The sequence below is a fragment of the Pseudoalteromonas luteoviolacea H33-S genome, from assembly GCF_001625695.1.
Taxonomy (GTDB): Bacteria; Pseudomonadota; Gammaproteobacteria; order Enterobacterales; family Alteromonadaceae; genus Pseudoalteromonas; species Pseudoalteromonas luteoviolacea_B.
On record NZ_AUXY01000104.1, the window covers coordinates 1 to 57,671 of the forward strand.

Below are 57,671 nucleotides of genomic sequence, written 5' to 3' on the forward strand. Positions count from 1 at the left end.
ATCATTCAAGTCTACGCGTATGATTAAAGATTTTGCTACTCGAACTTGTCCATGTTGCAACAAGCCGCTCAAGCTGAGTGATAGGCTGGCATTGCTTAATCGAGAGCCATTGACCTGTAAATACTGTGCAAAACCATTAAAGCCTAACTTTAGCATTATGCTAATCAATACTTTTTGGCTCAGCACCTGTGTATCAGGGCTGATAAAAACCCATACCGAACTCAATTATGCATGGGCATTGTGCGCCGCTTTATTAGCCGTCAGTGTATTATTACCGGCATTAGATTTGCTCTTCTCACTAGAAGAAGAGCACTCTCACTAAGGCTTAAAGCCAAAGTAGCTTAATGCCAGTAACAATAATAGTGAAACTCAATACAACGCAAAGCGTATTAAATAGCTTATATACACCTGCACTTTTCACATAGTCACCCGCAATTTGCCATCCAGCTAACATGCCATTCAAAGAAAAAATAATGACACATAAGGTGGTTGCAACTTTGAACCAAATAGGCTCAATAAAAGCCAGCAAACTTTGATGATCGGTAACAGGCTGATTTACCAAAAGCCCTATCAAAATCAACGTATATAAAACAATTAAAGCATTACTAAAGCGCTGCAATACCCACTGTTTAGTCCCTGAGCGCGCAATTCCAGTTATAGCCATATCCACACTCCAATTCCAACACTCAATACAATGCCAAGACCAATAGCGACACGGGAAATCATGCAGCCACTTGTCAGTTCTTCACAATAACCAAACTCTTGGATGATATGCTTCACAGTACCTAGGCAATAGTAGCCCAGCGCAGTAAGCAATCCCCACACAATAAACTGTGCAAGAAAGTTTTCAGTGAACAAGACTGATAACGTATTGAAGTTATCTTGCGATTGAATTGCAAAAATTAATAGTGGCAATAAAACAACCAAAGCAGCCCATACAATGACACCACTGACGCGATGCAAAATAGACGCATAGGCTGTAATAGGTAGCGCCATTGTCTGTATCGCCAAATTAGTTGGCCGTTCTTTTCTCATATCAAATACCTAAACTTAAACGTGAACAAATGCTAACGCAAATCATTACCACTTACAAATTTAGATTAATTAATGCCTAGCTGATTAACCGTCTTAAAATAAGAAAAATCAGTATTTATATTGAAAAGCAGTGCAGTAGCGGTGCCACTGCACTGAAAATAGAAAGGGTTAGAAACCTAGCGGGATATTAAATGCAAAGAAACCAACTAATAATGATGTCCAAAACAGTAAAAACGCCACTGAATAAGGAACCATCATCATGATCACGTCACCAAAGCTCAAATCAGGCTTGTACTTACGCATAAAGGCTAAAATAACCCCAGCATAAGTCATCATAGGTGTAATGATATTCGTTGATGAGTCTGCAACACGGTAAGCCGCAGCAATCAGATCAGGCGTCATCGCCGGGTTTACTTGATACAACATTGGAACAAAAATAGGGCCAAGTAACATCCATTTAGACGTTAACCCACCAACAAACAAGTTGATCAGACCCGTGGTGATCACAAAGCCGATAATCAGTAGGATTGGGAACTCTTGTAAGCCAAGTGCTGATAAGCCACTTGCACCAATATAGGTAATATAAGTGCCTAAACCTGAATACCCTAAAATACCCAAAAAGTTATAACAAAAGAATGTCAGCACTAGGATATAACCCATGGTGTTCATTTGCGCGATCATCGCTTGTACGACATCCATCAAGCTCTTGAATTTACCTGTTGCCACACCAAATGCTGCACCAACAATGGTAAAAACTAAGGTGATCAATAGGATTACATTGTTCAAATAAGGTGTGACAACTTTACCTGAAGCCGTTTCGTATGGTGCCAATGGCCCTAAAGCAAGTGCAACCACAAGCCCAAGCGATAACAACAAGCCCCAAAACGCCGCTCTTAACCCTTTTTTCTCTTCTTCTGTTACAGCAAAGTTTGATAGGTCCATGCCCTCTGGTAATTCATAAGGTACATTTTTAAATCTTGGCTCAACAAACTTTTTCGTAACCCATGCCCCAATACCTACCAACATAAATGTCGAAACAAAAATAAAGTAGTAATGCATAGTAGCTGGCGTAAGTGCCTCACCTGTAGAGGACTCAAATGGCACGCCTTGAGACTCTGCAAAGATTTGCGCATTCAAACCGATGATCACATCAACCGGCGTAGCTGGGATCAAGTTAGCACTAAAACCCGCTGACACACCAGCAAATGCTGCCGCCATCCCAATTAATGGATTCTTTCCAAGCCCTGCATAGAGTAAGCCTGCCAATGGGATTAAAATTAAATAACCAGCGTCAGTCGCAATAGAACTCATGATCCCCAAAAAAATCAAAGCTGGCGCTAAGTAAGTGTCTTTTAGACGAGTACCTAGTTTTTTGATAATCGCATTAAACAGCCCTGAGCTTTCTGCAACACCTACACCCAGCATAACAATTAGGATCACGCCTAAAATGCCATTGCCAAAACCTAGCCAGTTTTGCAGTAATGCATTATCAAAAAACCAAACAACATGTTCAGCATCAGTCATATTTTTGATGGTATGCGTGATTGGGCTGCCATCGGCACCTTGGATTTCGAATGTTAACCCGCCGATCATAGCCGTCAGCGCAAACGCACCAACAATAAACCACATAAAAATAATGATAGGGTCTGGAATTTTTTTACCTGCTTTTTCAATGAATGATATCACCCCACCGCCATTCATTTTTGCTGTATCAGTTGCTGACACTTAACCTCCTTAGTATTAAAAAATTTATAATTAGCTGTGCTTTCTCAAGGTACAAACGTGGCATTCTACTCAATTTTTACTCAATTGAGAAAATTTTTAGTTGAATAGAGCTTTTAATGAGTTTGAACAATAAATGAATAATATATTTCAATTTAGGTACTATCGCTCTAAACATAAATTTTTTTAATGAAATACTTTCTACTCTTTCAGCCAGTCAAACGAAAAAACACCTAAGCCCATGAATTAAATAAATTTAATAAAATCATAATCTAAAATAAGAAATGTTCAATAAACAAACAGTTTACAACCTTTTCAATTAGTGTTGTTATAAAAAAGGAACAAAAAGGAAATAAACATGAAAAAAACAAATAAAATATGTACTTTGTCCCTGCTTGCTTTGGCCTGTTTTAATACAAACGCAAGTCCTACTAAAACTATTAGCCTGCCAGGAGATTGGTTTGGTGAATACCCAAAAGTGGAACATTTTGTTCCCGCTTACAATGCTGGTTATTGGAACACAGGGAATGCTCACCAGTGGTATAACAACTGCTATAACTATGCTGCAAACCGCACTTCACCTACCAACGCAAAATCTCAACCAGGCTATGCCAGTGGACACAGAGGCTTTGATTCGAACAGGCGCTCTTGTGCAGGTGTCATGGAAGGTGCTAGAAGAGATGGTTTTACGCCAGTCCCCCGCTCTCAATGGGCAAGTAAAAAAGCCGACACGAGCGGTACCAAAACGCTCATGGCTTTAGTACTAGCACCAAATAGAGACTATCACTGGTACCGTAGAGATGGTAATGGTAAATGGTCTCATAAACCAGGGAGTACAGCCGTGACTAACTTAGATAATTCTGGCCGCATCATTACGGATCCGGAAAGGGCTGATCGCGGGATATACACGACATTTTGCGGTTATTATGAAGGGCAATCATCTATTTTACTACATCGCTTACAGATCTACATTACGCAGAACCGTGGTCGGACTTATGTAACAGGCCAGTTCAGATCTAGATCTAATGACTCTCTCAACCCAAGCCTTGCGAACACCGTAGAGCAACCACAGTCGACGGTCACACTGCTTAAATACTCAGGTCGTGAAAACCCATCCGTACCCATTTCACAACTTGATGATTATTTAAAATACCGTCTCTCTGAAGTCGCAGCTTTACAGGACACTTCCATTATTCGTAAAGAAGTAGCACAACCAGGTGAACCGCTGCTACCAGGAAAACTAGGTTACTCTGGGATATTAATCGATGATGTTGAGGGCGTTTATTTTAATGCTGGTGATAAAGTTCTGATCAGCGAGGATGAGATCAAAGTGCTCAGTCAAAATCACACGCAATCCCATACTCGAATGGCCTCGTCACAGGACCAAGGCCAAGGTATAGGCTTCACTAAATCGCACCTACTTGATCTATCGTTGGAACAAGATCTAATCGATTTTATAGAAGCAAAATAACTAATACATTAGGGTAGCATGCTACCCTACTCACCCGACATTTAGATTGTTTTGACAATAATTAACCCACCTTCCTAAACAGCTACCTATTGGATAAATAACGGCAAAATTATGATTTTATTAATTTTAAATAATCAGCATCTGACAAAAAGCTGCCGCTTAATACGCAAAAATTAAACACTCTTTACAGTACAACTACTTATTACGTCATCATTCGCAACAATAGCCAACCTATATTGCGATTACCTAAATTACCAAATAAGGGTACAGATATTGCTTAGTTCCTAAAAACGGACTTTTGGGACAAACATGCTTTCAATCAATCACTTTTATAACAGACATCGAATGTCTTCACATAAAACAGCACAAGCACAAGAAACGCTCACAGAGCAATTAAGTACAGGAAAGCGCATTAACTCTGCCAAAGACGATGCAGCAGGTTTGCAAATAAGTAATCGCTTAACAACGCAAGCCCTAGTCAAAGAGCAAACTCAACGAAATATCAATGACGGGATCAGCTATGGTCAAGTGGCCGATACGGCCCTCTCTGAAGTAACTGAGTTGCTACAGCGCATGAGAGTACTGGCTTTGCAGGCTGCCAATGGCAGTAACAGTGACGAAGATAGAATAGCGATTAATCTGGAAATGCAGCAAAACATTGAAGCCATTGATGGCGTAGCCATGAATACAGAGATTTTTGGTAAAAAACCGTTATTAAGCTTACAAGAAGAGCCTGAACCCACTCCATTAGATAACGTGCAATTACTTAATGAAGCCTTTAGTAACGGAATATCAGCAACATTACCCTCAGGGTATCGCTCCTTTGGATTGATCCCCGCAGGCTCTACCAATGTGAGAATTTATCTTGACTCTTATGGCGCGAATGATGACCTGCAACTTTTTAATGCTCAAGGCCAACATTTAATTGGCAAAGACTTATCGCACGACAGTGCCAATATAGAAGCCAAATTGTTTACTTCTCAAAACGGTTATCACGGCCACGAAAAGTATGATAGCAGCCTTTTATTCGACGGTGGTGGGTATAACTTTCCAGCCACAAATATGCGGCAAATTAATGGCATGAATTTTACTTTTTCAGGTGATGGCCATGGTGGTGGAGACTATCGCGAAGAAGTCATTATTGATGAGGTGACAGAACACTTGCTCGTCAGTGTTACTGAAATCACAAACGGTGCATTTGAAATAAGAGCTAGCTGGGACTCTATGCCCGACAGTATTTCCGCGCCTTTATTGCCCAGTGCCAAAGATGGTCCTATGCTCATAACGGCCAAAGACGATGCTATTGGGGAAGATGGCTATGTTATTTTTGACGACATAGATGCCAGTGCGCAAAGCCTTAATATCGCAGAGCTCTCAGCGGATACTCAAGCAGGTGCGCAAGCATCTATCACCGCCATTGATGCAGCACTTAAGCAGGTCGGGCAATTTAGAGCTGACATAGGTGCGAAGATGAATGCCCTTGAAAGTATATTTCGCAATCAAAGCAATCAACATACGCAATTAAGCACGGCTAATCAAAAAATCGTAGATGCCGACTTCGCCTACACTATGACACAAAATGTAAAACAAGACATTTTAAAACAAAGCCAAATTGCAATCACGACACAAGCGAAACAAGCGTTCCAAAAAAGTATGACAAATTTAATTCAATTGATAGGGTGATGCAGCATATTGAAACATCGTTTAACAGTGAGTCAGCGCGCAATACTGTGTTCTTTTATTGCACGTTAACTCACTAAAGTAGTCAGAAATCAATGACGCTTTCTAGGTCCCATTCGCACCAAGTCTTTGCCATTTTCAAATACATCTTGGGTTACCCAACGTCCTAGTAACAATTGATGTTTATCATCAAGCACGGCAACAAATGGACGGCCATTACTATTATGAGTGGCTAATGCAACCCCTTCGACATTTTCTAAACCTAGGCCGCCGTTTTCTACCAACAGCAAAAATGCTTCTAATTCTGCTAAGCTCGTTATTTCATCTTGATCAGTGATCATATCTATTTACTCTCTTAATGCTCTCTTTTGCTTATTGGTTATCATTATTTGAATTGATAACACAAGCACATCGGTATTAAAGGCCATTATATCCCGCATTATGCACACCAGCCACTTAGGCATTTATAGGGTGAGCATCAAAACGCTTAAAAAGTATGATTAAAGTAATACATTCAATTATTGGGATTGCCGCGCAACCCACTCTTGCCGTACACTCATGGCCATTAATGCATTTATTTTTGAGGTTGTAATGGCTGAACCTGACAATAAACCTTCTGGCTTCTTTAGTCAGATGCTATTTAACATCATACTCCCAGTCGTGATCCTAACGCGATTTTCAGGAGAAGAACATTTAGGCCCATCTCTTGGTGTCATTGTCGCTTTAGCTTTCCCGGTCGGTTTTGGCTTGTGGGAACGTAAAAAAACAGGCAAGTTTAACTTTATATCCGGTTTAGGGATCGTGTCTGTGTTATTAACAGGCGGTATCAGTTTGCTCGAGCTAGATGCAAAATATATTGCTATCAAAGAAGCCTTGATCCCTGGTGTGATAGGGGTTGCTATCGTGGTAAGCCAATATACTAAATACCCATTATTAAAAACCATGCTGTTTAATGAAAATGTCATGGACATCCCCAAAATTGACTCAGCATTAAAAGAAAAAGGGAATTTAGACAAATTGCCTAAAGTGCAAATTGTTGCATCAAATATTTTGGCAGGCTCATTCTTTTTATCATCAGTACTGAACTATGTACTTGCAAAAATGATCGTCGTCAGCCCCGCAGGCACCGAAGCCTATAACAATGAACTGGGTCGCATGACCGCATTGAGTTATCCAGTTATCGTACTGCCAACCATGGTGATTTTCTTCGTTGCACTTTATTACCTAATTAACTCACTGAAAAAGCTCACTGGGTTAAAAATGGAAGACATGTTTATTGAACAATAAACCAAGTGTGTGCATTTTTGCGATTAAAGGGGCCTAACTAGGCCCCTTTTTCATACCCTTTCTCGGTTTTTTGGTAACCGAGTCAAATCTAACTTCAAAACTTTAGAGCGCCGCTGATAGTTGTACAGGGACTTTTTCTTAGCGGGTAAATCTTCAATGCTTGCACAGTCAAAGCCCTGCTCTAAAAACCAATGTATACTGCGCGTAGTGAGTGCAAACAAAGCTTTATAGCCTTTGCGACGAGCTTTATTAATGACAGTACGTAGTAAAAAACTGCCTCTGTCCGCATCGCGATATTGGGGGTGAACCGCCAAGCTGGCAAACTCTCCAACCTGCTCTTCAGCAAAGGGATAAAGTGCTGCGCACGCAATGATCACGCCATCTCGCTCAATGACCGTAAATTGCTCAATCTCCATCTCAAGCTGTTCTCTAGAGCGTCTAACTAAATATCCTTGTTCTTCCAGAGGCCTTAGTAAATTCAACACGCCGTTAATGTCTGAAATGGTTGCACTACGCAATTGCTCAGAGCTTTGCGGCGCTATCTGCGTACCTATCCCATCGAGAGAGAACAGCTCTTGCAACAAAGCACCATCCTCTTGATAACTAACAAGGTGGCAGCGGTGCACCCCTCCGCGACACGCATCAATCGCTGCATGCAAAAATACCGCAGCGCTTTTACAAGGTGAGTTGCCACCGTGTTCTGTGGCTAACAACTGCTCCGCTTCATTAGGCATTAATTCGGCGACGGCTTCACCATGTTCATCTAAGATGCCCGCTTCGTGACAAAATCCGAGCATTTTGTCTGCATCAAGACGCAAGGCAACTTGAGTTGCTATCTCTTCTGCGGTTAAGTTGAAACTCTCTCCTGTCACAGAGGCTGAAATAGGCCCAAGTAAAACAATACTATTATTGTCCAGCTGATGACGAATGCCCTCAACATCAATACGCCTTACGCGACCAGAGTGGTGATAGTCAACACCTTCATCGATACCTATCGGCTGCGCAATCACAAAATTACCACTGACAACATTCAATAATGTGCCCGACATTGGCGTACTGCTCAATGACATGGACAACATTGCGGTAATATCAAGCTGCATGGCACCGCTGACTTGCTTGATTATCTGTAATGAATCACTGTCAGTAACGCGGATCTGGTTATGAAATTCACTGTGGATCCCAGCATTGGCCAATGCTGTATCAAATTGAGGCCTCGCCCCAAACACCAACACAATTTTAATGCCTAGACTAGTTAATAGGGCCACATCGTTAATAATGCTGCGATAGCCAGGCTGATCAACGGCCTCCCCACCAAGCATGACAACAAATGTTTTACCACGGTGAGCGTTAACATAAGGGGTAGATTGACGAAAACCATCGACAAGTTCAGTAGTACGCACGAGCTAGTTACCTTTTTAGCACTGACAAATCACAATCACACAGAGCTTCATCATAAGGAATAAAAAACCAAAATAAAAGAATTTTTATTCTTAAAAGTTGAATTTTAATTCTGAAGTAAAAAATGATAAATATGGTAACCCACATACAAAAAGCACCATACTTTGTTAAAAACAATAAACTTAGATAAGTATGGCGTGTATTCCACCAGTTATTAATCATCTTAATAAAATGAGCCAGATTAATTATTATTCATAAAATCAAAATCACTATGAACATTGTTAATACCTGAACATTTCTCACTTTTGAAATGACTAATTTGAATTGAACAAAAACACATAGCAGGGTTAGATATATAGGAAGATTATTTTTCAACCAAAAATACAATGATAAAGGAAATGCAATGAACAAGAAATTAGCAACCACAGTGGTAGGTCTTGCAATGGGATTAGGTACTTCTATAGCGGTACTTGCAAGTAATGGTCATGGTTATACACATGGCTGTAATTGGCAGGTACATGGCACTTTAGAGGCATACTGTGGCTATCAAGCTTATGTTTGCCAATGGGGAGGAACCCCTGGACATAACTGCCGCACTATTAAAGCACAATGCATGATTGATTGTGCATAAGCCTAACCCGAGTGATAAGCTAACTTATCACTCATTTACATGCATCATGCCCACACGTGAATAAAATAGCCTGATAAATTCACTAGTTCCTTAAATAAATAATGTCATTAACTTAAATTTATTATGCACATTTTTCACTTTAAAAAACTAGGATCCATATATCTCGAATATATATGAATTTAAATCACCACCTTATTTATTGACAAAAAATACACAAAAACATTACCTTCTCAAGGTGAACAAATTTCGTTCACTAAAACAATGATAAAGGAAATAACATGAACAAAAAAATCGCAATGGCGGTGATCGGCGCAGCAATGGGACTGGGTACTTCGCTTGCTGTATCAGCAAGCAATTTTGCTAATTACACTAATGGCTGTAACTGGAAAAGCTTTGGTACGTTAGAAAACTACTGTGGCTACCAGGCTTATGTATGTCAATGGGGTGGTACACCGGGTTATAACTGTCGCACTATCAAAGCACAGTGCATGCGTGATTGTGCGTAATACGTATGGCCTAGAGCGATAACTGTCGTTATCGCTCACTTATTTATAAGTAGGTAACCTAATGAATATAATAAAATACCTCGCCTTGTTTGTGGTCACTTTAGGACTAGGCTGGTTCGGTGGTACTTATGGCTTGCAAGCTGTGCAAAATATTTTCGCCAGCCAACAAATAGAAAAAGGCGATTATGCATTGTACGGGATAAATGAACAGACACAGGTGAAGCTATATACAACACAATGGTGCCCGTTTTGTAAAAAAGCCACCGAATATTTAGTCAGTCGAAAAATCGAATTTATCAAAGTCGATATTGAGAAAAACCCCGAAGCATTGAAAGAGTTTGAAGCATTGGGGGGCGAAGTTTTACCCATTATTTTAGTCTCTGATGGCTTGATCAGAGGCTTTAATGAAGCCGCACTAGAGTCACAATTAAAAAGTAAAAACTTACTCTAATCTCCTGACCCTAGACACCTTTCATTCACCTGACGTGTTAAGCGTGAAAATGGATAGGCGAGCATGCTCAACTCGCCTCACTCAAAATATGTCGCGAAAATCAATCAGCACATCGCTTGCAAAGAGCACTCACTCTTTGGGGTGTAATGCTGTGTCCACAGCTGATTATTAAAGCGATTATTAGGGTCGAGACGATGTTTAAGTGCAAAAAACGCCTCTGCATTTGGATACGCTGAATGAAATTGCGCTGTCGTCGCATGCAATTGATAGGGTAAATAATAAGTGCCTCCCTCTTCAATAGCAGCGTCAACCAAAGCTCTACTCCAAGTTTGCACCTCTTGCTGCGCATGCTTTGATGTGCCCTGTCGATAATAAACAACAAATGCAAACACCTCTTCTTTTGCCCATGCCAATAGAGACCCAGTGTCCGCATAGGCATGTCGAACAGATACATTGAGGACATTCACCTCATAGCGTGTAAATATATCCGCCATCTTTGCCGAAAAGCGGTCAAAATGCGCAACGGGCACAAAGTACTCCCGCAATGCATACGTGGTGTTTGCTCGGCTACTTGGTTCAAGCTCTTTCACATCATAGCTTGCCTCATAATTACGCCATTGAACCACCTCAAACGCATATTGTACTGGGTCAAACAAGTACTGGCGTAGCCACTTACCAAACTTATAATCAGCAACAAACTCAGTAACTTTAGGTTGCCACCAATAATTGGTATCTTTGGGGATTAAACGCGTTTGGACACTCAGTGGTTTATCCGATGCTAGCCAACTAACACTGTTTACTTGAGTGTAATTTGGTGGGTAAATATCAGCATTATGAAAAATCACACGACTGTCATTTTTAATGTTTTGCTGAAAATAAGCGCTATATTCAGCAATGTTCATTGCCTGGGTTTCTCTGGCGACTTTGACATTTTTAACCAACTCAAGGGTCGCCTCAACAATCACACCTAGTCCACCGTAGCCACCAATCACCCCATAAAAAATCTCTGTATTTTCTTTGGCAGAAGCCGTCACGACTCGACCGTCGGCCAATACCACCTTAATGGACTTTACAGAGCGAATGATAGGACCTTCCCCCATATATCGACCATGAACATTGACGCTTAGAGATCCGCCCACCGTAAAATTGGCATACGTCTGCATGATTTTGATTGATAAGTTTTCTCGGTCTATCACTTCTTGTAAATCCCGCCACCGCATACCGCTTTGTACCGTGATTAGCTGCTGCTCTGGTGCAAAATGAACAACCTGATTAAGCGCCCTCATGTCTATGTGTAAGCTATTCTCTTTGCCTATTTGGCCACCTTGGCTATACCGACCACCACCAATAGAAATCTCACCAGTACTCGATGTAATCGCTTTTTGCACTTCCTCAATACTGGTAGGCTGAATCACCTTGGCGACTTTAATCGGGTTTAATTGAGTGACGTCATTAATCCAGTTTTTTTCTTGCTTGGGCGTTGGTGGGGTTGTCGAAAAGTCAGCAAATATAAACAAAGCAAGTGTGGCAAGTGCCACTATGCTCAGTACAATAAGCGCAGCGACACCTTTAAATATGGTTTTTAATATACTCAAAACAAATATCCTTTTTAAAATAAGCACCCTTTTTAAAATCTTCCGTGCACTAATACATTCAGCAATGGCATTGCTAGCCTAACTTACCGACTCCTTGAGCGTTGCCCGCACACTGGGCACCAAGCGGCGGCTCACGGGCACAGACTCACCACCACTGAGCGATAAAACATGCTGGTTATTTGGCCCGTCTAGTGTGACGACCTCGTTTAAATTAACTAGGTATGAGCGGTGTGTTTTCACAAAAATTGAAGGCAAAATAGACTCTAACTGCTTTAGGGTGCCGGAATAGAGCTTCTCAGTACCGCCTTTCATATACAGCTCAACATAATCACCCGCCGCTTTGCAATAGACGATATCCGTCATCGTGACATAATCTGTTTTACCCGCCACCGACAATTCAAGTTTAGTCGGCGTATTCTCTTGCACATTCTGAGCAAGCTTAAACTCCAGCTTTGCGATGTGGGTCTGATCAAGTGTATTCTGCACTTGTTGCGCGTTATACTCCCTTGCCTGGCGCACAAACAAGTAAGCCAGCAAAAGGGCAATGATCACAAAATAGATAATTTCATGAAAGCTGACTGTCGCAATACAAATGGTCACAGCAACCACACACTGAACGCCAAACCAAACTAACAGCGATTGTTCGCGACTTTGTCGCCAAAATACTCCAATTTGCAGCAAGCTAATCAGCAAAGGAATAAATATGCCCGCAGTGGTTTTAACATCAAAGCCGGGTGCAAATGCAAAAATAGTTAAAGATGAAAAACCACCAATATAAATCCAATGCCAAGCACGGCTGCCTGCCACTTTAAACGAACTATAAACCAGTAAAACAATGCCAAATAAAAACGACAACCCTGACACCAAAAGTAACCGGATGTCTTGCCAAGGGTAATCGTAATTGAATAATCCGCGAGACATCTCCACGCTCAGCTGCATAGCACCAAGCAAACATAACGCAGAAAATAATTTAAAATTTCGCCTTCCCTGCTGTCCAAAACTGATACTCAAAAAATATAAAGCGCCAAGTAAAAAAGCCCCAACCAAGATCAGACCAAGACTGCTAAATGATTGAATATATTGCTTAGGATCGCCAAATTGGCCAATGCCAAAGTAATGAATGGGATAATTGAGCGTGATTAAACTGTGCTGAGCCGATAGGGCTAAAACCAGTGTATTTTGCGCTTTTAACAGGTGTTCAGGGACATACAAAACCTCATCCATTTTTCCCGCTTGCTCTGATTTATCCAAAGCGGGCTGACCATTTTGCCCGATGAACACCCCGTTGAGGTAAACGCGAGACGCCGCTTTAGCAAATAAAAACAACCCGTATGGCGGCGCGAGTTCATCCATCCTTGGTGTGCGCTCAAATTGTAATTTCACCCATATCGCTTGGTTTTGCGGGTCAAGTTTTGATAATGGCGTGGTTTTACATTGCGGGCTTAAAAAATCAGGAGGATAAGAAGTGGTGAACGGACAAACTGTCGCTTCCATACTACGAGAAAGAGGCACCAGCTGTTGAGCGCCATAAGCAAGATTGACTAAGCCACTCACAAACCATAGCAACACCAAATAAAATATAGAATGACTATTCACAACCGCTTGTTTTTCCTTATACCACTTACCGAAGATCCACTACCGTTCAACCTGTAGCCCTTTAATTTAGGGCCATTCAAAGAAGTTTGCTACCCAGTAAAGTGTCTATTGCGTTTAATAAGCACAGACCAATACAGGAGCAATCTTATGCGATTTACACATCATTTAGTAGCCACTTTAACATTGGCTTGTAGCTTTTATAACACCGCTAATGAGCAAACATCCACTGTGCAGCTTTATGAAAACGAAAAACAAATTCAATTCAAAGCAAACAGTGGTGAAACAACGGATGCCGTTGAAGGTCACTTATGGGTACCCGAAAATAGAGCAAATCCGAAAAGCCGTAAAATTAGGATCAACTATGTGCGCTTTCCTGCCACCGGTGAACTATCAAGCCCACCTATCATTTATTTGTCTGGAGGACCCGGTGGTTCAGGTATTGGCACGGCCAAATGGCGACGCTATCCGCTATTTCAAGCACTCAGAGAATTTGGCGATGTGATAGCCCTTGATCAAAGAGGCACAGGCCTCTCTGAGCAGGCAGCACCTTGCGTATCAAACTATAAAATCCCGTTAGATAAACCCAGTAGCTCAGCGCAAATTACCCAAAGCTACCGCGCTGCTGCAAACGAATGTCTTGCGTCATGGAAATCACAAGGTATTGATATTTATGGATATAACACCATTCAGAACGCGCTAGATATAGATGATATACGTAAGCATTTACACGCTGATACAGTAACACTGTGGGGCATTTCATATGGCAGTCACTTAGCCATGGCCGCCATGAAACTGATGCCAAAGCACATTGATAAAGTGATCATGGCCAGTGCGGAAGGGCTGGATCAAACCGTCAAGCTCCCAGCGCAAACAGATCTTTATTTCAAAAAGTTACAAACAGTCATCGATCAACAAGCACTAAAAACGGACATACCGAACTTGCCTGCACTGATCAAACGAGTACATGCAAAATTAGATGAAACGCCCATGCAGCTTGCCATACAAAATAGAGATGGTTCTGTTACCAAGCTGCTTTTTCAAACTCATCACCTGCAAACACTAGCCAGTAAAATGATAGCGGACCCTAATCACTTCTTAGCAATACTACTGCATATTTATCTTGGGTTAGATAATGGCAATACTGAGCTATTAAATGCGGTGCTTCAGCGTGGTATGTTTAACGATGAGCCCATCACGTTTAAACTGATGCCACTGGCAATGGATATTGCATCAGGGATCTCCGCTGAGCGCTTAGCACAAGTCAAGCAACAAGCACCTACCTCACTGCTGGCAGAGCAATTGAACTTCCCTATGCCACACTTGAACATGCTAGATAGGCAACTCGATTTAGGCGATGAATTCAGAACAGAAGTGCAATCCCCTATCCCAACTTTGTTATTTTCTGGGAGCTTAGATGGTCGTACCTATCCAGACTCGCAAGCGCAAGCGGTAAAGGGTCTTAGCAACCTCACCCATATCACAGTCAATCATGCTGGACATAACTTGTATACCAGCTCACCTGAAGTGCTTGCCCGTATGAAAGCCTTTTTAGCTGGTCGCCACACAAGCAAAGCGCCAATAAACCTGCCATTACCTCAGCTCGTGCTGCCAAAAAGATAAGACGAGCTGCCTAAAACACAAAAGGTTAGGGAATAAAGTGGCCCTAACCTTTTTTAATGTTTATCTCAGACGCTCAGTACTGGCGCTAATAACACTCTTCATCTTTCAAGCTGTATGCTTTACCAAGCTTCACTAGCTCAGGAAAGGCAGTCTCTGGCTGGCTTTGCAGCACCTTGATTGGTAGATTGTCTCCTGCGGATAATTTGCTGTATAAAGTTTCGCTGTCCAACACAAACTCACTGCTGTGCTCCCCTTTATACTGATATTTAAAACCGACGAAATAAAAGACCTCTTCTTTCTCTATTTTACGTCCATCGACTTCTTCAATATACGAATTTACTTCTTCCCGCTTATCCGTGATCACAGCACGAAAATCAATACCACAGAGTTCACAGAGCTTTTTGTTGTAGTAATAACGGATGCTCGATAAACCTGATAACTTTACTATAAAAAAGCTAACACACGTAAATACACAGCCCGCAAAAACTGGTAAGAAAACGATACCCTCATCATCAGTCCAGCCTACATAAATTAGCAGTACACCTGAGGCGAAAAACATCAAAATTCCTATAAACAAGAAAACATGCTCAGCGAGTGCTGAGAATAAACATTTGGTTTTAATATTAAGTGGGATCACCTGTTCCGCCATTATTACTTTCTCCTTGTAATTAACTCATCAAAATACTAATGATTTTTCATTACCAAGTCGAATGAATAAAATGAGATGAATAGAAGGTATGTAACACTGACTAGGCAATCATTCTCATAATGGTAGGAGACTAGACTAAACCATTGCTTATCGCTTTTAATACCGCTTGCGTACGATCTTTCACTTCAAGTTTGGCGAGTATATTTGACACATGATTACGTATTGTCCCCTCTGAGTTACTTAACGCATGAGCAATGGACTTATTTGCCATCCCTAACGATAAGCACTTTAATACCTGAAGCTCTTTGGCTGTCAATATCACTTGTGGGGCTATCTGCTTTTGCAGCAAATAATCCGTCAGTGCAGGTTGCAGTACTTTTCCCCCAGCAACCACCAGCTTGATGGCATCAATGAGTTCCTCGAGCTCGATGCTTTTCAGTACATAGCCCTTCGCGCCCAGAGCCATCGCTTCGACCAGCACGTCGCAATCTTCAAAGGTCGTGATAATTAACACTTTCGGAGCAAGACAGGTACGTTTTTGTAAGGCAGTTAAGACCCCTAAGCCATCCAACTCAGGCATGCGCATGTCTAAAAGCACCACATCAAAATCTCTGTGTTCAAGTTGTTGCAAAGCCTCTACGCCATGTTGAGCTTGGCCATCAACCACAATCTCATCACTTAAATTTAAGAGGTTTGCAAGTCCTAGCCGCACAAGCGTCTGGTCTTCAACCAACAAACAGGAAATCAATGTCCACCTCCTTGTTCAAGCGGCAAAGAGATCACACTGATTAAGCGACTGCCTTCTATCAACTGCTCAAAGTGCCCGTGATGTTGCGCCATACGCTCTTTTAACCCAGACAGTCCATTTCCCGCTTTAGGGAGGCTGGACTCAGGCTGATTGTGCCATGCCTTGGCCATTACATAAGGTTTGTTTGATTGACTAACAATGTGAACTTCAAAATGAAACTGATTTGCCTGAGTATGCTTTAGCGTATTGCTGACCATTTCTTGGCAAAAACGTACGATACATAAGGCGTGCTGCTGTGAAATAAGCGTATCCTTTACCTCAACATCTAGACTACATGACAGTGTTGGCGTCAATGCAAATATGCCCTCTAGCGCCTGTTTTAATAAAGGTTTATCACTGCGCTGTGTAGATACTATATCTCGCACTTCAGACAGCGCTTGCTGGCTTAATTGATGGCAAGTATTCACGGTTTCAGCCACGCTCTTTGGCGCGGTGCGTTTTACAAAATCAAGATGAATACTCAAAGCGGTGAGTTTATGACCCAGCGAGTCGTGTAGCTCTCGTGAAATATGTTGACGCGTTTGTTGCGCCGACATGGCCCCCATCACATGCTGTGCCGCCTTAAGCTCTTTATAGTTTTGCCGCGATTGATAATGCATATTTAAGCTCTCAACAATGCGGCGGCTCACAAACCAGTTCATGCTACAAAAAAATAGCCAAACAACAAATGTGATCCAAGGGATATCACCCTGCCACCTATCAGCATGCTCAATGCCATACACACTCATTGCCAAGATGATGGCTGTCATGATTTTCAGCAACGAAAAATGCGGGCTAAATACCGCAGAAAACATCACTAAATGAATAAAAATGAGAGAGGTCGACGTCAATGGGATAAGAGCAAGTATCAATACAAAATACCCAATAGACACGGCAATAACACGCTCATTTGGGTGTTTTAACACATAAAATAGGAGCAATAATATCGACAAACTGATTGGCAGTTGTAACATCAAGGCTATTGGCGAATTAGCAAAATAGGCACAGGCCGAGGTTACACCTAACCACGAGGCGATGGTTGAAAATCGCCAGTCCGTTGTATGTCTTATTTGAGTATCCATTGCCGTTGGGAGGTTGTTATTTTTTGCATCATTATTGCAAATATCACGGGCCAAAAACAGTGACAGATGTCATAGGTAAAATAGACCATTTGTGACTGGTGAGGACAACCCCGTGCACGCTAGCATGTCAACATTCTCAGCATCAAGGAAAGCAAGCATGTCGTCCACACCACGCTTTTATTTTATCGATAACTTACGTTGCATCGCGCTATTACTTGGCGTGCTATTTCATGCAGCTTTGGCCTACAGCCCTTATTTTCACACCATTTGGCTCAGTGCAGATCCCAACAAAGCCTTTATCTTTGATGGCTTAACCCATTGGCTGCACCTATTTCGTATGCCACTCTTTTTTGTCATCGCCGGATTTTGTAGTGCGTTAGTGATTGTCAAAAAGGGCAATACGCCATTTATAAAGCACAGGTTAAAACGGATCTTGCTGCCATTTTTGATCTTTTTACCCCTAGTCATTGCGTCATTTATTCACGTCCTCAGCTGGGGCGCTGAAATCGCCAAGCCTTTACCGCCTATTTATGCCGCCTTTAGCGCTATTACAGAGCCTCAAGTAAGCACTGCGCATCTATGGTTTTTATGGCTATTAATGCAATTTTGCCTCATACATTGGGCTGTATCCCGTGCAATGAGCACCTTCAAAGCAAAGCTTCCCCTAATAACACTGCCTTTGTTTGCTTGGGGCCTAGTGTTGGGCTTAGCGTTAGTCGTCATCGGCTTTGCGGCACTGCTTTGGCAACCCACGCCATTTCCAGCACCGGATAAACTTTCTCCTCAACCTTGGGCACTGGCTTTTTATGGCGCATTCTATGTATTTGGCATCATCCTGTATCATCATAAAAGCGCGTTAACACGCTCTGCTGGCGCAATACTGCCCTTATTATTGGTTGCGATTTTATCGCTCACTGCCTACTTAATTTACTTACCCGATGCCCCCACTCTCGAGCAAGTCATCGCAGCGGCAAAACAAGGCGCATTGACACCAAGCGGCAAACAGCATGCATACATCGTCGCCATTCAAGCAGTGGCCATTGTCAGCTGGACAGCCCTAATACTGTTACTCGGCCATCACTTTTTAAATCACAAAAATCGCATTAGTCGCTATTTATCCGATGCCTCTTATTGGGTGTATTTAGTTCATGTTCCCGTGCTGCTTTACATACAAATGCCGCTCATAAATGTGACACTGCCTGCTGGTATCAAGTTTTTCATCAGTGTGGCGGCCACCATGGGCGTGTCACTGCTGAGCTACCATTTTGTTGTCAGGCGCACAGTGATAGGTAGGTTATTAAATGGAAACAAGCAAAAAGTACTGTGACAAAGTAAAAATAAGGGGTCATGTAGACCCCTTATTTTTCTTATTATGAAGATTGAGCAACCGATTCAGCGGGCGCTTGAGCTGCGGCTTTCTCACCTAAAATACGGTGTGTAATCGTACCTGCGGTCATCGACCCCGATACATTAAGCGCTGTACGAGCCATATCAATCAGCGGCTCAATAGAAATAAGCAACGCTGCGATAGTCACAGGCAAACCCATTGCAGGTAGCACAATCAGTGCCGCAAATGTTGCACCACCGCCCACGCCAGCAATGCCAAATGAGCTAATTGCGACAATGGCCACAAGCGATAAAATAAACGAAATATCCATTGGATTGATACCCACACTTGGTGCAACCATCACTGCCAGCATCGCAGGATAGATACCCGCACAGCCATTTTGACCAATCGTCGCGCCAAATGATGCTGATAAGTTCGCAATCGCTGGCGGCACGTTAAGCTTATTAATTTGTGTATCCACGTTCAGAGGAATGGTTGCTGCACTGCTGCGAGACGTAAATGCAAACGTCAGCACCGGCCAGATTTTTTGGAAAAACTGCTTAGGGCTCACGCCAAATAAGCCAACCAATAAGCCGTGTACTACAAACATTAAGAAAATAGCCACATAAGAAGCGACGATAAAGCCCAGTAAATTCGTGATATCAGCCAAGCTTGATGTTGCCACCACTTTGGCCATCAAGGCCGCAACACCATATGGTGTCAATGAAATCACCATCTTCACCAAACGCATCACAACGGCTTGTAGCGTCTCTACAAATGTGCGAATTGGCGCTTCTAGCTCTTCACGCTCACTCATTACTTTGCGTGCTGCAATGCCCACCAAAATACCAAAAATCACCACTGCGATAATGGATGTTGAACGCTCCCACGCTAAGTCTTGGAAAATATTTGTCGGGATAAAGCTCAGTAACATTTGCGGAATAGACAAGTCACTGACTGTTTCACTGCGGGACTCAAGCACCGCAATGCGAGATGTTTCGCGTGCGCCCTCGGTTAAGCCTTCAGCACTGAGGCCAAATAATTGCGTAATAAAAATACCGATAAGCGCGGCTATCATGGTGGTGATCACCAGCACTGAAATCGTAATGCCACTGATTTTGCCAAGTGCCCCTGACTTATCTAGTCGCACGACCGCAGCCACCATAGACACTAAAACCAGTGGCATGATGATCATTTTGAGTAATGCGACATAGCCGCTACCGACCACATTCGTCCAATTTAAGGTTTCTGTGATGGCTTGATGCCCTTCCCCCAAGAAAAACTGTAAGGCGAAGCCAAATACACTACCTAATGACAGGCCGATTAAAACGAGGCGAGAAAGCGTAGCCCCTTTTTTCTGGGTTTGAAATAAAACAATGAGGATTGCAGCAAAAACAGCAAGACTCACCATGGCGATGAAGGACATATCGTTACCTTTGAATGATTCGTACGAGAGAAAATCTAAAAAGAAGATAAATCGGAATTTTTATCTAGCGCGCACAGTAATAAATTATTGCGATACTGAAAAGAATGATTCGGAATGATATATATTTTCAAGTTATGGATATGGTGATTTATTGACTGGCTTTGCTCTTTACTGTTCAAAAATCAATACAAACCTGCTCATATCCTAGCCTCAGTGCAGTTTTACATGTAAAAGGCCACGAGTTAGTCGCCATCTATCTCTGCTTGCAGAGCCTCTAACTGCGCCAAAATCGCCAAAAACTTTTCACCAAAGGCCGTTACTTGATACTCCACTCGTGGCGGTAATTCATTAAAAACCTGTTTCTCTAAAATGCCAAACTCAACATTACGCTTTAAACATTGATTAAGTACCTTGGTGGATAAGCCCTCAACTTGACGCACCATTTCACCCGGTCGATTTACCCCAGCATGCAATAACTGATATACAGTCAACGACCATTTACAGCCGTAGATAGTCTCGACCATGCGCGCACTGGATTGCGGTGCCAATTTTCTTGAAAATTTTTTTTCTTGTGATGTCATAAAGATGTACCAAAAAGTACCTAGCTAACCAATTTGTACTTACTATTCAGAGGCTTTTATTAAATTTAATCTTATCACGACTTTTTAAAACAAGAGACGTGATTATGACTTTTTCAAATACAGGCACAGCCCTCATCATTGGTGGTTCAAGCGGCATGGGGTACGCTACCGCCAAACAACTATTACAAACCGGAATTGCAGTCGAGATTGTGGCCAACAACCAACACAAGTTGGATTCAGCAATCAGTGCATTGAGCGAACTAGGCACTGTGACTGGCAAACAAATCAACCTATATGACACTCGGTCAGTGATGGCTTTCGCAGAGGAAGTCGCGAGTTCTTCAACACACTATCGCTACCTAGTTAACGCCGCAGGATACTTCTCTCCCACCCCGTTTGTTGAACATACCCTTGCAGACTATGACAAGTACCATGATTTGAATAAGGCGACCTTTTTACTCACCCAAGCTGTGGTAAAAAATATGCAACGCTTTGATGGCGGGAACATTGTCAATATTGGCTCGATGTGGGCCAAGCAAGCCATCAAGGCAACTCCCTCTAGTGCGTATTCAATGGCCAAAGCTGGGCTGCATGCGTTTACCCAGCATCTCGCAATGGAATTGGCGGATAACAACATTCGCGTCAATGCTGTCGCCCCTGCGGTGGTGCAAACCCCCATTTACGGCGCATTCATACCGCCCGCAGAGATTAAACAGGCGCTTGCCTCATTTAACGACTTTCATCCCATTGGCCGAATTGGTGAACCCGTTGATGTCGCAAACAGTATCTTATTTTTATTATCTGATGAATCAAGCTGGATAACGGGCACCATTATGGACGTCGATGGCGGCGTTATGGCGGGTAGAAACTAAAATATAACAACAAGGCGTTGGCTCAAAAGGGTAACTCTATGCTAAACATGAATTTTGCACAGCAGCTTGTGATAAATACCGCCACTCAACCTTGGCTTGCCAGCCCCGCCAAAGGGGTTTGGCGAAAGCCATTGGAGCGCGAAGACAAAGAATCAGGACATACCACCAGCATCGTTAAATACGAAGCAGGCTCTGCGTTTAAACCTCATCCGCACCCGCTTGGTGAAGAAATATTTGTACTTGAAGGCGTCTTCTCTGATGAACATGGTGACTACCCTGCAGGCACATACCTACGCAATCCGCCAAATAGTGTGCATGCGCCATTTAGCAAACATGGCTGTGTGATTTTTGTCAAACTCAACCAGTTTGCTCCCCAAGACTCAAAAACCGTCAGAGTAAACACCCATGAAACACCTTGGCAGCAAGGGCAAGGTCATTTACAAGTGATGCCACTGCACAGCTTTGAGCAGCAACATACAGCACTGGTAAAATGGCCTGCCAATGAGCGATTTATCCCACACACGCACTTTGGTGGAGAGGAGATCTTGGTCCTTGAGGGTGAATTTATCGATGAGCGAGGTCAGTACCCTCAAGGCACTTGGCTACGGAGCCCGCACTTGAGCCAACATACCCCCTATGTCGTGCAACCTACCTTAATCTTGGTCAAAGTGGGACATCTTGCTATTGAATAAAGCGTGGTGTTTTGACGTTGTTGTCTCTAGCCTTACTTGGGTATAATCCACGGCATCGCACCCTATGTAGAAGTAAAACCGGAGCCCTGATGAAAAAACTCTCTAAAGTGCAAGAAAAACAACAAGCACTCGTACTTGATGTGGCAGATAGACTCGAAGCACAAGCGCGTGAAGAAATACCAGGTATGCTGCAATGTTGGTTTGATATGGAGTTTCATCTATTCCCGAGCTCTTTATTGCTGTGCTTTCAGTTCGAAAATGAACAAGCATTAGAAGCTGCAAAACCAGATCTACTCAAATGGCAGAAGCGCCTGAGTGCCGCCATGGTGAAAAAAGGGGTGATCTTAAAAGATATGCGCAAACACTTGGTGTTTACTATGAATGGACCTGAAGATTAAAGCCTCGTTTATTCAACCGTTCAAGCGGCCGTGAATATGACATTGCCGCCCCTCCTTCATCCCTCCTAAAGAACAGCTAATGTGGTTGAGTGCAGCCGCAGCATTGACACAAAATTTGGCAATAAATTTATAGCCAAATTTATTGACAATGGATTTATTGTCAACATACTTAGCTATAGAATTATTGTCAAAGGAGATTCCAATGGCTGGGCAAGTGGCATTTGGAAAGCACTACTTTCCAAGAGAAAAAGATGAAAATAAAATATGGCGCCGTTTGAACCGTGGCAGCCACCTACTGTTACTTGCCCCTAGGCGTGTTGGAAAAACATCACTGCTTAGGCATTTGGAATCTCAACCTAAAGATGGCTATGTATTTTTATATAACATAGTGCAATCATGCTCTTCAGTTCATGAATATTACAAGTGTATTATTGATAACTTATTTAGATCAGAGTTTACCAACAAACTCAGCAAACTCAGTCAGTGGAGTACTGAAAAACTAAACGATCTAAAGGGAAGTATCAAAGGACTCAACATCAGTGAAGCTGGTATCGAGTTTGACAACCAAGAACAATCTCTAACACACCATGACCTCAAAGCAGTACTTGAGAAAATCAAAATCAACCAAAAGCTCATCATAGTGATTGATGAATTCCCTGACGTATTGGAAAAAATACATGATCAACATGGCCATGCTGCAGCTGAACAATTTCTGGCTGGCTGCCGGGAACTTTGGCAAGAGCCAAATTTAGATCGAAATATACAATTTATTTTCACCGGCTCTATTGGGCTAGATTCGCTTGTAAATAAATTAAACTTGTCTGATTTAATCAATGTATTGATGACCGTCACAGTAACCCCTTTAACTACCGAAAAAGCACTGGCGTTTATCGGCTTTGTCTCCAGTAAAGGGCAAGAAAACCTAATTTTGACCAATGAGATAAAGCGCTACTTGCTAGAAAAAGTTGGGTGGTACATGCCCTATTATATCGAGACCTTGGTATTAAGTGTCGAAGATCATTGCTGTGAAAATGACATTACAAGCCCATCACAGCAAGACATTGATATGGCCTATGAGCAGCTATTCACACAAAACTACCTGTCAAACTTCAATCATTGGGCTGAACGACTTCATAGATTAGAAAAAAGCGAGCAAAGATTTGCATATGAATCGCTTAATCATATTGCTGAACATGGTGAAATCACCTTATCTGACTTACACAATAACAAGGCATCACCAACCAATACTGACGTTAATACCGGTTACGTCATCGAATGCCTAAAGCATGATGGCTACATTTTCGAAAATGGCGACGATGCATTTGAATTTACATCCCCTATGTTAAAAGAGTGGTGGAGGCGCCATGCAGCTAGATAACTACAAAGAGGGTATTAAGCTTTATAATGCCCAAAATACCTCAGCCCATATGGTAAAAAGCAACTTTGTTATCCGGATAAGGCAATATAAGAAGCTGTGGCAATCAATTAAAAATGCCGATATGACACACCCTGAGCAACACTATATTATACAAGGCGTCAGAGGCTCAGGAAAAACCACTATGTTGCGCCGGTTGGCAATTGAGGTCGAAGAAGATCAACAACTCTCCTCTTGGCTCATACCAATCACGTTCAAAGAAGAGGAATATGGGATTAGCTCACTCTTTACATTTTGGGAGCGGATAGCCGAAGAGTTAGCCGAGTTTAACAGCGCCCTGTTTGGTACCTTGTTCGAGAAAGTGGATGATCTAGAGGATAACGAAATAAAACAGCTGATTGCTGTCATCGATCAAACACTCATCACACACAATAAAAAGATTATCTTATTTATTGATAATATTGCCGAATTATTTGAACAGTTTTCGCAACACGAAGGAGAGATACTGCGAGAGGTCCTCACCACCAATAACAACGTCCGCATTTTTGGTGGCTCAGCCGTAAGACTCGAAGCCTTTTTTGACAATACGGCCCCTTTTTATCAATTTTTTACTGTAGAAACCCTAACCGGTTTGAAAAAAAATGAAACGATTGCACTACTCAATAAACTCAGTGAACATGCCGGTGAAAAAGAACAACAAACACTCAAACTACTGTTAAAAAATGAGCCTGAAAAAGTCGAGTCTATCCGCCGCTTAACTGGGGGTATTCCGCGCACCATGGTTATTTTATTTAATATACTGGTAGAGGGCGCAAAGGGCAGCACATTTAGGCTTTTAGAAGAAACCATTGATAAAACAACCCCCCTCTACAAACATCGCATGGACGATTTAACCGCTCAGCAAAAGCCAATCGTCAATGCCATTGCCCTTAATTGGGATGCGATCTCTGTCAAAGAACTCACCGAAAAGACAAGACTCCCCAGCAAACAAATTTCCGCACAGCTCAGGCAACTTGAAAAGCAGTGGATCATCGAAAAAACCACAACCCACACCAAAAACCACTTATATGCTTTAAAAGAACGCTTTTTCAATATTTGGTACTTGATGCGCTATGGGCGTCGTAAAGACAGAAAAAAGGTCATCTGGCTCACTCAATTTATGGAAATATGGTGCTCTGGAGAGGATTTACTAAAAAGAGCCAATGTATTTGCTCAGCAACTTAACCGAGAATGTCACCCGCACGCAGCAGTTATGATTGCCAACGCTTTTGTTTGCAGTGAGCAGCTTCCATTTGACGAAAAAACAAAAATTTCCTCTGCCATCTCTCAATTTTTAGATAAATCAGGGAATGGTAACCTGCAAAAAGAACTGCTCCCGATTGAAAACAGTGCCGTACAACAGGACCAAGAGCTAGTTAAACTACTCAAATTGTTTCGTGAGCATGGAGATAAAACCCCCACGAAAGAGACGCAGGAACTAGAACAGAAACTATTAGAGAGCAGCAATACTCTCATGCTAGGCTGTTTTTATTATATATTAGAGCAATTTGAAAAGGCTGAGCGCTATTTAAAGCAACTTGATGATGCTAGTGCGCGTTTCATGTTGCTGGTCATTTACTCTATACAAGAACAAACAGACCAAGTAATTGAGTTGGCATATAAATGTATTCAGGAAGGTTATTTTGAAGCCGCATTACTATTAGCCTTTGCCTATGAAAACCAACGCGACTTCTCAGAGGCTGAAAAGCACTACCTCTTGGCAATTGAAAAAGAGGTTAAAAGCAGTCAAAGCAAACTAGCCAACTTTTATTATAAGAGAAATAAAATGGAACTTGCTGAAAAATATGCGCTGCTTGCATATCATGCGGATGAGGATGAAGCATTATTTAAACTACTTGCCATCTACCAAAAACAAAGCAAATATGATGAGGCTGAAACACTGGCATTAACAGAGATCAGCAAAGGTAATACCGATGAACGTCTCTATATTTCACTTGTTTTTTCTTGTATATATCAAGGTAAATTAGACGCCGCTGAATCCTACTTACAAACAGAGCAATTATCACAATACAACTTCCTTGCCGCACATTTTTACCTCGCTAAAAATGAACTGGAACAAGCCAAAACACATGCATTGAACTCGTATCAGCAAGATAACTTTTCACCAGCACATAAGCTATTAGCCCTTATTTACACTCAAGAAGCCAAGTATGAGCTTGCTGAAAAGCACCTACTAGAAGTCGCTTCCGAAGACATTTATGCTCAATTAGAGCTAGCAAAACTTTACGTTAAACAGCCACAGCTCAAACCGAAGGAGCATGCCCTTTCCTTAATTGAACAAATTGAAGAGATACCGCAAGCAAGTACACCCCTTGTTATTCAAATTTTATTGTGGAATAACCAATTTGACCAAGCTGCTAAAAAAATGATTCAAACCTTAAGCATCTATACTCAACAAATTGATGATTATGAGGAAGAGTTGATCCAACTGTTTACGTTCTTTTTAGCAAAAGGCCAAACTAATTTAGTTTGTCGTTGGTTCAAAGAGTATGACTTATCAGAGCGTTTTAAACCTCTTTATTACGCTTTGATGTCACTCATGGAAAGTACCTACCCAAATGAGCTTTTGCGCATGGGAAGTGAATTAAAAGAAACCGTCGACGAAGTATTACAACACATAGAGTCTCTAACACAAAAGTATAAATAATCAAGCAGGGCCTTGATTGGCCCTTTACTTTTCATCATCGAGGTATGGATTAAATGACGAAAAGCCAATGATAAAGCTAAATTTCTAGACTACTTGTTTTTGAAAAGTTCTGCCTCTAATATTTATGGCGTTTTGATTTTAAGCTAAAAGATATGCGTAAACACTTGGTGTTTACTATGAATGGACCTGAAGATTAAAGCCACCCATGTTTGCTTTAAAAAGAGGGTAAACACTGCTTAACTCAGTCAGTTTTACTCATATTGCCGCTTTAAACACTTAAAACGGCAATATGGGTCAAATAAGGACGTTCGGCTTGGTTATGCCTCAATCCTTGTATTTCGCTCGATCCGCAGCAGTGCCAAGATCATGGTAAAGTTCATAAACATGCCAAATGTCACACCGATGGCTATCAACTGTGGGCCTACTGCGTCAAACACACTGACCAACTTTTGATCTTGTTGCTTCTCTGCCTGCTTTTGCGCTTCTAGATTGGCGGTATACCTTTTAACAAACCACTTAACGGCATCCATCCACTCCACTTTACGCATATTTTTGTCTTTTAGTTGCTCCAAAGACGTCGCATCCTCAGAGAGATCTTTGGTAAAGGCCACGATGTCTTTCCAAAAAGCATGCTCTTGCGTATTTTTATCCAGCTTGGTAAATGTGCTTTTCAATCGCGTTCGTTGACCAGAGCCTTTCAAAGACTGCTGTCCAAGCTCTTTTGCATACGCATTAATATTGATTTCAAATTGTTTAAAGTATTCATCAATGATTTTAGCTTCTGCCGCCAATTTTTTTTGCTCTTCGATAGAGGCATTTATCGCACTTTCGTAACTGCCACCCTCTTCGTCCACAGCATACTTCTGCTCTTCTTGCTGTTTTAAATAATCAGCTAAGTAGTGGTACGTCGTTTCTTGATTTTCAACATCTGGCCCAACGAGCGCATCCATAATATTTACACTGGCCCCCGTTGTGAACAAAATCGCCGCAATAATCGACACTGTCGCCCAGAAAAAACTAATGTAAGCAACAATCTTGAAGTATTGCCTTTGCCAAAGGTTAGGTTTCTTTTTCTTAGAAACTGATTGAGTACCGCCCGACGCAGGTTTGCTACTGCCACCAGAGCTTGCTTTATTCGCTTTATTTTTAAGCACACTGGTCGCACTTTTACATGCATCTGAAGCACTTGATAAAGATTTTTTAACTGTGTTAGAAAATCCACCTAAATTTAAATTGCTGGATGGTTTTTCCGGTTGAATTGCGCTATCACCACCTTTTAAATATACAATGAGCCCAATTGATTGCAGCTTGTCTAGCTGTATATCTGCTTCTTGTTTGGTGAGGTTTTTAACTAACGCAAACGCTTGTCCACTAAATAGCTTATCGCACGATTGTGGCGATAAACCCATTAATTTGCATAGTTCACTTTTAGCATTATCAATATTGATATTTGGCTGGGTTTGTCCTTTAAATACGATTCTATATGAGGCGTCCATTTAAAGTAATTCCTTTCCTAGAATTAATTTCAAGCGTTAATTTAACAAAACACTGTTAACTTTCAAAGAAATTAAAAGCCATAAAAAGCCTCAAAAACTAAATATTAAATTTTTAATATACAAAAACCACCACACTGGTAAAAATAAAAAACCATATAAAACCACAAATATTTAACTTCACATTAAAAAACCATAAAGACCAAAAATTAATAAATAAAATTAAAAACTCAAAAGATAAAACCCTAGATTTATCACACCTTAAAACCTTCAAGAAAAACCAAACAATGCCCCCTGTATTAAAACCGTACAACACATTCCGCTTTCCTAACTATTACAAGGTCTTTTTCATTTATATTGACCCACCAAGATAGTAGTAAACCCTAATAACCCTGTAGATACTCGGTTTTATAATGCTGTACATGATCATATATTTGCGCCCTATCGTATCTTCAATACATTCAAATTTTTAGCGTTCATGCTAAATAGTTAACGCCTGTTTGCCCCACATACACTGTACGGGTGAATTTATTAAGGAATGGAAAATGAAAAAAACATTTTTAGCCCTGTCTTTTGCAGCACTCTCAACTCACGCGCACGCCGAGCATCAAATTGGCGAGGTTGCGCACAGTAAAATTATCAATAACCAAGGCAAGCAAGTCGGTACTGCACAGTACACACAGGGCAACGAGGGTGTCGTGATTGAAATCATTGCCAATGACCTACCTGCTGGCAAACATGGCATGCACTTTCACGAAGTCGGCACTTGTGTTGACAAGCATCACTTTAAAAAAGCCAAAGGCCATATCATGCCATCAGGCAAACCACATGGTTATTACCATCCGAAAGGCCCCCATGAAGGTAACTTACCAAACCTGATTGTCCGCAAGGATGGTTCAGTGCACGTTGAACTGTATACCGAGTTGGTATCTGTCAGTGGCCGAGGCAACAAACCAGCGCTGCTTGATGAAGATGGCTCTGTATTGATGATCCACGCGAATCAAGACGACCACTTAACACAGCCGATTGGCGGCTCTGGTAGCAGAATAGGATGCGGACTTGTGCTTCCTGGTAAATAACAAAACACATGCCCAAGCACATTGAGAGCTTGGGCTTTGCAAGATGATATAACGCTGAGGTAATTCATTCTAAACCTTACTGTTTGCGTTTATATCTATTTAAATAAGCGATCAATTCTCCTGCTCGATTGCAATACGCAGTAACTCTTTATTTTGCATATGCTGTTCTAGCAAATCAGAAAACTGGGCATCATTGTGTAATGGCGCAAGCAAATGATCATGCTCAAGCGTCCACCACTGCTGATTAAACGAGTCCATCCAGCCCAGCTTAAGTGCAGTATTTAAGTATGCCAAAGCCTGTGAGGTATGCCCTAGCTGAGCATGCACCTGCGCCAATACCAGCTGCGCTTGAGCTCGGTCGAGTATATCGCCTTGCAAAATAAATGTCTTTACCGCATGTAAAAGTTGCTCTGCACTTTCGACATCATGTAATTGCTTTAAGGCCGCCGCGTATAAAGTCACCGCTTGATAATTATCAGCCGTCACCGAAAAAGACTCACCCACGCGTTGGTTTTGCCACTGGGGGTACAGTTGCAAGAGCGTATTTTGAGCTGCCTTAAATTGCGCTGCACGAAACTGAGCGTGTGCCAACTCAAACCGTGCCTGTGCGTTGTAGGGCAGCTTAAACACCCTTGCTTGGATCAATGCAAATATTTGCGCGTCTTGCTGCTGCGAGCCAAGCTCAAAAAGCGTGAGTGAATGCCTAAAGTGGCCATGTAATGGCTGCATTTTGTTTAACAGTGCTTGGGCTGCCTGCGTAGCGCCGACACTCAAATAGGCCAATACTTGCTGTTCACACACCTCGATACTACTACAGCTCTCAAATAACTCAGGTGTCTGTTGCTGCCACGCCAACATGGCTAAAATAGAGTCTTTGCTATGTCGATGCACTTTGGCAAAATCCAGCCACCGCGTCTTTGTATCCGTTTGTTGCAAAAGTGCTTGCTGATACTTGCGCTGTGCCAAGTCCGACTTATTCATTGCCTTTAATAAAAAGCTCAGTTCACGCTTTAATGAGGCCGACAATGGGTTGAGTACGATGGCCTGCTCTAAATGCGCTACAGCCTCTAGTTGCTTACCAAGACGAGCCAATAAGGTGGCGTACCAAAGGTGTGTCATGGCGCTGTTTTCAATCTCAAGGGCTCGCACCAAGGCCGCTTCAGCCTGTCGGTAAAGCGCAAAATCCCCCGTTGCTTTGGCCTTGTCTGACAAAATCATGCCATACGCGGCCTGCCCCATGGCCGAATCAGGGGCCAGTTGCAGCGCATGTGCAATATGGGGCATCGCCGCCTCAATGGCTTTAAGCTCAGGCATGCTGCCATAGGTATGGGACAATGCATAACTCACAGCCAAACCAATATGGGCATCGACATAATCCGGTTCACGTTCCAGACTGTGTTTAAAGTAACCCACTGCCTGTTGCAGCGCATCGGGGCTGCGTTGACGCCAATGGTATTGCCCCATCAGATACCATTCGTAGGCTTGCGCATCGAGCGTTTTTATAATGGGTTTAGAGGAGATTGAATCAGGATAAATCACACCAAGTAAATAAGTACTCACTTCATCTTGCAGTTTAAAACTGTTTTTGCTGTTTTCATCAAAGGTTTTTGACCACAGCAGTTGGCCTGTTTGCGTATCGATTACACGTACTTGTACCCGTATTTGCTCTGCCATTTTTTGTATATTGCCCGTCAAAACAGCGTCAACTTGCAGCGCCTTGCCAACCTCTGTGGCGCTATCACTGCTTTGATAAGCAAATGAAGAGTCGCGGGAGATCACTTTAAGCGATTTAATCTGCGCTAACTGATGAATAATGCCATCCGACAAACCTGTTGCAAAATAGCGGCTATCTTGCATCGGACTTAAATCTTCAAATGGTAAAACTGCGATTGAATTCACATTAACCTGCGCGGTGCTAGCTTGGTCACTTGGCAGTCGTCCTAACCAAACCACCAAAACAATAAGTAACAGCACACACATTGCACCATACTTGATATACCCAAATTGCGCAGTCTTCTCGTTTGGCTGCGCAATAACGTCAACGGGCACTATCAGGACATAGCCTTCATTGGGGATGGTTTTGATAAACTTGGGATTACGCGCATCATCATTGAGGGCTTTGCGGATCTTACTCATGGTGACAGACAAAATATCCGCAGACACCACTTTACCCGCCCAAACCTGCTCAAAAATAGATGCTTTATCAACGGTTTGACCTGCGTGTTTAATTAACAACAGCAGGAATTGCATGCTCTTGTTATCAAGTACACATGTGTGCGACTCGCTTTTTATGCGATTGGTTTTCGGGCATATCTGCCATGGGCCAAGCTGATAGGCATGCACTAATAAAGGCGTATCATATTCTGTATTGGGCACATATTCTGAGCGGCGGTTGTCCATTTAGAGACCTATTTTTATTATTCTTTTACACGTGCGTTAATCACGTTGAGTCAATATGGTGATACAGGCATTGTGCTACGCAAAAATCAGCATATCAATAACCCCTAACGATGTATTTTCTCATTCTCCAAACACATCGCTGAACCACAGGTTAATACTTATACAGATCCAAAGTACTTATAACAAACTGAAAGGTATAGATATATTTTATAAAAAACAGCTAACCTCCCTATTTTGGAAGATTTAAGGTGCTTTAAGTTGTCCAGTACCAGTGTGCATGTCACCTTGATGTCATTGCGTTTAACAAAGAGGCTATTATGAGCAAACCATTACAACCACAAAGCGCCATTGCACTCACGCTATTATTAATGACCAGTACAGCCGCTGCAGCACAAAACTCGCCAAGCAGCACAACCAAGTTACTTTCGGTTACCGGGCCTTATCTTGGGCAAACACCGCCAGGGTTAACCCCCAAGCCATTCGCACCAGGACTTGTTAGCACAGAGCAGACCCTTGAAAGTGAAGTGCTGTTTTTACCCGATATGAGTGCACTGTCTTTCACGCGTTACGAAAAAGGCGCCTATCCAGACTTATATGTCATAAAGCACCATAACAACCAATGGCACCAACACCTTGTCTCAGCAGAGGCCGCCAAAACCTATAACGCGCAATTTAGCCCAAGTGTTGAAACACTCAAGCAGCATGTCGTGTTCAAAGACATCCCCGTAGTTGGCTACACAACCTCATCAGCAGGCACCCAGTTTTTTTATGAATTAGATTTAAAAGATGGCAGCGGGCACATGAGTTATTCGCGCCTTATTGATGGCCAGTATGAAACCCCAATCAAAATGAGTGACGCCGTCAACCAAGGCAAATACATTGCACACCCCTTTGTTGCCCCAGATGAGTCTTATTTAATGTGGGACGCCGAAAAAGAAGGTGAAAGCACCCCAGATATCTACATCAGCTTTAAACAAAAAGACGGCTCTTGGGGCAAAGCGATTAATATGGGCGATAAAATCAATACCCCGCTTTATGAGCAAAGACCCAAGGTAACCCCAGATGGTAAATACCTGTTTTTTTGGAAAGGCGATGTCAAAACCAACGCAGACGGCAGCCGATATGTCGTTGGCGGCCCACATTGGGTCGATGCCAAAATCATCGACACGCTAAGGTCAAAGCAATAATACAAGGCTCATCAACCTGCCCTGCGCACACTTTTTTGCCCTCAACGCAAGTTGGGGGTAAATAGAAATAACAACAATCACCAACTGATATTCTCATTCGCCCTTATTCTAAAACTGAGCTGCGGTTTGGCTTGCAGCTAAGATCTACGCCATAGAAAAAGATACGTTTTTTTCACAAAGAAACTCAAAAACCTGATTCACGCCACAACATTGTAAACAAACCGTTGACCTTTCGACTATTTAGAAATATCGTGTAATAGTTAGCTATAAAGGGTGATAAATTAGAAAGGTCATAATCCTCTAAGTTTAAAACAAACCGAACTGTTTAAATTAAGATGCAACATTGTTAAAATAATATTTTTCATAACTTACAAATATTTCAATTACAACATAGCAAGGAAAAGACTTTAGCAATGGTAGACAAGCCTGCCTGTGGTAACAATCATTGACAGGTTAAAGATTATTATATGGATTTCTCTCTTTTAGCTTGTGTATTAACAATATACTGAGAGCGAATTTACGCTGCTAGCTCCGGTTTATCAAATATGATTTGTTGAGTTGTACAAGGTTAAGTACAGGAAGACGCATAATGAAACAGTCACTATGTTTTATAAACGCATCACTTGAAACGCTTACCTCCAAAAAACCAAATTATATTTTCGATGATGATACATGCAAAACGCTTAGAAAGTTTAGAGTGAAATTGCCTTAAGCAATCATAAAAATGGAGTGAAAAGTAATGAACAGAAACCCCACCCGTAAATTAACGCAAAAAGACTGTCATGCAATTTTTGGTGGCTTAGCAGCCAAAAAAATGCCTAGAATAGAGTCTGTCAAAGGATTCCAAGAAGAACCTTCTATTAAAGTTACGTATTTGTTGGGGAAAAAAGCTAAACTTTAGTCTTGGATAAAAAATGAAACTCTCATATATAATTTTATTAAGTATTGCGGCAATTGCATATTTTTACATTCAGCTATGGGATGATCGCTTAGTCACACCACAATACTTAGTATTGTTATTTATATGCACACTTTATGGTAGATACAAAAAAGATACTAATATGACCCATATCGCTGGATATATATTTGTCGCATCCAGCACAACTTTCATTATCTTTGAGCGTGGCTTGATAAATCATGTTACGCCTGAAGAAAACCCGCTGTTACAAGGAATCGTAATTTATGGAACACAAATGGCTTTCAGTTTGATTACAGTGTGTGTCCTAATATTTCGTGTACAGCTTTCTAGACTAATCTCTAAATCTCCTCAAATCCAATTAACTAATTTTGATGGAATTTTTCATTGGCTATTTATTTATTGTTCATTAATTTATCTACTTGCAATGTTAGAGCATATTGCCTGGACATATTTTAATATGAAGTCGTGGACTTTAATTTATGACAATTTCGAAGGGTTGATCTATATCTCATGGGCACTATGCTGTGGAGGGTTGTTAACCATGATGATTTGCTCACCAGAGCTCAAAAGCAACTCTCAAAAACGAGAGACCTCCTAACAGCCAAAAACAAAAAACCAGATCTCAATCTGGTTTTTTGTTTGCTCTTATCTCCGCCCTTAAAACACTGACATTCCCACCGAGCCATTACGCTAATTTAAAGCGGTTGATCATTCTCATCATGTCTTCTGAGACCTGACTGAGCTCTTCGCTGGCGGTTGCCATTAAGGTCGACTCGCTGGCAAGGGACGTTGAGCCGTCATTTAAATTCGCCACGTTTTGATTGATACCATTTACCGTCATGGTTTGCTGCTCTGTGGCGGCGGATATCTGTTGATTCATGCCTTGAATGGCGTGAACCTCTTGGGCAATTTCATTCAGTGCATCACCTGCTGATGAGGAAATCTCTGAGGTATTTGAGGCTTTTTCTGCGCCTTTACTCATTACCTCTACCGCTTGCTCTGCCCCCGCTTGCAGCTTCTCAATGATGGTTTGAATTTCAACCGTTGACTCTTGCGTGCGCAGTGACAAGGTGCGTACTTCGTCTGCGACTACCGCAAAGCCTCGCCCCGCTTCGCCTGCTCGGGCAGCTTCAATCGCGGCGTTAAGAGCCAGCAAGTTGGTTTGCTCCGCAATGCCTCGGATCACCTCTAATACCGTATCCACATTGCGGCTATCTGCTGCAAGCCTTGCGATCACTTGGCTGGCTTCGCCAATGTCTTGTGCCAGTAATTGCGATTTTTCAATATTGCATTCGATGATCTCTAAGCTTTGCTCGGTTTGCTTCGCCGCTTTGACACTAAACTCGGAAGCGTCCACGGTTCTGCCAGACACCTCGGTCACGGCTGTGAGCATCTCGCTCATGGCGCCCGCAAGCTGCTCGGTGTCGCTTCGTTGTTGATTTAAATTCATATCAACCGATGATACCGAGGATGACAAGCGATTAGCTGAGTCAGACAACTGGGTGCCTGCGGCGCTGACGCTGAGCATGATATCTTGGATAGAGCCAACAAAGCGGTTGAAGTACTGCGCCAAGTCGATCAGCTCTTTGCTGCCCTCTTCTTTTAATCGCTGGGTCAAGTCCCCTTCGCCACTGGCCAAGTCGCGCATCGCAGATACCGTGCTCTTGATGGGCTTTGTAATGCTGCGAATGAAGTAAATCACCAAGGTCGATAACACAGCCAATACCATGACGACATTCATTAAGGAGATCATCTGCGACTGCGCAATGTCTTCTTCTAAAGCGGTAATGTTAATGCCAGTGCCTATCATCCAATCCCATTCGTGAAAATAATCTGCATAGCTGGTTTTGGGCGTCAGCTCAGTGGCATCAGGGGATGTTTTCCAAAGGTACTCAACAAACCCACCGCCGTTTTTACCGGTGGCGTACAGCTCTTCAACAAAGAGTTTGCCGTTCCCATCTTTGAGCGGCAAGATATTGGTCCCCAATAAATGCTTCAGTCCCGATGCGAGCTGTATGCCGTCTTTGTCGGCAACAAAAATATAATTGCCATTGTCAAAGCGCATGGCCGAAATAGATACCAAAGCGAGCCGCTTTGCCTCTTCTTCGCTCAATGCACCACTTTGGCTTTGCTCATAATAGTGGTTGATCACACCCAGTGCGCTTTCAATGATGAGCTGCACACCATACTCGTAATTGGCACGCATATGCTTGTTGGTGTTATGGGCATCCAACAAGGAGTTAGCAAACAAACCAATGGCAAACAGCACCACTATCATCCACGCCCGCGTGCTGATGGGCGCATTATGAATTGAAAAATTCATGACACCTCCTTGTTACTCGTGCGGACCAGTCACTTTCTTGGCAGAAAAGCTGGACTCATGACTGGTATACAAGCGTCGCAATGCATCTTTGCACGACCCTTCATCCTCAGCATTGGTTTCAACATGCTTAATCACATCCTGAAACTGCTGCAATAATTGCTTAGAGTCTGCCTCTGATTTTTGGCAAACGCCGTTCGACTCTTGAGATTTGCGGTGTGACAGTTTTTTACCCTGTGCACGCTTAAATACACTTTCCATAATTCCCCCAGGCATTCCCTGTACACATGGCTATGTTTACATACCACGTCCAGTCATAGCGGATGTACAGTCCTTGTTAAATATTAAATTGATACACGTTGACTCTATTCAAGGCACAATCTGGTAAGTAGACCTTGTTGTTTTTCACATGCAACAAGTACGGCAACCACAACTGGCCTTTGTCTCTGTCAGCGCCAAACCCACTGAATGACTCTAAAAACTCACCAGAGCAATTGAATACTTTTATGGCTCTATTCACTAAATCAGAGACAAATAAGTAGCCATTCTCGTGATCAATACTGGTGGGCAGTAAAAAGCTTTCGCTTGCGGTGCCATAGCCCTCTTTACCAAAACTACGTAACCACTTGCCATGACTGTCAAACACCTCAATACGGTTGTTATTTTGGTCCGTGACAAAGCACTGACCTTGCTCATCGACTGTGATATCCGATGGCGTGTGAAACTCCCCATGCTCAGCGCCCAAGCGACCAAAAGTGTGCACTAAAAATGGCCCGCCGGTATCAGAAAGTCGCCAGCGACAAATACGGTTATTGCCCGAATCCGCAATTAAAATGTCGTTGTTGGTTGGATCTATGGCAATGCCCTGTGGCTGATTGAGCTGCTCATCCCCTGTGCCAAGGCCACCAAATACGGTGTAAGGCACAAGCTCCCCCAAGGTATCGTTATATTGCAAAATGGTCACTATGCCACTGAGGTAGTTACTCACCACCAGCAGTGGCACGCTGTAATCGAGTTGACCTGGCAGCGGTTTAGCTGGCGTCAGTGCCGCTATGCCCAAAGAGCCCGGTAGCATGGGTAAGCTGATCGGTCTGGCTGAATCACTTTTACCGTCTTCAGTGGCTTGCAATTGATAATTGCCAGAGTCCATCATCCAGAGTAAGTCTTCTGGGTCATCAAACTTATCGTTGAGAAAAACCCGTACCATGGTTTGCTGCCACCTTTGCACCCATTCAGTTTGCGCTGACAGCGCAATACTCAGCCAAGATGGCAAACCCGGTGGCTGCATTACTTTAAGCAGCTGATCTTGCAAAGTAAGTTGATGTTCAATCCAGTGTTCAAGTAAAGGCGCATTGCTCGAGTAGCCCGATTGGGTTTGCGTCACATCACCTACCACCGAGGTCACAAAGTGCAGCTGGCCGGGGTTATCCCGCTCGTCTCCAATTGCTTTAAGCACCTTGGTTGAGCGTGACTTTCCGCCTTTGAGCGTGGCAAGATTGACCGTGTGCTTTTGCAATGAAGCTAAAAATGGTTCAGTGATCAACATGGTTTGCGGGTCGTTAAATTCGGTAATTTGCACTGGCGCAAAAAAGCCGTCTAAGCTCCCCATAAATTGACCATTTAAGTCATACACAGAAATCGCATTGGCTTTACCACCGGGGATCAATACGCGATTTTGTATCACGGTCACACCGCGAGAAAGCGCTAAGCCATCAATATAGCACTTGCCTGTGGCGCTAAAGGTCACGCCCTTACCTTGCCAGTCGCAGCGCACGACCGTCGAAAAGCCCGTATTTGAAATGTAAATATGGCCGTCTTTATCTAAACTCAGCCCTTGCGGCCAAAGTAAATGCACCGTATCACCGCCGTTTTCAGGCACTATCTCTTCAATTGTGCGCTCAAATTGGCCATCTTCACTAAAAATCACCAATCGAGATTCACTGTGCTGACCCTCATAAAACTCATCAGCCACACACAACTTACCGTTATGCACCACGATGCCGTTTGGACCTCTCAGTGCAACCTCGGGTTCATTACCAAAGATCTTCACGGTTTTAATCTCTAATGACTCGGAATAAGACAGAATATGCACTCTGAAATTGCCAATATCGGTGACGTATATCCAGTTTTTATCTGGGTGCGTGACTAACCTAAAGGGCATATTAAACTGTTCAGGCCCCGTCCCAACGGTGCCAAAACTTGCCAAAATTTGATCCATCTTGGCATCAAATACCAACACGCGGTTGTGCGCGGTATCCGCTAACCAAACCCGACCAGATTTATCAACACAACTGCCGACTGGCGTGCTTAATGAAAGGTGTCCGCTTGTCGAACACGGAAGCTGCGGCAACTGATCAACAGTTGTCCCAATGTAACTGTGGTATGAAATCCCCATAGTACCTAGCCTGTAAATAAAGAGTCCGTTTAGTCAAGCTTCTACCCAAACCCCGGATAGATCCTTGGCGGTGCAATCAATTATCATTACGATTTTTTGACTGGTTCATACAAAAAAGTAGCAGGAAGAAAACGACTCGCCAGTAAGTCATGTTGGAAAAAGTGCATTTATTAAAAAATTCACATTTGTTGGTATCTAGCACTTCGAGGAGACAGTAAAAAATATCCATTAATTACATATACATGATATGAACGCAGACACGATAAGAAAGAAAAAAGTATGGTTCTATTGTTCGGTACGTCGCAAGATAGAGTTATTAATATTATTCATATTAAGTAATTTAACTCCCAAAAACATTTGTTTAGAAACGAAGTCAGCATGATATTCACTCATCCTCATCTCTGGGTAGGTTAGGTATGGAGTGAAGCAGCAGAGCACTGCTCAGATAAGGTCAATCCCAACTTTTTTGCATCGAGTCAACAACTACGCGGCGCAGTTGAGCTTAAATATCAACCAACCTATCTCACCCCCATACTTTGTCGATTCCATCTAATTAAATTTTCGAGTAAGCTGCCCTATTCCATAAAGAGCCCAGAAGAGGAAAGTGCGTTGGATAAAAGAATTGAACCTGAATTGCCCAGTATTACGCCCGACTTAGATCAGGTTGAAACCTTTAAACAGTCCCTCAACCCATCGAATAAAGCGCCTTTGCCAGACAAAGATCCTGAGCAACCCAGTGTGCCAGCTAAACAATCAGGCTTAATGACATGGCTTGGCAGCGCAGCTTTAATCGCCTTGGCGGCATGCTCTTATGGCCTCTATCAACAAAACCAAGCCACACAAGCACAGTTAATTGAGTCAACAAAACGTATTGCTGAGCTTGAACGCACGCTCTCTGCCACTGGGGAAGAAATGGGTCTTTCAGCAGGTGCAATGCAAGCAAACTTAACAGCCTTAAGTGAGCGCACTGATGAGCTTTGGTCACAAATGGACAAGCTTTGGGCATCGGCTTGGCGCAGAAACCAGTCTGAAATCAAAAAGCTAAAAGAGCAAACAGCTACCCTTGCTAGCAATCAAAGCAAGCACGTGAATACACAATCTGGCGTCGCTACGCGCGTTGATACACTCGCCCAAAGCCAAACTGATTTGGTATTCAAGTTGTCACTTTTAGAAGAACAACTGCAAGCTGCCGAAACCCTGAAAAATCAACTAACCTCCATCAACACAGATTTAGATAAGTTAAAGTCTCACTCTCGCGGCAGTGATGCTAAACAAGTTGAAATTGGCAGTAGCATTGCACAGCTAGAAATGACGCAAAATGCCCTCGCTGAACAGCTGGAGCGACTAGAAAACAGATTAAAAACAGCGAACAGCGCCCCTCAAGCGGCCAACTAAGTAACGTGTTTATTACTGTGGGGGCCTCTTAAGCCTCCACAAATCTATAGCCATCATGACCTGTCTTATCAAAGCGCTAGTAAGCGTTTTTTATATACCACTTTTAAATCTCAGGTATCTAACAGCAAATTAACGGTGCATAAAAATGGGGCCATACCGTGACCCCATAACTTCAGCTTTTGTATTAAGTTAAACAATTAACTTGTTCAGCTCACAAAGCGGTTAAAGTGCTTTTTTCTTTGTCACTTTATTTTTATGACCCAAGATGCGAATTGACCAGCTGTCCAGTGTGCCTGGTTGTGTACTATTTTCAACCGTAACAACTTCGCTTGTCCCATTTCTGTGTAAAGTAAAGTTCAACGGATCACTGCTCATATCTGTAATATGAATCTTCCATTCACCATTGCCCGCATTAGCTTTCTCATTCCAGAATTTATAACTCAACATCAGGTGATCATTATAACCATCTGAGCTGCCTTCGGCCTGCACTGGTAAATTAAGGTGTTGACCGATTAAGTTATTGAAAGGTGACATCACAATACTTCGAGTACCATTTGGAGACTCAAGCTCTACCTTCAAGTCAGAAATACGGGTATGTGTCGCATTGAGACGGATTTGTACACCTTCAATAAACAGATCATCCTCTACTTTAATGCTCGCTGTTGTCTTGCGCGTAGCGTCATCATGGATGACTGCATCGACAGTATTATTTAGTCCATACCATGGGGTCTTAACCAGTTCAGATGGCAAGTTTTCAATGGCAAAACGTCGAACCAGCTCGGTCGCTTTATCTACATCAGCTAAACCAAAACCGTAGTAAGGTGAAAAGTCATACCCAGCAGCATTCGTTGACCACCCTTCAAGGCCTGTCATACCATTTACTTCAATGTCGGCACGTGTCGGGTCAATTTTAGTTGCAGTTTGCGCAAGAATATGGCGAATATCACGAGGCGTTAAGTCATGGTTTTGCTGCTCAGCTGCAGAGATTAATAACGCAATAGCACCTGCAATATTTGGTGCTGAAGACGAAGTACCATTCATTCTAACGGTAAAATCTTCGCGCTGACTACAGTCAAGGTTCGCATCTAGGTTCTCAACGAGAAAAGCACAAGAAATCCGCGGCGTCGCATGTCCTGGAGTTCCCCTATCACCTCCACCAGGAGCGGTGAGAAATACATTACTACCCACTGTCGAATAGCTAGACAAGACACCATCTGCACTAAGCGCACTTACCGCTAAATTCCAAAAGTTAGCCCTCGTGTAAGATGAATTGCCATTTTCCCAAGGTAAACCATGATTACCAGCTAAAGGAACTGAATAACCATAGAAGGTCGCAATATTTTCGTCAAAATAATGCACGCGAGAACCTCTGTATGAATTACCATTTCCCTGCACATAAACCGCAGTTCGAGGGTCTAAACTTGTCGATAGAGAGACCGTCTCATAGATATGTTCTTGCTCTGGATGGCTAAAATACAAGACGTCATTGCCTTGCGCATCTTTTACAGTTTTCGAAAAGGTGAAAGGTATACTGACAGCAGGATTCATACCATAGCTTTTATTAAAAATCCGAACTCTATCCGCTGTTGAGTTATCTGAGGGGTTACCATCAAACCCATGACTCACTTTCCATTGCGCATGGCTTTCAAAAGTGCCCCCCACATTATTAAACGACACCATTTTTGCCTCAGGCGCAACCCCACGAACACCAATGTTATTTTGTACCGCAGCGATAATACCCGCTACCATCGTACCATGATCAGAGGGAGTTGTAGGCACAGCATCAATTAATGGATCATCCACCATATTGGCACTCAAATCGCCGTGACTCAAATCCACACCAGTATCAATCACGGCAACCAAAACATCTTGGCCTTTATGGCCCCACAAATGCGTCTGCCAAAGGTTCAAATCTACACCTGATTGTGTATTACTCAGTGCACCCGAATTAAGCAAATTCCATTGCAACGCCAGCATAGGATCACCGTTTGGATCAAGCCATCGGTGCTCATAATCACGATCTGTTGTTGCCAGTGCATTAACTGATAATAACGCTGAAACCAAACCTGCTAAATATTGTTTTTTTATTCTCATTGAAGTTCCTTTTTTGGGTTCACTTTATTTTCTAGCACCTCCACTTTTAAACTGTCAAGATAATTGCAACATTTATATTTATTTTCTATTACAAAATATGGAATTATGTATTTTTTTATAACTGATATTTATTGATTCAGTCGTAGAAAAATAGAGCTCAACCACATTAACGGTTTTTTGTAATTAAGAGATATAAATATATGTCTTAAATAGAATAATATGAGGGTGTGTGCTGTTTATTAGGCTAACTTGCAATACAACACGGTACTCTGGAGAACGGCCAAGAAAGTGTAGAATAAAGCAGGGGCGATGTTCTCATCGACCCGGTTTCATTTACTGATTTTTTTCGTTATAGATCATCACCTTCTTCTGAAGTACGTGCTTGCCTGTGGCCTGCTTTTGCTAGGATTTCAACATAAAATGACGTCAGGTTTTCTTGCTGTGTTTGATCTATTAACTTGTTGATTTGTGATACATGTACAGGCTGTGCTTCAGCTTCTGTATTACCAAACTTACAATCAAAGTCCCAAAAGTCCGCGCCCTCTGGTAGCGTTTTATTACGCTCACGCTTTAGGTATTTTTTGATTTCAAATTTAACCGCGTCAACGCGTCTTGCTAGTTTTACTTTCGGGTGAGTTAATTCAAATGTTTTTTTCATAATTGCCTTCAAACAAGCCATAGCGATGAAGCGCTAACTTGTTGAGTAATAAGGTGAGTCTATACATGCGCATTGCGCACTAAAATAAATGCCAATAAATAACGGCGTAATTTTACGTTAAATTAGCCGCAGCCGCATCCTCTTTTATGTACACCGACAGTTAAGGCGAGATACTTTCAAGCAAATTTTAGTCACTGAAGGCGCTCTTGTCTAAATTCGTATCACCATAAAATATCATGCTTATTGTGGTATCAAAATTGGTGTTAGCAGACCTATTCGTCACCCGTATTCACACTTGGTATAAACAAAAAAGGGCCAGTAAAGCTGGCCCAAAAAGTAGAATTCAACTTGCCTATGCAAGTTTTCCCGTCAAACTAAATTAGAAGTTTAAGACTTTTTTGACATGGCATTTTTGAGGTAAAACGCCTTTTTGAGTTTCAACTTGCACTCTGTCACCTGCTGAGAAAGCAGAAGCAATATTCGTTACTTTTTCAAGTAAATCAGGCTTGTCATAAGTAACAATGCCATTCATACGACAACTAAACCTACGACCATTGCTATCTGTTGCACTGACAGTTAAGTGGTTTTCACTGACCGTCATAGAAAAAGTACCCGCTTGGCTATCGTCTAACACAGCATCTAGCTTTTCAATGATGATACCACCACCATAATTTTGCTCTGTAATCGTTACTTGTGCTGCTGATGCTAAGTTTGCAGACATACCTAGTACAAGCGCGCTTGCAGCCAAAGCTTTGTTTAAATATTTCATTGTATATTATTCCTTTATACGTTTATTTTCATTGCGGTGCCCGTAGTTAAAAAGACACCAATCATCATCAAAAATCATTAGAAAATCGCATTAATATAAATATATTAATAATCCACCCTAATAAAATATTTGAAATCATTTAGAGAAAAGCAAACTCCACCACATCACTGAGACAACATCACTTTGTTAATTTTTCACTCAATATAAATGTGATAACAAGACCTTTTATTTTATCTATCACCATGACGAAGCTTAGCATATATTATTTAACAACAAAGTTTAAAAAGTAATAAATCATCAACCACAGTTCATATGCAAAGCTGTATTAAATGTGCTGTTAAACTCATCAGGCAACAGTAACCAAGGTTTTATATAAAAACACTGGGTAAAACACTTTGATCTAACGCACCTTGTGATGAATTTACATCGTAATGTGTGGTGATTTATAAATTAATAAATAAGTGATTAATTAAGCCACTTATAATGTGCTCAAGCACAGTCACCTAACTCAAAGCTATTTAAGCCAAATAAAATCAATGAATTAAAAGAGTAGATAACCGTACTTTTTACTGAACAGTGGTTTTTCCACAATCGTTGCACATTTCAATGCTGCAATGTCCGCACTTGGAAATCATCAATGATGAAACTCCCACCCCCTGTGATCTGGCTGTCAACTTGGCGCCCTTATCACTGCGTTAATAATGAAAAAGGCAAAATTGCATAGCCACATTAAAACAGAACACAGAGTAAAAGCATGAATATACCTTCATCAAAACCAGAGTTAGTAAACCCATTAGGTCAGCATATTATTGTCGATATATTCGACGCCTCTAACCTGATTGGTGAAAAGAATATAGAGCAGATGATGATTGACTGTGCTAATGCAGCCAATGCCACCATTTTAAAAACTCACTTACACCCATTCGAAACCAACGGCGGTGTATCAGGCATGATCATTTTGGCAGAAAGTCATATTTCTATTCACACTTGGCCTGAATATAACTTTGCCGCTATGGATATTTTTATGTGTGGTGATGCACAACCTGAATTGTGCTTACCAGTGATAGAAGCACACTTTCAGCCTGGCAAAATGCTCGTTAACTCCCTCACCAGAGGAGGTTCTGTCACTGATGCAGGAGAATTTCAGCCACTTTTACACAACCAATTTCAGCCAACCCTACAAACCGCATAATAAACGGAGTACGCAAGCAAATGACTAAGATTAAATGGCACTACGAGCAAATGACAAGTGGCGTTCACGTTGCACTTCGTTCAGAAAAAGATTTGGTCGATGTGGAAACTCAGTTTCAAGATGTCAGCATTTTTGAAACTCGCCACCTTGGCAAAGTAATGCGCATTGACGATGGCATTCAGGTCACGACCAAAGGTGAGCATATTTATCACGAAATGATGGCGCACGTGCCGATTTTATTTCATGGCAAGGTTAAAAATGTATTGATTGTTGGCGGTGGTGACGGCGGTAGCGCACGTGAAGTATTAAAACACCACAGCGTAGAAAACGTCGTTATGGTCGATATTGACGAGCAAATTATCCAATTGAGCCGCAAGTATTTACCAGAGATAAACAATGGCGCATTTGATGACCCTAGATTTGTCCTGCGTATTGGTGATGGCGCTGACATCATCTCACAGTATAGTGACTGCTTTGACTTAATCATTTTAGATGCCGCAGATCCAGACGGTGGCGCATCTGAAACACTGTTCACTCAGTCATTTTTTGGCAATTGCTTAACTGCGCTAAAAGCAGACGGCATTTTAGTCGCTCAAGGCGGCACACCTTACTTTGAACCTTATATGATGCAGTCTATGGTGTCGCGCTTAACGCAAGCGTTTAACAATCCAGCAGGTATTTATATGGGTGGTTGCTATGACTACTTTGGCGGCTCACATGCATTTATCTGGGCAACACGCAGTGGCACCATTAACACCTTATCACTGGAAGAAATAGAAGCGCGTTACAACAAGGCAGATATTCAAACAAAATATTACTCGCCTGAGGCACATTTTGGCTCATTCTTCTTATCAAAAGACATGAGAGAATATGTCAATCAAGCAGTCAAGTGTGAAAACGTTGATGAGTTATCTATGCCAGAAGCGGGTGATTGGGATGACTATACGCCAGAAACATCCAACGACGATGAAGACGACGAATAAAACTTAGCCTTGTCTGCCAAAAAAGCAGCTGGGTATATATTACAAGCCACTGAAACGAAAGATTATATTCGTCTCGGTGGCTTATTCATTCTGAGCTCACGCCATTTAGCATGAGCTTTACTAGATACATCTAGGTGCCACACAAAGCAATGAAATCACTATTTAAGTTATTCGAAAAACTAGGCCACAAAGACGCTTTTGATAGCCAGTTAAATGAAGCAGATCATAACCTGCCCTTTATTCGCCAATGCACTAAAGAGTTTTCTGGCTGGATAGTGGTCGCCTTTTTTATCTCATTGCTAGGCGGCATTTTACAGATTGTCACTTTCGATTTTTTGGGTGAGCTCGTTGACTGGCTCGATACCGCGAGTAGTAGCGTCACGCTCAATGACAAGGGCTACGAGCTTGCGATTGTCGCCATCGCGATTGCCGTAGTCATTCCCACCATTACCCTAGTTAAAAACCTCGTTTTTCATCAGTTATTAGGGCCAAACCTACAAAAAAATACTTTAATTAAGCTCTATCGTACGCTCATTGCCTCACCTGCAAGCTACCATGAAGAAGACGATCCCGGCTCAACCGCCATAGTCATAGTCGATACCTCTGAAGCCATCATCGATGTGGTATTGCAGTTTTGTGGTTTTGCCGGTTTTTTACTGGCATTTTTGGGCGCTTTGCTATTTTATGTGGGTAATATTGACGGCTGGCTGACACTGCCCTTTTTAATGTGGGCAGGTTTATTTTTAGCCATGCTGTTAGGGCAATGGATCCCTAAAGCCAAAACCACCAACCGACTAGAGGCACAAAGCTGCGCTGAGATCACAGGCAAATTCACAGAGCGCTTTGCCCGTATCCGCACAGTCAAAATGCTCTCAAATGATGACTATGAGCAGCAATTTGCGCAGAAGTGGGCAACGCGTCACCGTAGAGTGGTGGCAAAAGAGTATCGGGTTTTTTCTAATTTTGCGTCCGTTGTAGGACTGCTCAACGGGGCTTTAGTCGTCGGCACCGGGGCATTATGTTTACAGCTTTGGATCAATAACAGCCTATCCATCGGTGAGTTTTCTATGGTGTTAGCCTTGGTTTATCGTGTGATCTCACTATCTGAGTGGTGCCAAGAAGAGTTTGATGCCTTTTTTGTTTCTTGGGGCCAAGTCACCGTAGGCAGAGAAGTCGTCAATGAGTTTTTGGAAGATATTGAACCGCTCGAAGACGAGGGCAATTTCAATGTATCAAACGGCAAAATTACCTTTAAAAATGTTGAATTCGCCTATGAAAACAAAGCACCACTATTTACCGATCTATCTTTAAAAATAAAATCAGGTGAAAAAGTCGGGATCATCGGCCCCTCTGGATCTGGTAAGTCTTCTTTGCTTAATATGCTCTCAGGCATCGATGAAATAGAAAGTGGTGGTATTTATATCGATGGTAAAAATATCGAAGATTACCCAACCGATAAAGTCTGTAATGAAATCAGCTTTTTGAATCAGGATATCGGGTTGTTTAACCAAAGTATTTATGAAAATGTCGCGTTTGGATTAAATAATGTCAGCAGAGAATCGGTCAGACAAGCCCTCAAAAAAGCCAATGCGTTAGAGTTTGTAGAAAACTATAGCGACGCGCATGGTCGAAAAGGGCTCGCTGCTTTTATAGGTGAAAATGGCGGGCAATTATCTGGCGGACAGCGCCAACGTCTAGCATTTGCCAGAGCCATATTAAGAGACAAAAAAATACTGTTATTAGATGAGGCGACAAGCGCTTTAGACCCTGAGTTAAAAGCAGAATTTATTACCTCCATAAAAACACTCATGAAAGGTAAAACTGTTATCTCTATCGCCCACTCCTATGATGTGCTTTCAATGATGGGTCGTATAATAGAGATTAAAGATGGCAAGATTGTCAGAGAAGGTACGCCGTCAGAAATGCTTGGTAAAATGGAATAACTTTAAATATATAAACACGCTTTATTGATATGTTATAGCCGTTTAATTACTGCCAATACGATAAAGGCAAGCAGCGCTTGCCTCTCATACAAATCAGCAATCAGTTGAATTACAGCACCCTGACTGGCGTGTCGGCTCTACTGTATTACAATGAGGCTTCTGTGTATAACAGTGGTAAGTACACTGGTAAGTTTTATACCAACCACCCGCAACATTAGGTGTTACTTGAACAGGAAGCTTAGAGTTGTTGGCGCTTAACGCTTTAATATTTTTCTTATTTACGTTTAGTTTTAATTTCATTTTAATTTCCTTTTATTAAAATCAATTAAACAATACACGCACAATTTTAAAAACTCAACCCGTATTTATGTTTATAATCAATGGGATCTGAGCCATTGATTATCACCTCAACGCTGCAAAAGCGTTACTCTTCTACCAAATAATGCTTCAATCTGCTGTTTAAAGTGCTCACTGCCAAGTATCCACTAGTGTCGATTTATACCCCCCTTCCCACAGACTGCCTGCTCCTTGGTAAGTGTTATTATAATAGCGAACATAGTAACATCCCAGAGACGGCATTAGCTTACTGGTACCTATAGGCGTAGTGGGTATCAACAATAAATGAATATGATTCATCCTTAAAACATAAGTATAAATTTTCATGTGATATTCATTTGAATACTGTTTACGTTTGTCTAAATAAACAACGCAACCCTTCGTTTCAATAAATGTTCTCGGTTATTACCACATTGAATAACGTGTTGAGGTATATTAGGTAAGTTTAATCTTGGTAACCTCGTCATATAATTACTCACCCTTTAGTTTCTTGGCAATGGTCTTTCACTACATCTGTATTAATATTTTAAAGGGATCATTCACTCGGACCCCTTTGACTCATTAGGTTGCGTCGCGGCAAAGCGTATTTCACATTCAAATCACATAAAAAGTGATATCTTTAAGCATTAATCGAAATATAAGAATAAGAATGACTAAACCTTACCTAACCTTGCTTTTAATCTTTTTGATTTGGCCTTGCACACACATAAAAGCACATGAAAACAATGCATTTAAGTACCAAATTGAACAAACCATTCAAGAACAAAAAATTGCAGGGATCACTTGGGCCCTCTTAAACGAAGGGCAGATGCAAATTGGCAGTGCCGGTTTGGCAAATATCGCAAAAGGCTTTGTGATGCATGACAGTCAAAAGATGCATATTGGATCTGTAACAAAAGCGATTTTGGCTGTGGGCATACTACAGTTAATCAGTGAAGAGAAATTGTCTTTAGATACACAAATAAAGACATTACTCCCTGAGCTTGCCATTAAGAACCCTTGGCGAGATAACTCCCCAATATTAGTAAAGCACCTGCTAAATCATACATCAGGGTTAGATAGTGTGCGCATGTGGCAGTACCTAAATACTCAGGTCACGCCAGATACACCGCTTATTAACGCATTTAATAACGGAGATAAAAGTCTACTTACAGCAAGGTTCAAACCAGGCTCACAAGAGTCTTATTCGAATATGGGCTACCAACTATTGGCAATGATCATTGAAAATGTCACAAAGACACGCTACGAAACCTACCTTGATAAGCACTTACTGCAGCCATTAGGCATGCATGACAGCACTTTTTCTTTCCAAACGCAAACTGCAGTGCCGACTCCAACAAGTTTAGCAATGGGATACCATGATTTAATGACAGCGCAAGCCGCTCCACCATTTTTATTAAGAGGTGCTGGCCAATTTACAACCACAGCGACAGATATGGGTAAATTTATGGCACTTATACTCGCTGGCGGAACCCTGCATGGTAAAACATTTATCCTACCTGAACTACTCCCTTTGCTTGCAGGCGCTCATGAAACTAATGCGCACCAAGCTGGCCTCAAAATTGGCCACGGGCTTGTATTTTCAAACCGAGACCGTCACGGTGTCATAGGACACTGTAGGCCTGGAACAACGTTTGGTTTTAGGGCCCATATGTGCGTATTCCCCGACGAGAACAAAGCCTTTTTTTACGCCCTAAATACAGACAGTGAAACAGCAAACTATGCTCATTTTGATAAACTCTTCATCGAACAGCTTCAAATTAAACCAGCAAAAATCACTGAAACAGTCAATGATGTTACGGCTTTGAAAGACAAATCAGGGTTCTACTTTCTAGCGCCTAACAACATGGCCGAATTTGCATTCGTTGACTGGATAGCCAATTTTGTATGGCTCAGTAAAACAGGAAACAACTTGATTATTCACACTTTACAAAGTAAAGACAAAATCATTGCCCCTGTAGGTAAGCAGCTATTTAGAGACATCACTCGCAGCAATGCCACTTATGTTTTTTACCAAAATGATGAAAATCAACCAATGCTTAGTTATGGTCATCGAACATATCAAAAAGGTAGTGTACTCAAATTAGCACTAGCTTGGTCTAGCATACTGCTCGGCCTCACAAGTTTAATTGGTGTATTGCTCGTGGGCATAGCGACTTTAATTAGAGATAAGCACAATAGGTATGCCAATATAAAACTGAGCTTTTATAACCTAATTATGTTTGCCATACCCATCACTTTATATACGCAACAAAGTTTTATGCAATTTGGAGAGCTCACAGTAGCGTCATTCAGCCTCATGCTATTATCTGGGTTACTGCCTCTCAGTCTTACTTGGTCAGCTTACAAAACCAAAGCGTTTCTAACGCAAAGTAAAATATACTGGTTTGATATGGTATGCCTGATCTGTGCTTTACAATTTTGCATTATGCTATTGCTTAATCAACAGCTCCCTATCATTTTTTGGCAATAAGGCCATCTTAAATGTGAGTCTAATTAAAGTTTATAACATCTAATGGCTTGGCAATCATAACCAAATGGCCTATAACCCCGATTTAATCGGGGTGCTTATCTACAATGATCTGAATCAATGAGATCCGAGTCATTAAATAAGTGCTTTTTAAGTGCGATATAACACCTTAACAATATGCCAACCAAACTTAGTTTTGACCAATTGAGGCGTCAAAACTTCACCAGAGAAACAGGCCTTATCAAACTGAGGTACCATGGTGCCGCGTCTAAACTCACCTAAATCTCCGCCCTTTTTACCAGATGGGCAGGTCGAATGCTTCTTCGCAAGAGTTTGAAATTTAGCGCCCTTTTTTAACTGCTTGAGGATATCTTCCGCTTGCTCTTTATGCTTTACCAAGATGTGTAGTGCATGTGCTGTACTGGCCATATGACTCTTTACTCACTGTCTAAATTATGACGTTTTCGATACCGCAATAATACACCAATATGCAACAAATGAAGAGTGCATGAGGCCATATACACGCTTAGTTACGGCATATGTGTTGTACTACTTATCGAAGAAAGAAGGAGTCGTTATCGTCGTATTACCTAACAGTAAATATCTACTATCCCTATATTTTTGTACTGCATAAAATTGGATAAATAACTCATTTAATGCACAAAACACATGCGGAAACACTCGACAATTGTGACTGACCACACAGCAAGATACTTGCTACCTTTTTATCTATATTGATCGAACCACAGGCAGTTTCGTATCTATATTGCCAGCTAAATTACGTTCACTCAAAACATCCATTTTATAAATTGTATTCTTAGATATAAGAGTAAATGGAGAGTAGAACACCCTGAGTACGTGATTTAGCGGCACTTTTCTCATATAACATTAAGTATGGATATCATGCGATTACGCTATAAAACTTGCACACAATGCCAGCAAAGCAAAGCGGTCATGTACCGGTGTCGTTATGACAATAATATTCAATGGCGGTTTATTTGTGGGCCTTGTTTAACCGTCATCAAAAAGCAATTCGCTCAAACGTATCAATACGGTGGTACTTGGAAGGCACGAAAAAAATAAGCGACACATTTAGAAGCTAAGTTGCTCGAAAAGCAAATAACCAGATGAACAACACACAACATCAAAAGATGCACTACGCTAGTAGTATTGGGCAACAATGATGAGAGACCAATGTACAAGCTCATACTTATTTGGCTTTTACTTATAAGCCACACGTCCATTGCCACTGAGACAATTCGCATTCGAGGCAGTCAATCAGAGCATGATAGTACACACAATTACTATGTTGGGCTCATAGAGCTGGCTTTCGATAAAATCAACAAACCAATTAGAATTCAATTTGCACCTTATATGGTACAAGAGAGAGCGTTATTAGAACTACAGTCTAATCGTTTAATTGACTTGTACTGGGCAGGTACCGATCAGCAAAGAGAGTCTGAGTTAGGGGTGGTGCCTATTCCACTGATAAAAGGGCTACTCGGCTATCGCGTTTTTACCATTCATCAAGATAAAGAACCGTTATTCTCTCAAATAAAGTCTTTAAAATCGCTAAAAAATATCACTTTATGTCAGGGGCAGCACTGGCCTGATACAGACATCATGCTAGCAGCAGGCCTTAGCGTGATCACTAACGTCGTCTATGAAAACATGTTTAAGCAAGTTTATGTCGATAGGTGTAGAGCTTTTCCCAGAGGGATTAATGAGGCCTTCTCCGAAGTAGAGAGCAGAAAGCAGATCATGCCTAAGTTAATGGTATTTGATGATATTATTTTACATTATCATTTCCCTATGTACTTTTTTACCCATAAAGACAACATACAGCTCATCGATGACCTGAAGTCGGGTTTAATGCTGGCAATTAAAGATGGCAGCTTTGATAAATATATGCAAACTCACCCTACGACTAAGCACTTGTTTCCTCTGAGCAAGTGGGGCAATAAAACGATATTAACCATAGATAATCCGTTTTTACCTCAGTCGACACCAATTGAAAATAAAGAGCTGTGGATAACACTTGGTAATAACAAGTAACGGCCAGTTGTATAAGTCTTTGAGATAAGAGTTGGGGTGAATACAGATGAGCTTAAGCATACTAAATCGGTATTTAGTTTAGCATAAATTACTGAGCAACAGTGTCATGCGATCACGCCAGAAACGCGCGGCACACTTCTCAAAAGTAAAGCGCTCATATACCAATTTAAATGAGAAATAACATGCTCAAACATCCAATATGACAGTAATTGGAATGCTCTAAGAAGCTAAAATCATGGTTTTGTAATAGCATATCTTTAGTTCACACCAAGAACAGATATGCTATGGCCAAGCTCACGAAAAGCGAGGATATTATTGCAAGCTGGTCTTACGTGAACCGGCTGCCAACGGCCACTGTTAATTACCACCACTTATTCATTAAAATCACTAACAATTAGTATCAAAGAGCCATTACCTTAATTTTTAAAAAAGCAAACCATTGAAAAGTTTATATTTTATTTGTTGGTCTGCTAATTGCTGAATAAGGCCATACTCAGACTTTATAAGATAAGGAACTGTATTTTGGATATCAAAAAAATAAGAAACTACTTAATGATCGCGGTTGTCGCATGTCAAATTGCTCTACTCACTTGGGAGAGCTTAAATGGCGGTGTTGTTACACATCACTTTTTAGCGCAAGAGGACATGCCTGGTTTATCCAATTGGTGGGGGCTATTAATATTACCTACGTTAGTATGGCTTACCGCTTATAGTATTGAACACAGAAGTAATCAGATAAAAGATGAGCAGAGCCGCTTAGCTTTTCGCACCGTAGCCGCGCGCAGCTTCGTGGGCATGTTACTGATAAGCTTGATTCAATCGACCATATTTAGTCTAGGCTATTCATCCATCGCTGCCTCTTTATTGCTGGTCATTGCTTTTATAGCTTTGTTTTTGCCTTTATATCGCATTGAAGCCATCGTCGGCTATGTTTTGGGCGGTGCCTATTTTACTGGCCCGATGATCCCATTTGTTGGCGTAGTGGTGTTTGTATTGGCATCGATGGTCGCACATTTTGGCATCAAACCTCTGATAGTGCGTTTAAAAAACCCAAAAATAATCAGCGAATAGTTGACTTCAAAGACGCCAGAGCAATTAGTCACAAGGTAAACGTTGGCCTTTAAGATCAATTGCTCAGCCCTCTCTACTAGAGAAAATACATCTAGCAAAAAATTGACACCTTAGGTGCCACTCACCTCGAATTAAAATATTTTACCCACTACTTTCAAGGCCTAGCAAAGTAACCTTGTGCAACTTAGAAAGTTTGGTTTGAAAAATGCATTAAAAATTCAATTAGAACAAAATTGCAATTGAGTGGTGTCACAACTATGAATGAAAGCACAAATACAGTGTATGTACTGAGCGGTTACGCAGAATGCTCAGCGCCGCACCTGGGGAAATACAAACTCGGTAATAAACACTCTATCGGCCTATTAACGACCGATAAAAACTACCAAGATAATATCAACCAACTTAAAACCTTCATTAAAAATTTAGGGTGGGACTCCATTACATTTTGCGTGGTTGAAGAAGTCGACGACATCAATGTTTTGTCTAATGACGTGTTAATATCCAGCTTTCAGCGTGCCCAAAAAAATGGCCAATCTTTAGTCGTGAATGACCAACCGATCACTGTGCATTAGTGCAAAATACATCTTGCGGAGCAAGATTACTTTTGCGCAAGGTGATTACGTGCAAAGGGTTAATGACTGCGAGCGCAGCGAGGACATTCTCTTTGCGCAAGGTGAAATGACCCATTTTAACCACACTCACTACTTTAAAAGATCTCGTTGAAAAAGGTTTATGACCACAAACGCAGTGAGAACACTCTCTTTACGCAAGGTGATTACGTGCAAAGGGTTTATGACTGCGAGCGCAGCGAAGACATTCTCTTTGCGCAAGGTGAATTCGTGCAAAATACATCTGGCGGAGCAAGATTACTTTTGCGCAAGGTGAAATGAGCCATTTTAACCGCAGCCTAGCTGCGGCTTTCCACAACCCCAAAACCACATCAAATAATTTGTAGCTATGCCCAACACAGAACGCTTAACCCGCTTGGTGCGTTTTAGTCGCTGATTTTCACATACTCTGTACCAAACCAAGTCAAGCTCTTCACTTGTTTTGAGTTGTTATCAAACTTAATATTAATCGGCCTTATCTTGCTAAATGGACTGCTTCGCTCTGCAAATAAGTTCATAGATATAGGCTGAATAGTAAACTCATAATCGTATAACTGCCCGGTTAAAACACCGTGTGAAGACATGGATATGGCCAATTTACTGTACTTGTCTTGACCTTGATAATTGCCAACGAGCTTAACCAACTCAGCTTTGGTAGGCTGGTAATCATCTACACCTGACTGCTTTACTAACGCATTAATCCCATCAGCTTGTCTTTGCTGCCTTCTATCTAACAGCCACTGTACTCGCTCAGGGTAATCACCTTGGCGCTGTTCAGCCATCTCATCAGCTTTTTCATGTGCTGTTAAATACTGAAAAAACTGCACCATGGTTTTTCTACTCAGCCAACCTGTCATGTTATCCGAATTAGAAAAAACACCGATCCCCACACCTAAATCAGGCGAAAAGGCCATCACTGTGCGTGCACCTGTATAGCCACCACCATGGGTATACACGGTATGACCATCAATATCACACACAGTCCAACCTAATGCATATCCATGACAGGGAAGCTCGTAAGGGTTTCTTGCTTTGGGGTCAAGCTGAGCAACTGATGTATGAGCTAACTTCATCATGTCACTACTAAATCCTGATTTACGCGCAAGTTCTCGGTTTAACTGTAACTGCAACCACTTCCCCATATCTCGGGGTGATGCCACTAAGCCACCTGCAGATTGCATTTTTCCATCGGTTTTTGGCGGCACGATATGCCAACCTTTCTCCTCGCCTTGCCAGATATGATTCCAAGATAAGTGCTTCATTGAAAAGTCAGATGTGCGGGCCGAAGTGTTTACCATTGCCATGGGTGTAAAGATTTCATCCTGCAACCAATCTTGCCATGCTTTACCTGTTACCTTGTGTAAAATGGCCCCATAAATGTTATAGCCTAGATTGGTGTAGTCGAAACCTTCATCACGCTTAACGCTGTGTTTAGCTAATAATGCAGGATAGTCTTTATGATCGACCTCCGTCATATAAGCTTCTAGTGTTGTAATACGGTCTGCCTCGACGGGAAACTGATGCGTAAGCAAATCACTCAGCGTCCAATGATTAGGGTCAACGCCTTCAGGTAGTTTTATATGCGGCCAGTGCTTAGCAATTGTATCATTAAGTTTGAGTATGCCCTGTTTATCTAACTTCGCTGCAAGTAGCCCCATGTAAGCTTTAGTTTGAGAGGCAATATATATGGGTGTATCCAGCGTCAGTGGCAGCTGAGTATCGATATTACGAATGCCCTGCACATGATTTAAAAGCACCTCATTTTTAGTCACAGCAACAACGGCATAGCCTGGTTCTAAACTTGGCACATCCTCGATAAATTGTTTTAATTTTTCTGCTGCCTGCTGCGGTGTCACCGCATAGCTTAGCTGACTCACACCGATTAAAGAGAGAAATAAAATCGCCTGCGCTTTTTTGCCCATCACTAACTCCTAACTGTAAAAAATAAGCAATAGCATAGCCGCACGCCCAACTATTTTATTGTATGGATTTAACCTGCAATGAATTGCTTGAGTTGGCGCGGTGTAAAGCCAATTTCTTGCTTAAACAATCGTGTTAAATGGCTTTGATCGCTAAACCCGCTGTCGTTTGCCACCTCTACTAGCATTTTGTTTTTTGAGAGTAGCTGCATCGCGCGAGAGACCTTGCAACGCTGTTGATATAAGCTGGGCGTACAGCCAAAGTGCTTATGAAAACTTCGCGAGAAATATACAGGATGAACACCAAGTTCTACTGCCAGTTGCGTTAAATTAAGATTATCGGGAGAGCATTCAATGGACTGCTTTGCTTTTAATAGCCAAGCTACTTTTTGCCGCTCAGTTGTGACGGTACTACCTTGTCTAATGGCGAGTAAATCCCACAAAAACTGCTGTTGGAATGAATCGTTATTTATCATTACCCCTTTGACTGATTGCTTGATCATTTGCAGTAAAGGTTTGCTTGTGAGTGGTTGCCAGTGCCAATCTAGCGCAACACCCTCAGCATATTCATCAAAAGCTTGTTTGCTAAAGTTTAATGCAAATATCAGAGTGCCCTGTTTACCATATTGATTTGCATGGCCAAATTCAGCCGGCTTGGTGCAAAGACTAGGTGTGTACACTTGCTGCTGCACGCCGCTGCTAGACTCAGCCAAAGCGCCTGACAGCACGATAGACAACTGATGTCCCTCATGTTCATGCATCGCCATCGTGCTATTCGCAGGGTAGTAATTTAAACACGCATTTAGCCCAGACGAGACATCTACCCGCCTTTGCCTTATATCACTCATTATTGTTTTTATTAGTGTATATATGATTGCCCTAGCCTAATCAAAAACACACCGAGCGACAACCTCAACTAGACCAAAAAGCTAACAATCAATTAATTTTCATACGCTTGACTCTCTTTCCGCCAATAGCACTTTGCTCTTGAACAGGCTGAAAGTTAATAAATGCAAGGTCGAGTTACCCAGCCCTCTTTGATTATTTTTTCAAACAAACCTTTCCCTTTGTTTTACATACCTTTACCAACATAAAACAAACAAAAAAAACACAAAAATAAAACATTTTCAAACCCCGCTTGTTATTTTAATTTTTTTTGTTCGTTCTTTTATATGTGCAAAAAATAATTTTATAACTAGTTATAAATACATTTTAATTTCAAGGAAATAACCTTTTAAATTAAAAATAACTTTATTTGAATTAATATAAAACACAAAGAAGGATACAACATGAAAAGAAATATTTTAACTTCAATCATTTCAAGCGCCGTTCTATTTAGTAGCGTTGCAAGCGCAGATATCTCTATTAATAACACTCAAACTAATTCAATCTATGATGGTTTGATTACTAATAGTATTGAAATCAGTAATAACGTGTACCCTGAAATAGTAATGTTTGGATTTAATGGCTATATTTGTACAGGTACATTCGTTGATT

Annotated in this window: 52 protein-coding genes (1 of these 52 running past the window's edge); 27 read left to right on the forward strand and 25 right to left on the reverse strand. The window is 41.8% G+C overall.

Features of this window, described 5'->3' with window-relative positions; genetic code table 11:
• Nucleotides 1-322: hypothetical protein (locus N477_RS20950; protein ID WP_231098118.1), on the forward strand; the 322-nt coding region annotated here is incomplete at its 5' end.
• Between the two features lie 3 nt (nt 323-325).
• On the opposite strand, the gene sdhD is transcribed toward N477_RS20950, so the two are convergent.
• From sdhD to N477_RS20965, 3 genes are all read right to left on the reverse strand, one after another.
• Nucleotides 326-664, reverse strand: coding sequence for a succinate dehydrogenase, hydrophobic membrane anchor protein (gene sdhD / locus N477_RS20955; protein ID WP_063362573.1), 339 nt, complete (start codon nt 662-664; stop codon nt 326-328).
• Nucleotides 655-1,035 (reverse strand): succinate dehydrogenase, cytochrome b556 subunit, encoded by a 381-nt coding sequence (gene sdhC, locus N477_RS20960; RefSeq protein ID WP_063362572.1) that lies wholly within the window; start codon nt 1,033-1,035, stop codon nt 655-657. Before sdhC ends, sdhD begins: the two co-directional genes overlap by 10 nt.
• Nucleotides 1,036-1,203: 168 nt before the next feature.
• Nucleotides 1,204-2,760 (reverse strand): AbgT family transporter, encoded by a 1,557-nt coding sequence (locus N477_RS20965; protein ID WP_231098117.1) that lies wholly within the window; start codon nt 2,758-2,760, stop codon nt 1,204-1,206.
• Nucleotides 2,761-3,115: 355 nt separating this feature from the next.
• Here N477_RS20965 and N477_RS20970 point away from each other — a divergent pair, with 355 nt between their 5' ends.
• Both N477_RS20970 and N477_RS20975 read left to right on the forward strand, forming a co-directional pair.
• The gene (locus tag N477_RS20970; RefSeq protein WP_063362571.1) at nt 3,116-4,228 is read left to right on the forward strand and encodes a hypothetical protein; all 1,113 of its coding nucleotides are present in this window, start codon (nt 3,116-3,118) and stop codon (nt 4,226-4,228) included.
• Nucleotides 4,229-4,537: 309 nt separating this feature from the next.
• Nucleotides 4,538-5,911, forward strand: a complete 1,374-nt coding sequence (locus tag N477_RS20975; RefSeq protein ID WP_063362570.1) for a flagellin — start codon at nt 4,538-4,540, stop codon at nt 5,909-5,911.
• Nucleotides 5,912-6,000: 89 nt separating this feature from the next.
• On the opposite strand, the gene N477_RS20980 is transcribed toward N477_RS20975, so the two are convergent.
• Nucleotides 6,001-6,249, reverse strand: a complete 249-nt coding sequence (locus N477_RS20980) for a hypothetical protein (RefSeq protein ID WP_063362569.1) — start codon at nt 6,247-6,249, stop codon at nt 6,001-6,003.
• 250 nt (nt 6,250-6,499) lie between these two features.
• Here N477_RS20980 and N477_RS20985 point away from each other — a divergent pair, with 250 nt between their 5' ends.
• Nucleotides 6,500-7,195 (forward strand): VC0807 family protein, encoded by a 696-nt coding sequence (locus tag N477_RS20985; protein WP_063362586.1) that lies wholly within the window; start codon nt 6,500-6,502, stop codon nt 7,193-7,195.
• Between the two features lie 50 nt (nt 7,196-7,245).
• On the opposite strand, the gene argA is transcribed toward N477_RS20985, so the two are convergent.
• Nucleotides 7,246-8,595 carry an amino-acid N-acetyltransferase gene (gene argA / locus N477_RS20990; protein ID WP_063362568.1) on the reverse strand — a complete coding sequence of 450 codons (1,350 nt, stop codon included), beginning with the start codon at nt 8,593-8,595 and terminating at the stop codon, nt 7,246-7,248.
• Between the two features lie 401 nt (nt 8,596-8,996).
• Here argA and N477_RS20995 point away from each other — a divergent pair, with 401 nt between their 5' ends.
• The 3 genes from N477_RS20995 (at nt 8,997) to N477_RS21005 (ending at nt 10,181) form a co-directional block, all read left to right on the forward strand.
• Nucleotides 8,997-9,224, forward strand: a complete 228-nt coding sequence (locus N477_RS20995) for a hypothetical protein (protein ID WP_063362567.1) — start codon at nt 8,997-8,999, stop codon at nt 9,222-9,224.
• A 278-nt stretch (nt 9,225-9,502) separates the two neighbouring features.
• Nucleotides 9,503-9,730 carry a hypothetical protein gene (locus N477_RS21000; RefSeq protein WP_063362566.1) on the forward strand — a complete coding sequence of 76 codons (228 nt, stop codon included), beginning with the start codon at nt 9,503-9,505 and terminating at the stop codon, nt 9,728-9,730.
• A gap of 61 nt (nt 9,731-9,791) precedes the next feature.
• On the forward strand, nt 9,792-10,181 hold the full coding sequence (locus N477_RS21005) for a glutaredoxin family protein (protein ID WP_063362565.1): 390 nt from the start codon (nt 9,792-9,794) through the stop codon (nt 10,179-10,181).
• 104 nt (nt 10,182-10,285) lie between these two features.
• Here the strand turns inward: N477_RS21005 and N477_RS21010 are convergent, their stop codons facing one another.
• Both N477_RS21010 and N477_RS21015 read right to left on the reverse strand, forming a co-directional pair.
• Complete coding sequence (locus N477_RS21010; protein ID WP_231098116.1) at nt 10,286-11,776, reverse strand: FAD-binding oxidoreductase; 1,491 nt, start codon at nt 11,774-11,776, stop codon at nt 10,286-10,288.
• 78 nt (nt 11,777-11,854) lie between these two features.
• Nucleotides 11,855-13,372 carry a LytR/AlgR family response regulator transcription factor gene (locus tag N477_RS21015; RefSeq protein ID WP_063362564.1) on the reverse strand — a complete coding sequence of 506 codons (1,518 nt, stop codon included), beginning with the start codon at nt 13,370-13,372 and terminating at the stop codon, nt 11,855-11,857.
• Nucleotides 13,373-13,519: 147 nt separating this feature from the next.
• Here N477_RS21015 and N477_RS21020 point away from each other — a divergent pair, with 147 nt between their 5' ends.
• The gene (locus N477_RS21020) at nt 13,520-14,992 is read left to right on the forward strand and encodes an alpha/beta fold hydrolase (RefSeq protein ID WP_063362563.1); all 1,473 of its coding nucleotides are present in this window, start codon (nt 13,520-13,522) and stop codon (nt 14,990-14,992) included.
• Nucleotides 14,993-15,077: 85 nt separating this feature from the next.
• Here N477_RS21020 and N477_RS21025 read toward each other — a convergent pair whose 3' ends face one another.
• The 3 genes from N477_RS21025 to N477_RS21035 all read right to left on the reverse strand — a co-directional run bounded on the left by N477_RS21025 (nt 15,078) and on the right by N477_RS21035 (nt 17,510).
• Complete coding sequence (locus N477_RS21025) at nt 15,078-15,641, reverse strand: hypothetical protein (RefSeq protein ID WP_063362562.1); 564 nt, start codon at nt 15,639-15,641, stop codon at nt 15,078-15,080.
• A gap of 130 nt (nt 15,642-15,771) precedes the next feature.
• Nucleotides 15,772-16,389: a response regulator gene (locus tag N477_RS21030; RefSeq protein ID WP_063362561.1), complete on the reverse strand. Its 618-nt coding sequence runs from the start codon at nt 16,387-16,389 to the stop codon at nt 15,772-15,774.
• On the reverse strand, nt 16,386-17,510 hold the full coding sequence (locus N477_RS21035; protein WP_063362560.1) for a sensor histidine kinase: 1,125 nt from the start codon (nt 17,508-17,510) through the stop codon (nt 16,386-16,388). The genes N477_RS21030 and N477_RS21035 overlap by 4 nt, the downstream gene beginning before the upstream one ends.
• 157 nt (nt 17,511-17,667) lie before the next feature.
• On the opposite strand from N477_RS21035, the gene N477_RS21040 reads away from it, so the two are divergent.
• Nucleotides 17,668-18,837 carry an acyltransferase family protein gene (locus N477_RS21040; RefSeq protein ID WP_063362559.1) on the forward strand — a complete coding sequence of 390 codons (1,170 nt, stop codon included), beginning with the start codon at nt 17,668-17,670 and terminating at the stop codon, nt 18,835-18,837.
• 43 nt (nt 18,838-18,880) lie between these two features.
• Here the strand turns inward: N477_RS21040 and N477_RS21045 are convergent, their stop codons facing one another.
• Both N477_RS21045 and N477_RS21050 read right to left on the reverse strand, forming a co-directional pair.
• A complete protein-coding gene (locus tag N477_RS21045) occupies nt 18,881-20,263 on the reverse strand; it encodes an L-cystine transporter (RefSeq protein ID WP_063362558.1) in 1,383 nt (460 codons plus the stop codon).
• Nucleotides 20,264-20,505: 242 nt separating this feature from the next.
• Nucleotides 20,506-20,844 carry a winged helix-turn-helix transcriptional regulator gene (locus tag N477_RS21050; RefSeq protein WP_063362557.1) on the reverse strand — a complete coding sequence of 113 codons (339 nt, stop codon included), beginning with the start codon at nt 20,842-20,844 and terminating at the stop codon, nt 20,506-20,508.
• 104 nt (nt 20,845-20,948) lie between these two features.
• Here N477_RS21050 and N477_RS21055 point away from each other — a divergent pair, with 104 nt between their 5' ends.
• The 5 genes from N477_RS21055 to N477_RS21075 all read left to right on the forward strand — a co-directional run bounded on the left by N477_RS21055 (nt 20,949) and on the right by N477_RS21075 (nt 26,888).
• Nucleotides 20,949-21,716, forward strand: a complete 768-nt coding sequence (locus N477_RS21055) for an SDR family NAD(P)-dependent oxidoreductase (RefSeq protein WP_063362556.1) — start codon at nt 20,949-20,951, stop codon at nt 21,714-21,716.
• A gap of 38 nt (nt 21,717-21,754) precedes the next feature.
• On the forward strand, nt 21,755-22,408 hold the full coding sequence (locus N477_RS21060) for a cupin domain-containing protein (RefSeq protein ID WP_063362555.1): 654 nt from the start codon (nt 21,755-21,757) through the stop codon (nt 22,406-22,408).
• An 89-nt stretch (nt 22,409-22,497) separates the two neighbouring features.
• The gene (locus tag N477_RS21065) at nt 22,498-22,806 is read left to right on the forward strand and encodes a hypothetical protein (RefSeq protein ID WP_046356341.1); all 309 of its coding nucleotides are present in this window, start codon (nt 22,498-22,500) and stop codon (nt 22,804-22,806) included.
• A gap of 202 nt (nt 22,807-23,008) precedes the next feature.
• Complete coding sequence (locus N477_RS21070; RefSeq protein WP_063362554.1) at nt 23,009-24,184, forward strand: AAA family ATPase; 1,176 nt, start codon at nt 23,009-23,011, stop codon at nt 24,182-24,184.
• Nucleotides 24,171-26,888 (forward strand): tetratricopeptide repeat protein, encoded by a 2,718-nt coding sequence (locus N477_RS21075; protein WP_063362553.1) that lies wholly within the window; start codon nt 24,171-24,173, stop codon nt 26,886-26,888. Before N477_RS21070 ends, N477_RS21075 begins: the two co-directional genes overlap by 14 nt.
• A gap of 317 nt (nt 26,889-27,205) precedes the next feature.
• Here the strand turns inward: N477_RS21075 and N477_RS21080 are convergent, their stop codons facing one another.
• Nucleotides 27,206-28,384: a hypothetical protein gene (locus tag N477_RS21080; RefSeq protein WP_063362552.1), complete on the reverse strand. Its 1,179-nt coding sequence runs from the start codon at nt 28,382-28,384 to the stop codon at nt 27,206-27,208.
• Between the two features lie 542 nt (nt 28,385-28,926).
• Between N477_RS21080 and N477_RS21090 the strand changes: the two genes are divergently transcribed.
• Entirely contained in the window at nt 28,927-29,460 is a 534-nt protein-coding gene (locus tag N477_RS21090; protein ID WP_063362550.1) for a superoxide dismutase family protein, read from the forward strand.
• 111 nt (nt 29,461-29,571) lie between these two features.
• On the opposite strand, the gene N477_RS21095 is transcribed toward N477_RS21090, so the two are convergent.
• Nucleotides 29,572-31,860 carry a FlgO family outer membrane protein gene (locus N477_RS21095; RefSeq protein ID WP_063362549.1) on the reverse strand — a complete coding sequence of 763 codons (2,289 nt, stop codon included), beginning with the start codon at nt 31,858-31,860 and terminating at the stop codon, nt 29,572-29,574.
• A gap of 317 nt (nt 31,861-32,177) precedes the next feature.
• Here N477_RS21095 and N477_RS21100 point away from each other — a divergent pair, with 317 nt between their 5' ends.
• The 3 genes from N477_RS21100 (at nt 32,178) to N477_RS21105 (ending at nt 34,564) form a co-directional block, all read left to right on the forward strand.
• On the forward strand, nt 32,178-33,047 hold the full coding sequence (locus tag N477_RS21100; RefSeq protein WP_196760674.1) for a PD40 domain-containing protein: 870 nt from the start codon (nt 32,178-32,180) through the stop codon (nt 33,045-33,047).
• A gap of 739 nt (nt 33,048-33,786) precedes the next feature.
• Nucleotides 33,787-33,948 (forward strand): hypothetical protein, encoded by a 162-nt coding sequence (locus tag N477_RS26180; RefSeq protein WP_155731982.1) that lies wholly within the window; start codon nt 33,787-33,789, stop codon nt 33,946-33,948.
• 13 nt (nt 33,949-33,961) lie between these two features.
• Complete coding sequence (locus N477_RS21105; RefSeq protein ID WP_063362548.1) at nt 33,962-34,564, forward strand: hypothetical protein; 603 nt, start codon at nt 33,962-33,964, stop codon at nt 34,562-34,564.
• Between the two features lie 87 nt (nt 34,565-34,651).
• On the opposite strand, the gene N477_RS21110 is transcribed toward N477_RS21105, so the two are convergent.
• From N477_RS21110 to N477_RS21120, 3 genes are all read right to left on the reverse strand, one after another.
• Nucleotides 34,652-36,289, reverse strand: a complete 1,638-nt coding sequence (locus N477_RS21110; protein WP_063362547.1) for a methyl-accepting chemotaxis protein — start codon at nt 36,287-36,289, stop codon at nt 34,652-34,654.
• 12 nt (nt 36,290-36,301) lie between these two features.
• Nucleotides 36,302-36,547, reverse strand: a complete 246-nt coding sequence (locus tag N477_RS21115; protein ID WP_063362546.1) for a hypothetical protein — start codon at nt 36,545-36,547, stop codon at nt 36,302-36,304.
• Between the two features lie 76 nt (nt 36,548-36,623).
• Nucleotides 36,624-38,681, reverse strand: coding sequence for an NHL repeat-containing protein (locus tag N477_RS21120; protein ID WP_063362545.1), 2,058 nt, complete (start codon nt 38,679-38,681; stop codon nt 36,624-36,626).
• A gap of 609 nt (nt 38,682-39,290) precedes the next feature.
• Here N477_RS21120 and N477_RS21125 point away from each other — a divergent pair.
• Complete coding sequence (locus N477_RS21125; RefSeq protein WP_063362544.1) at nt 39,291-40,076, forward strand: hypothetical protein; 786 nt, start codon at nt 39,291-39,293, stop codon at nt 40,074-40,076.
• Nucleotides 40,077-40,298: 222 nt separating this feature from the next.
• On the opposite strand, the gene N477_RS21130 is transcribed toward N477_RS21125, so the two are convergent.
• From N477_RS21130 to N477_RS21140, 3 genes are all read right to left on the reverse strand, one after another.
• Entirely contained in the window at nt 40,299-42,170 is a 1,872-nt protein-coding gene (locus N477_RS21130) for a S8 family serine peptidase (protein ID WP_063362543.1), read from the reverse strand.
• A gap of 349 nt (nt 42,171-42,519) precedes the next feature.
• On the reverse strand, nt 42,520-42,828 hold the full coding sequence (locus tag N477_RS21135; RefSeq protein ID WP_063362542.1) for a DUF6172 family protein: 309 nt from the start codon (nt 42,826-42,828) through the stop codon (nt 42,520-42,522).
• A gap of 379 nt (nt 42,829-43,207) precedes the next feature.
• Nucleotides 43,208-43,597 (reverse strand): hypothetical protein, encoded by a 390-nt coding sequence (locus N477_RS21140; protein WP_063362541.1) that lies wholly within the window; start codon nt 43,595-43,597, stop codon nt 43,208-43,210.
• A gap of 754 nt (nt 43,598-44,351) precedes the next feature.
• Between N477_RS21140 and speD the strand changes: the two genes are divergently transcribed.
• From speD to N477_RS21155, 3 genes are all read left to right on the forward strand, one after another.
• Nucleotides 44,352-44,789 (forward strand): adenosylmethionine decarboxylase, encoded by a 438-nt coding sequence (gene speD, locus N477_RS21145; protein ID WP_063362540.1) that lies wholly within the window; start codon nt 44,352-44,354, stop codon nt 44,787-44,789.
• Between the two features lie 20 nt (nt 44,790-44,809).
• Nucleotides 44,810-45,772 carry a polyamine aminopropyltransferase gene (speE, locus tag N477_RS21150; protein ID WP_063362539.1) on the forward strand — a complete coding sequence of 321 codons (963 nt, stop codon included), beginning with the start codon at nt 44,810-44,812 and terminating at the stop codon, nt 45,770-45,772.
• Nucleotides 45,773-45,921: 149 nt separating this feature from the next.
• Nucleotides 45,922-47,715 (forward strand): ABC transporter ATP-binding protein, encoded by a 1,794-nt coding sequence (locus tag N477_RS21155; RefSeq protein ID WP_063362538.1) that lies wholly within the window; start codon nt 45,922-45,924, stop codon nt 47,713-47,715.
• Between the two features lie 93 nt (nt 47,716-47,808).
• Here the strand turns inward: N477_RS21155 and N477_RS21160 are convergent, their stop codons facing one another.
• Both N477_RS21160 and N477_RS25800 read right to left on the reverse strand, forming a co-directional pair.
• Complete coding sequence (locus N477_RS21160; RefSeq protein ID WP_063362537.1) at nt 47,809-48,015, reverse strand: hypothetical protein; 207 nt, start codon at nt 48,013-48,015, stop codon at nt 47,809-47,811.
• Between the two features lie 168 nt (nt 48,016-48,183).
• Nucleotides 48,184-48,378, reverse strand: a complete 195-nt coding sequence (locus N477_RS25800) for a transposase (protein ID WP_081216501.1) — start codon at nt 48,376-48,378, stop codon at nt 48,184-48,186.
• A gap of 322 nt (nt 48,379-48,700) precedes the next feature.
• On the opposite strand from N477_RS25800, the gene N477_RS21165 reads away from it, so the two are divergent.
• Nucleotides 48,701-50,524, forward strand: coding sequence for a serine hydrolase domain-containing protein (locus tag N477_RS21165; protein WP_063362536.1), 1,824 nt, complete (start codon nt 48,701-48,703; stop codon nt 50,522-50,524).
• Between the two features lie 147 nt (nt 50,525-50,671).
• On the opposite strand, the gene ppiC is transcribed toward N477_RS21165, so the two are convergent.
• Nucleotides 50,672-50,950, reverse strand: coding sequence for a peptidylprolyl isomerase PpiC (gene ppiC / locus N477_RS21170; RefSeq protein ID WP_063362535.1), 279 nt, complete (start codon nt 50,948-50,950; stop codon nt 50,672-50,674).
• Nucleotides 50,951-51,715: 765 nt separating this feature from the next.
• On the opposite strand from ppiC, the gene N477_RS21175 reads away from it, so the two are divergent.
• From N477_RS21175 to N477_RS21185, 3 genes are all read left to right on the forward strand, one after another.
• Nucleotides 51,716-52,576 (forward strand): hypothetical protein, encoded by an 861-nt coding sequence (locus N477_RS21175; RefSeq protein ID WP_063362534.1) that lies wholly within the window; start codon nt 51,716-51,718, stop codon nt 52,574-52,576.
• A gap of 522 nt (nt 52,577-53,098) precedes the next feature.
• A complete protein-coding gene (locus N477_RS21180; protein WP_155731983.1) occupies nt 53,099-53,647 on the forward strand; it encodes a hypothetical protein in 549 nt (182 codons plus the stop codon).
• 257 nt (nt 53,648-53,904) lie between these two features.
• Nucleotides 53,905-54,219: a hypothetical protein gene (locus tag N477_RS21185; protein WP_063362533.1), complete on the forward strand. Its 315-nt coding sequence runs from the start codon at nt 53,905-53,907 to the stop codon at nt 54,217-54,219.
• A 422-nt stretch (nt 54,220-54,641) separates the two neighbouring features.
• Here the strand turns inward: N477_RS21185 and N477_RS21190 are convergent, their stop codons facing one another.
• Both N477_RS21190 and N477_RS21195 read right to left on the reverse strand, forming a co-directional pair.
• A complete protein-coding gene (locus N477_RS21190; RefSeq protein ID WP_063362532.1) occupies nt 54,642-56,177 on the reverse strand; it encodes a serine hydrolase domain-containing protein in 1,536 nt (511 codons plus the stop codon).
• Nucleotides 56,178-56,245: 68 nt separating this feature from the next.
• The gene (locus N477_RS21195) at nt 56,246-57,022 is read right to left on the reverse strand and encodes a helix-turn-helix transcriptional regulator (RefSeq protein ID WP_081216500.1); all 777 of its coding nucleotides are present in this window, start codon (nt 57,020-57,022) and stop codon (nt 56,246-56,248) included.
• A gap of 441 nt (nt 57,023-57,463) precedes the next feature.
• Here N477_RS21195 and N477_RS21200 point away from each other — a divergent pair, with 441 nt between their 5' ends.
• On the forward strand, nt 57,464-57,671 hold the beginning of the coding sequence (locus N477_RS21200; RefSeq protein ID WP_063362530.1) for a S1 family peptidase. Its footprint extends 560 nt past the window's final position; the window shows 208 of its 768 coding nt (coding positions 1-208); it begins with the start codon at nt 57,464-57,466; the stop codon falls past the right edge of the window.

What these genes read in the sequence shown, in the direction of transcription:
- sdhD (WP_063362573.1), bottom strand. Translation starts at nt 664, where the DNA reads ATGGCTATAACTGGAATTGCGCGCTCAGGGACTAAACAGTGGGTATTG.
- sdhC (WP_063362572.1), bottom strand. Translation starts at nt 1,035, where the DNA reads ATGAGAAAAGAACGGCCAACTAATTTGGCGATACAGACAATGGCGCTA.
- N477_RS20970 (WP_063362571.1), top strand. Translation starts at nt 3,116, where the DNA reads ATGAAAAAAACAAATAAAATATGTACTTTGTCCCTGCTTGCTTTGGCC.
- N477_RS20975 (WP_063362570.1), top strand. Translation starts at nt 4,538, where the DNA reads ATGCTTTCAATCAATCACTTTTATAACAGACATCGAATGTCTTCACAT.
- N477_RS20980 (WP_063362569.1), bottom strand. Translation starts at nt 6,249, where the DNA reads ATGATCACTGATCAAGATGAAATAACGAGCTTAGCAGAATTAGAAGCA.
- N477_RS20985 (WP_063362586.1), top strand. Translation starts at nt 6,500, where the DNA reads ATGGCTGAACCTGACAATAAACCTTCTGGCTTCTTTAGTCAGATGCTA.
- N477_RS20995 (WP_063362567.1), top strand. Translation starts at nt 8,997, where the DNA reads ATGAACAAGAAATTAGCAACCACAGTGGTAGGTCTTGCAATGGGATTA.
- N477_RS21000 (WP_063362566.1), top strand. Translation starts at nt 9,503, where the DNA reads ATGAACAAAAAAATCGCAATGGCGGTGATCGGCGCAGCAATGGGACTG.
- N477_RS21005 (WP_063362565.1), top strand. Translation starts at nt 9,792, where the DNA reads ATGAATATAATAAAATACCTCGCCTTGTTTGTGGTCACTTTAGGACTA.
- N477_RS21020 (WP_063362563.1), top strand. Translation starts at nt 13,520, where the DNA reads ATGCGATTTACACATCATTTAGTAGCCACTTTAACATTGGCTTGTAGC.
- N477_RS21025 (WP_063362562.1), bottom strand. Translation starts at nt 15,641, where the DNA reads ATGGCGGAACAGGTGATCCCACTTAATATTAAAACCAAATGTTTATTC.
- N477_RS21035 (WP_063362560.1), bottom strand. Translation starts at nt 17,510, where the DNA reads ATGGATACTCAAATAAGACATACAACGGACTGGCGATTTTCAACCATC.
- N477_RS21040 (WP_063362559.1), top strand. Translation starts at nt 17,668, where the DNA reads ATGTCGTCCACACCACGCTTTTATTTTATCGATAACTTACGTTGCATC.
- N477_RS21045 (WP_063362558.1), bottom strand. Translation starts at nt 20,263, where the DNA reads ATGTCCTTCATCGCCATGGTGAGTCTTGCTGTTTTTGCTGCAATCCTC.
- N477_RS21050 (WP_063362557.1), bottom strand. Translation starts at nt 20,844, where the DNA reads ATGACATCACAAGAAAAAAAATTTTCAAGAAAATTGGCACCGCAATCC.
- N477_RS21055 (WP_063362556.1), top strand. Translation starts at nt 20,949, where the DNA reads ATGACTTTTTCAAATACAGGCACAGCCCTCATCATTGGTGGTTCAAGC.
- N477_RS21060 (WP_063362555.1), top strand. Translation starts at nt 21,755, where the DNA reads ATGCTAAACATGAATTTTGCACAGCAGCTTGTGATAAATACCGCCACT.
- N477_RS21065 (WP_046356341.1), top strand. Translation starts at nt 22,498, where the DNA reads ATGAAAAAACTCTCTAAAGTGCAAGAAAAACAACAAGCACTCGTACTT.
- N477_RS21070 (WP_063362554.1), top strand. Translation starts at nt 23,009, where the DNA reads ATGGCTGGGCAAGTGGCATTTGGAAAGCACTACTTTCCAAGAGAAAAA.
- N477_RS21075 (WP_063362553.1), top strand. Translation starts at nt 24,171, where the DNA reads ATGCAGCTAGATAACTACAAAGAGGGTATTAAGCTTTATAATGCCCAA.
- N477_RS21080 (WP_063362552.1), bottom strand. Translation starts at nt 28,384, where the DNA reads ATGGACGCCTCATATAGAATCGTATTTAAAGGACAAACCCAGCCAAAT.
- N477_RS21090 (WP_063362550.1), top strand. Translation starts at nt 28,927, where the DNA reads ATGAAAAAAACATTTTTAGCCCTGTCTTTTGCAGCACTCTCAACTCAC.
- N477_RS21095 (WP_063362549.1), bottom strand. Translation starts at nt 31,860, where the DNA reads ATGGACAACCGCCGCTCAGAATATGTGCCCAATACAGAATATGATACG.
- N477_RS21100 (WP_196760674.1), top strand. Translation starts at nt 32,178, where the DNA reads ATGAGCAAACCATTACAACCACAAAGCGCCATTGCACTCACGCTATTA.
- N477_RS26180 (WP_155731982.1), top strand. Translation starts at nt 33,787, where the DNA reads ATGAACAGAAACCCCACCCGTAAATTAACGCAAAAAGACTGTCATGCA.
- N477_RS21105 (WP_063362548.1), top strand. Translation starts at nt 33,962, where the DNA reads ATGAAACTCTCATATATAATTTTATTAAGTATTGCGGCAATTGCATAT.
- N477_RS21110 (WP_063362547.1), bottom strand. Translation starts at nt 36,289, where the DNA reads ATGAATTTTTCAATTCATAATGCGCCCATCAGCACGCGGGCGTGGATG.
- N477_RS21115 (WP_063362546.1), bottom strand. Translation starts at nt 36,547, where the DNA reads ATGGAAAGTGTATTTAAGCGTGCACAGGGTAAAAAACTGTCACACCGC.
- N477_RS21120 (WP_063362545.1), bottom strand. Translation starts at nt 38,681, where the DNA reads ATGGGGATTTCATACCACAGTTACATTGGGACAACTGTTGATCAGTTG.
- N477_RS21130 (WP_063362543.1), bottom strand. Translation starts at nt 42,170, where the DNA reads ATGAGAATAAAAAAACAATATTTAGCAGGTTTGGTTTCAGCGTTATTA.
- N477_RS21135 (WP_063362542.1), bottom strand. Translation starts at nt 42,828, where the DNA reads ATGAAAAAAACATTTGAATTAACTCACCCGAAAGTAAAACTAGCAAGA.
- N477_RS21140 (WP_063362541.1), bottom strand. Translation starts at nt 43,597, where the DNA reads ATGAAATATTTAAACAAAGCTTTGGCTGCAAGCGCGCTTGTACTAGGT.
- speD (WP_063362540.1), top strand. Translation starts at nt 44,352, where the DNA reads ATGAATATACCTTCATCAAAACCAGAGTTAGTAAACCCATTAGGTCAG.
- speE (WP_063362539.1), top strand. Translation starts at nt 44,810, where the DNA reads ATGACTAAGATTAAATGGCACTACGAGCAAATGACAAGTGGCGTTCAC.
- N477_RS21155 (WP_063362538.1), top strand. Translation starts at nt 45,922, where the DNA reads ATGAAATCACTATTTAAGTTATTCGAAAAACTAGGCCACAAAGACGCT.
- N477_RS21160 (WP_063362537.1), bottom strand. Translation starts at nt 48,015, where the DNA reads ATGAAATTAAAACTAAACGTAAATAAGAAAAATATTAAAGCGTTAAGC.
- N477_RS25800 (WP_081216501.1), bottom strand. Translation starts at nt 48,378, where the DNA reads ATGAAAATTTATACTTATGTTTTAAGGATGAATCATATTCATTTATTG.
- N477_RS21165 (WP_063362536.1), top strand. Translation starts at nt 48,701, where the DNA reads ATGACTAAACCTTACCTAACCTTGCTTTTAATCTTTTTGATTTGGCCT.
- ppiC (WP_063362535.1), bottom strand. Translation starts at nt 50,950, where the DNA reads ATGGCCAGTACAGCACATGCACTACACATCTTGGTAAAGCATAAAGAG.
- N477_RS21175 (WP_063362534.1), top strand. Translation starts at nt 51,716, where the DNA reads ATGTACAAGCTCATACTTATTTGGCTTTTACTTATAAGCCACACGTCC.
- N477_RS21185 (WP_063362533.1), top strand. Translation starts at nt 53,905, where the DNA reads ATGAATGAAAGCACAAATACAGTGTATGTACTGAGCGGTTACGCAGAA.
- N477_RS21190 (WP_063362532.1), bottom strand. Translation starts at nt 56,177, where the DNA reads ATGGGCAAAAAAGCGCAGGCGATTTTATTTCTCTCTTTAATCGGTGTG.
- N477_RS21195 (WP_081216500.1), bottom strand. Translation starts at nt 57,022, where the DNA reads ATGAGTGATATAAGGCAAAGGCGGGTAGATGTCTCGTCTGGGCTAAAT.